Annotated in this window: 56 protein-coding genes (1 of these 56 running past the window's edge); 46 read left to right on the forward strand and 10 right to left on the reverse strand. The window is 49.5% G+C overall.

Annotated features, from left to right (window positions below; all coding sequences use genetic code 11):
* Positions 1–855 precede the first annotated feature (855 nt).
* The 10 genes from WKJ04_RS14630 to WKJ04_RS14675 all read left to right on the forward strand — a co-directional run bounded on the left by WKJ04_RS14630 (position 856) and on the right by WKJ04_RS14675 (position 10,860).
* Positions 856–1,821, forward strand: a complete 966-nt coding sequence (locus tag WKJ04_RS14630) for a flagellin (RefSeq protein ID WP_337881089.1) — start codon at positions 856–858, stop codon at positions 1,819–1,821.
* Positions 1,822–2,007: 186 nt separating this feature from the next.
* On the forward strand, positions 2,008–2,628 hold the full coding sequence (locus WKJ04_RS14635) for a pseudaminic acid biosynthesis-associated methylase (RefSeq protein WP_337881090.1): 621 nt from the start codon (positions 2,008–2,010) through the stop codon (positions 2,626–2,628).
* A 433-nt stretch (positions 2,629–3,061) separates the two neighbouring features.
* Positions 3,062–4,027: a flagellin gene (locus tag WKJ04_RS14640; protein ID WP_337881091.1), complete on the forward strand. Its 966-nt coding sequence runs from the start codon at positions 3,062–3,064 to the stop codon at positions 4,025–4,027.
* A gap of 288 nt (positions 4,028–4,315) precedes the next feature.
* A complete protein-coding gene (locus WKJ04_RS14645; protein ID WP_337881092.1) occupies positions 4,316–5,281 on the forward strand; it encodes a flagellin in 966 nt (321 codons plus the stop codon).
* Between the two features lie 76 nt (positions 5,282–5,357).
* Positions 5,358–5,759: a flagellar protein FlaG gene (locus WKJ04_RS14650; RefSeq protein WP_337881093.1), complete on the forward strand. Its 402-nt coding sequence runs from the start codon at positions 5,358–5,360 to the stop codon at positions 5,757–5,759.
* A gap of 40 nt (positions 5,760–5,799) precedes the next feature.
* Positions 5,800–7,206 carry a flagellar filament capping protein FliD gene (gene fliD / locus WKJ04_RS14655; protein ID WP_337881094.1) on the forward strand — a complete coding sequence of 469 codons (1,407 nt, stop codon included), beginning with the start codon at positions 5,800–5,802 and terminating at the stop codon, positions 7,204–7,206.
* 14 nt (positions 7,207–7,220) lie between these two features.
* Positions 7,221–7,646, forward strand: coding sequence for a flagellar export chaperone FliS (gene fliS / locus WKJ04_RS14660; RefSeq protein ID WP_337881095.1), 426 nt, complete (start codon positions 7,221–7,223; stop codon positions 7,644–7,646).
* A complete protein-coding gene (locus WKJ04_RS14665; RefSeq protein WP_337881096.1) occupies positions 7,646–7,951 on the forward strand; it encodes a hypothetical protein in 306 nt (101 codons plus the stop codon). Before fliS ends, WKJ04_RS14665 begins: the two co-directional genes overlap by 1 nt.
* Positions 7,944–10,067 (forward strand): 6-hydroxymethylpterin diphosphokinase MptE-like protein, encoded by a 2,124-nt coding sequence (locus WKJ04_RS14670; RefSeq protein WP_337881097.1) that lies wholly within the window; start codon positions 7,944–7,946, stop codon positions 10,065–10,067. The genes WKJ04_RS14665 and WKJ04_RS14670 overlap by 8 nt, the downstream gene beginning before the upstream one ends.
* Entirely contained in the window at positions 10,060–10,860 is an 801-nt protein-coding gene (locus WKJ04_RS14675; RefSeq protein WP_337881098.1) for an AAC(3) family N-acetyltransferase, read from the forward strand. Before WKJ04_RS14670 ends, WKJ04_RS14675 begins: the two co-directional genes overlap by 8 nt.
* Before the next feature lie 4 nt (positions 10,861–10,864).
* Here WKJ04_RS14675 and WKJ04_RS14680 read toward each other — a convergent pair whose 3' ends face one another.
* The 10 genes from WKJ04_RS14680 to pseB are packed head-to-tail and all read right to left on the reverse strand — an operon-like array spanning position 10,865 to position 19,545.
* The gene (locus WKJ04_RS14680) at positions 10,865–12,160 is read right to left on the reverse strand and encodes a DUF4910 domain-containing protein (protein WP_337881099.1); all 1,296 of its coding nucleotides are present in this window, start codon (positions 12,158–12,160) and stop codon (positions 10,865–10,867) included.
* Positions 12,144–13,217 (reverse strand): pseudaminic acid synthase, encoded by a 1,074-nt coding sequence (pseI, locus tag WKJ04_RS14685; protein WP_337881100.1) that lies wholly within the window; start codon positions 13,215–13,217, stop codon positions 12,144–12,146. The genes WKJ04_RS14680 and pseI overlap by 17 nt, the downstream gene beginning before the upstream one ends.
* The gene (locus WKJ04_RS14690; protein ID WP_337881101.1) at positions 13,217–13,447 is read right to left on the reverse strand and encodes an acyl carrier protein; all 231 of its coding nucleotides are present in this window, start codon (positions 13,445–13,447) and stop codon (positions 13,217–13,219) included. Before WKJ04_RS14690 ends, pseI begins: the two co-directional genes overlap by 1 nt.
* Positions 13,448–13,463: 16 nt before the next feature.
* Entirely contained in the window at positions 13,464–14,387 is a 924-nt protein-coding gene (locus tag WKJ04_RS14695) for a ketoacyl-ACP synthase III (RefSeq protein ID WP_337881102.1), read from the reverse strand.
* Entirely contained in the window at positions 14,387–14,968 is a 582-nt protein-coding gene (locus WKJ04_RS14700) for a hypothetical protein (RefSeq protein ID WP_337881103.1), read from the reverse strand. Before WKJ04_RS14700 ends, WKJ04_RS14695 begins: the two co-directional genes overlap by 1 nt.
* Positions 14,969–14,983: 15 nt before the next feature.
* Positions 14,984–15,634, reverse strand: coding sequence for an acetyltransferase (locus WKJ04_RS14705; protein WP_337881104.1), 651 nt, complete (start codon positions 15,632–15,634; stop codon positions 14,984–14,986).
* Positions 15,631–16,722, reverse strand: a complete 1,092-nt coding sequence (gene pseG, locus WKJ04_RS14710; protein WP_337881105.1) for a UDP-2,4-diacetamido-2,4,6-trideoxy-beta-L-altropyranose hydrolase — start codon at positions 16,720–16,722, stop codon at positions 15,631–15,633. The genes WKJ04_RS14705 and pseG overlap by 4 nt, the downstream gene beginning before the upstream one ends.
* On the reverse strand, positions 16,719–17,405 hold the full coding sequence (pseF, locus tag WKJ04_RS14715; protein ID WP_337881106.1) for a pseudaminic acid cytidylyltransferase: 687 nt from the start codon (positions 17,403–17,405) through the stop codon (positions 16,719–16,721). Before pseF ends, pseG begins: the two co-directional genes overlap by 4 nt.
* A complete protein-coding gene (gene pseC / locus WKJ04_RS14720) occupies positions 17,402–18,547 on the reverse strand; it encodes a UDP-4-amino-4,6-dideoxy-N-acetyl-beta-L-altrosamine transaminase (RefSeq protein WP_337881107.1) in 1,146 nt (381 codons plus the stop codon). Before pseC ends, pseF begins: the two co-directional genes overlap by 4 nt.
* Positions 18,544–19,545 carry a UDP-N-acetylglucosamine 4,6-dehydratase (inverting) gene (gene pseB, locus WKJ04_RS14725; RefSeq protein WP_337881108.1) on the reverse strand — a complete coding sequence of 334 codons (1,002 nt, stop codon included), beginning with the start codon at positions 19,543–19,545 and terminating at the stop codon, positions 18,544–18,546. The genes pseC and pseB overlap by 4 nt, the downstream gene beginning before the upstream one ends.
* Positions 19,546–19,757: 212 nt before the next feature.
* Between pseB and WKJ04_RS14730 the strand changes: the two genes are divergently transcribed.
* The 36 genes from WKJ04_RS14730 to WKJ04_RS14905 all read left to right on the forward strand — a co-directional run.
* Positions 19,758–20,555, forward strand: coding sequence for a flagellin (locus WKJ04_RS14730; protein WP_337881109.1), 798 nt, complete (start codon positions 19,758–19,760; stop codon positions 20,553–20,555).
* A gap of 131 nt (positions 20,556–20,686) precedes the next feature.
* Positions 20,687–22,138 carry a sigma-54-dependent Fis family transcriptional regulator gene (locus WKJ04_RS14735; protein ID WP_337881110.1) on the forward strand — a complete coding sequence of 484 codons (1,452 nt, stop codon included), beginning with the start codon at positions 20,687–20,689 and terminating at the stop codon, positions 22,136–22,138.
* 148 nt (positions 22,139–22,286) lie between these two features.
* On the forward strand, positions 22,287–23,384 hold the full coding sequence (locus tag WKJ04_RS14740; protein WP_337881111.1) for an ATP-binding protein: 1,098 nt from the start codon (positions 22,287–22,289) through the stop codon (positions 23,382–23,384).
* Positions 23,371–24,714: a sigma-54 dependent transcriptional regulator gene (locus WKJ04_RS14745; protein ID WP_337881112.1), complete on the forward strand. Its 1,344-nt coding sequence runs from the start codon at positions 23,371–23,373 to the stop codon at positions 24,712–24,714. Before WKJ04_RS14740 ends, WKJ04_RS14745 begins: the two co-directional genes overlap by 14 nt.
* Positions 24,715–24,987: 273 nt before the next feature.
* Complete coding sequence (gene fliE / locus WKJ04_RS14750) at positions 24,988–25,323, forward strand: flagellar hook-basal body complex protein FliE (protein ID WP_337841103.1); 336 nt, start codon at positions 24,988–24,990, stop codon at positions 25,321–25,323.
* 13 nt (positions 25,324–25,336) lie between these two features.
* Complete coding sequence (gene fliF, locus WKJ04_RS14755) at positions 25,337–27,046, forward strand: flagellar basal-body MS-ring/collar protein FliF (protein WP_337881113.1); 1,710 nt, start codon at positions 25,337–25,339, stop codon at positions 27,044–27,046.
* A complete protein-coding gene (fliG, locus tag WKJ04_RS14760; RefSeq protein WP_337841101.1) occupies positions 27,039–28,073 on the forward strand; it encodes a flagellar motor switch protein FliG in 1,035 nt (344 codons plus the stop codon). The genes fliF and fliG overlap by 8 nt, the downstream gene beginning before the upstream one ends.
* A gap of 11 nt (positions 28,074–28,084) precedes the next feature.
* On the forward strand, positions 28,085–28,894 hold the full coding sequence (fliH, locus tag WKJ04_RS14765; RefSeq protein ID WP_337881114.1) for a flagellar assembly protein FliH: 810 nt from the start codon (positions 28,085–28,087) through the stop codon (positions 28,892–28,894).
* A gap of 12 nt (positions 28,895–28,906) precedes the next feature.
* Positions 28,907–30,244 carry a flagellar protein export ATPase FliI gene (fliI, locus tag WKJ04_RS14770; RefSeq protein ID WP_337881115.1) on the forward strand — a complete coding sequence of 446 codons (1,338 nt, stop codon included), beginning with the start codon at positions 28,907–28,909 and terminating at the stop codon, positions 30,242–30,244.
* A 3-nt stretch (positions 30,245–30,247) separates the two neighbouring features.
* Positions 30,248–30,688 (forward strand): flagellar export protein FliJ, encoded by a 441-nt coding sequence (gene fliJ / locus WKJ04_RS14775; protein WP_337841098.1) that lies wholly within the window; start codon positions 30,248–30,250, stop codon positions 30,686–30,688.
* Between the two features lie 109 nt (positions 30,689–30,797).
* Positions 30,798–32,780 (forward strand): flagellar hook-length control protein FliK, encoded by a 1,983-nt coding sequence (locus WKJ04_RS14780; protein WP_337881116.1) that lies wholly within the window; start codon positions 30,798–30,800, stop codon positions 32,778–32,780.
* Positions 32,781–32,887: 107 nt separating this feature from the next.
* The gene (gene fliL / locus WKJ04_RS14785; RefSeq protein WP_337881117.1) at positions 32,888–33,424 is read left to right on the forward strand and encodes a flagellar basal body-associated protein FliL; all 537 of its coding nucleotides are present in this window, start codon (positions 32,888–32,890) and stop codon (positions 33,422–33,424) included.
* 12 nt (positions 33,425–33,436) lie between these two features.
* Positions 33,437–34,531, forward strand: a complete 1,095-nt coding sequence (gene fliM, locus WKJ04_RS14790) for a flagellar motor switch protein FliM (RefSeq protein WP_337841095.1) — start codon at positions 33,437–33,439, stop codon at positions 34,529–34,531.
* The gene (gene fliN, locus WKJ04_RS14795; RefSeq protein WP_337841094.1) at positions 34,531–34,920 is read left to right on the forward strand and encodes a flagellar motor switch protein FliN; all 390 of its coding nucleotides are present in this window, start codon (positions 34,531–34,533) and stop codon (positions 34,918–34,920) included. Before fliM ends, fliN begins: the two co-directional genes overlap by 1 nt.
* The gene (fliO, locus tag WKJ04_RS14800; RefSeq protein WP_337881118.1) at positions 34,920–35,318 is read left to right on the forward strand and encodes a flagellar biosynthetic protein FliO; all 399 of its coding nucleotides are present in this window, start codon (positions 34,920–34,922) and stop codon (positions 35,316–35,318) included. The genes fliN and fliO overlap by 1 nt, the downstream gene beginning before the upstream one ends.
* Positions 35,318–36,064, forward strand: a complete 747-nt coding sequence (fliP, locus tag WKJ04_RS14805; protein ID WP_337841092.1) for a flagellar type III secretion system pore protein FliP — start codon at positions 35,318–35,320, stop codon at positions 36,062–36,064. Before fliO ends, fliP begins: the two co-directional genes overlap by 1 nt.
* Positions 36,061–36,330, forward strand: a complete 270-nt coding sequence (fliQ, locus tag WKJ04_RS14810; RefSeq protein ID WP_337841091.1) for a flagellar biosynthesis protein FliQ — start codon at positions 36,061–36,063, stop codon at positions 36,328–36,330. The genes fliP and fliQ overlap by 4 nt, the downstream gene beginning before the upstream one ends.
* On the forward strand, positions 36,330–37,103 hold the full coding sequence (fliR, locus tag WKJ04_RS14815; protein WP_337881119.1) for a flagellar biosynthetic protein FliR: 774 nt from the start codon (positions 36,330–36,332) through the stop codon (positions 37,101–37,103). The genes fliQ and fliR overlap by 1 nt, the downstream gene beginning before the upstream one ends.
* A gap of 31 nt (positions 37,104–37,134) precedes the next feature.
* On the forward strand, positions 37,135–38,262 hold the full coding sequence (flhB, locus tag WKJ04_RS14820; RefSeq protein ID WP_337841089.1) for a flagellar biosynthesis protein FlhB: 1,128 nt from the start codon (positions 37,135–37,137) through the stop codon (positions 38,260–38,262).
* A gap of 84 nt (positions 38,263–38,346) precedes the next feature.
* The gene (flhA, locus tag WKJ04_RS14825; protein ID WP_337881120.1) at positions 38,347–40,455 is read left to right on the forward strand and encodes a flagellar biosynthesis protein FlhA; all 2,109 of its coding nucleotides are present in this window, start codon (positions 38,347–38,349) and stop codon (positions 40,453–40,455) included.
* A 10-nt stretch (positions 40,456–40,465) separates the two neighbouring features.
* Positions 40,466–41,869: a flagellar biosynthesis protein FlhF gene (gene flhF / locus WKJ04_RS14830; protein ID WP_337881121.1), complete on the forward strand. Its 1,404-nt coding sequence runs from the start codon at positions 40,466–40,468 to the stop codon at positions 41,867–41,869.
* Positions 41,870–41,909: 40 nt separating this feature from the next.
* Positions 41,910–42,740, forward strand: coding sequence for a MinD/ParA family protein (locus WKJ04_RS14835; protein ID WP_337841086.1), 831 nt, complete (start codon positions 41,910–41,912; stop codon positions 42,738–42,740).
* Complete coding sequence (locus WKJ04_RS14840) at positions 42,737–43,456, forward strand: RNA polymerase sigma factor FliA (RefSeq protein ID WP_337841085.1); 720 nt, start codon at positions 42,737–42,739, stop codon at positions 43,454–43,456. Before WKJ04_RS14835 ends, WKJ04_RS14840 begins: the two co-directional genes overlap by 4 nt.
* Before the next feature lie 41 nt (positions 43,457–43,497).
* Entirely contained in the window at positions 43,498–43,881 is a 384-nt protein-coding gene (gene cheY / locus WKJ04_RS14845) for a chemotaxis response regulator CheY (protein ID WP_337841084.1), read from the forward strand.
* A gap of 25 nt (positions 43,882–43,906) precedes the next feature.
* Positions 43,907–44,659, forward strand: a complete 753-nt coding sequence (locus tag WKJ04_RS14850) for a protein phosphatase CheZ (protein WP_337881122.1) — start codon at positions 43,907–43,909, stop codon at positions 44,657–44,659.
* Between the two features lie 16 nt (positions 44,660–44,675).
* Positions 44,676–46,901 (forward strand): chemotaxis protein CheA, encoded by a 2,226-nt coding sequence (locus WKJ04_RS14855; protein ID WP_337881123.1) that lies wholly within the window; start codon positions 44,676–44,678, stop codon positions 46,899–46,901.
* A gap of 11 nt (positions 46,902–46,912) precedes the next feature.
* A complete protein-coding gene (locus tag WKJ04_RS14860) occupies positions 46,913–48,085 on the forward strand; it encodes a chemotaxis response regulator protein-glutamate methylesterase (RefSeq protein WP_337881124.1) in 1,173 nt (390 codons plus the stop codon).
* Entirely contained in the window at positions 48,078–48,821 is a 744-nt protein-coding gene (locus WKJ04_RS14865) for a flagellar motor protein (protein WP_337881125.1), read from the forward strand. Before WKJ04_RS14860 ends, WKJ04_RS14865 begins: the two co-directional genes overlap by 8 nt.
* 1 nt (position 48,822) lies before the next feature.
* Positions 48,823–49,812, forward strand: coding sequence for an OmpA family protein (locus WKJ04_RS14870; RefSeq protein WP_337881126.1), 990 nt, complete (start codon positions 48,823–48,825; stop codon positions 49,810–49,812).
* Position 49,813: 1 nt separating this feature from the next.
* Positions 49,814–50,593: a ParA family protein gene (locus WKJ04_RS14875; protein WP_337841078.1), complete on the forward strand. Its 780-nt coding sequence runs from the start codon at positions 49,814–49,816 to the stop codon at positions 50,591–50,593.
* Position 50,594: 1 nt separating this feature from the next.
* Positions 50,595–51,311, forward strand: coding sequence for a chemotaxis protein CheW (locus WKJ04_RS14880; RefSeq protein ID WP_337881127.1), 717 nt, complete (start codon positions 50,595–50,597; stop codon positions 51,309–51,311).
* 41 nt (positions 51,312–51,352) lie between these two features.
* Positions 51,353–51,844: a chemotaxis protein CheW gene (locus tag WKJ04_RS14885; RefSeq protein ID WP_337841076.1), complete on the forward strand. Its 492-nt coding sequence runs from the start codon at positions 51,353–51,355 to the stop codon at positions 51,842–51,844.
* On the forward strand, positions 51,844–52,323 hold the full coding sequence (locus WKJ04_RS14890; protein ID WP_337841075.1) for a DUF2802 domain-containing protein: 480 nt from the start codon (positions 51,844–51,846) through the stop codon (positions 52,321–52,323). Before WKJ04_RS14885 ends, WKJ04_RS14890 begins: the two co-directional genes overlap by 1 nt.
* Positions 52,324–52,483: 160 nt before the next feature.
* Complete coding sequence (gene wecB, locus WKJ04_RS14895) at positions 52,484–53,608, forward strand: UDP-N-acetylglucosamine 2-epimerase (non-hydrolyzing) (RefSeq protein ID WP_337881128.1); 1,125 nt, start codon at positions 52,484–52,486, stop codon at positions 53,606–53,608.
* A 187-nt stretch (positions 53,609–53,795) separates the two neighbouring features.
* A complete protein-coding gene (locus WKJ04_RS14900; protein WP_337881129.1) occupies positions 53,796–56,720 on the forward strand; it encodes an SLBB domain-containing protein in 2,925 nt (974 codons plus the stop codon).
* Positions 56,721–56,758: 38 nt separating this feature from the next.
* Positions 56,759–57,671 carry the 5' portion of a Wzz/FepE/Etk N-terminal domain-containing protein gene (locus tag WKJ04_RS14905; RefSeq protein WP_337881130.1) on the forward strand. It continues 29 nt past the right edge of the window, so the window shows 913 of its 942 coding nt (coding positions 1–913); it begins with the start codon at positions 56,759–56,761; its stop codon lies beyond the right edge, outside the window.

Genomic DNA, 57,671 nt, shown 5'->3' on the forward strand with positions numbered 1-57,671 from the left:
GCCCCTTCGAGGGGCCTACTGCAAAGCCACCTTCTTCAGAAGGTGGATTCTTTACATTTCTGTAGTAATTATTTATTAAATATCAATTCACTAATAATTCGGTTATTCATCTAAAGTTTCGTCCTTTCTCCCCGATACAGAACATAGAGAACCAGAAAACCTGAGGTTTTATATGTAAATTCATTCATCCCCTCTGTTGGCTTATTTTAGTGCTGCCAAGCCTGAAAGAGGCCACAACAATATACTGAATGCAAAGGCATGACATAGCTATTGGTGCGGTCAGGGCTACAGCTACTCAGGCATTTTTATGCCGCAGTGGCTGGGGTTGTTGCCGGTGCACGGCTGCAAGTTGCCGTTGTGGGTCGATCGCTGCTGTGCCTCGTCTGCAGATGCTCTGTGTATTTCGGACCTTTAATTTGAGGCTGGGCAGAGGGGTGAAAGTTCAGAGTAAACGCGGAGGCGGCGTGGAGAGCGCCCCCTGAACGGAAGGGGTAGGTTCAGGGGGCGCGATTCCAGTGACTTCAAGCGGAGGCAATTGCTTAGAGTTCCTGGTGCGTCAATTACCCGTCGGGTGACTGACGCCTATGGATTATGCGATTTGTATGCCATTTTTTTTGTGGCGGCTAGTTTTTGTGTGGAAAAATTTTTGTTCACTGCCAATGGAGCGGTGGCGGCATTTTTTTGCCTGAAAAATTCTAGCTTTTATGTAGATAAATCATAGGGATGCGTAAGTGCTCATGAAAGCGGCAATAAAAATTTTTCTAAAGGAAATTCTTTGCCGCCCGATAACCTGTTTAAGCCGGTGACAATAGTTGTCCGGTGTCACTACCTAACCGATAGATTGAGGGTGTAATTATGGCCTTATATGTCAATACCAACGTCAGCTCATTAAATGCACAGCGGCAATTAATGGGCTCAGGCAACCAGTTAGATACAGCGTTCCAACGTTTGTCTTCAGGTTACCGTATTAACAGTGCCCGCGACGATGCCGCCGGCTTACAAATCACTGACCGTCTGAATTCACAAATTCAGGGTTTGCAACAGGGTAACCGTAACGCGAATGACGGTATCTCTCTGGCGCAAACTGCTGAAGGTGCGATGAACGAAGTAACTAACATGTTCCAGCGTGTCCGTACTCTGGCACAACAAGCATCCAACGGTTCCAACACAGATGAAGACCGTTTAGCCATTCAGGAAGAAATCCGTTCGTTAATGACGGAAGTGAACCGGATCGCCAAAGACACCACATTCGGTGGCCAGAACCTGCTGGATGGTACTTATGAAGCCGATTTCCAGGTGGGTGCAGATGCAGTACAAAACATCAGCTTCAGCATGAAGTCTGTGGGTACAGTTGAAGGTATTTTGTCAGACAATGGTGGTTTCACGCTGTCAGGTATTGCCGCAGTGGCCAGTGCAGTGACAGGTGTCAATCTGGAATCTGCGTTGGCTGGAATATCAGATGTAGGCACTGGTGGTGATGCCAGCAGTTTTACATTTGCCTCAGTCTTTACCGCTTCAGGTATTTCAGTATCGAACCAGGTGAACGCTCAGGCGGTGTTAGCAGGTATGGATGCCCTGATTGCTGTGGTGGATAAAAAACGTGCAGAGCTGGGTGCGGTGCAGAACCGGTTCCAATCAACCATCAATAACCAGTCAAATATTGCTGAAAACCTGTCTGCAGCAGCATCACGTATTAAAGATGCGGACTTTGCGGCAGAAACGGCGAAACTGACGCAGTTCCAAATCTTACAGCAAGCCAGTCAGACCATTCTGGCCCAAGCCAACCAGCGTCCTCAGGCTGCGTTGAGCTTGTTAGGTTAAGTTGTAGAACTCTCTTTTATTCTCTCTCTCAATCTCTCACGCAAAACCCGCGCCTGGCGCGGGTTTTATTTGTCTCTCGGTGATTTTCTAACGTTTATCTATAAGAAAAAATACTAGAATCTGAGGTGTTTCGTAATGCAATATCAATAAATTGCTTCGCGAATAATTTCATGTAACGGAGAATCTATGAAATACAAAACAGATCAAGAACTTTTTTGGGCTGGTGACTTTGGCGATAACTATGTTGACAGATATAAAGGTGAAGTCAGTATTGCGTCAAATACGTCCCTTTTTTCAAAAATATTGAATTCAACTAAATCTGTTTCAACAGTCATTGAATTTGGAGCAAATATTGGCCAAAACTTGATGGCCATAAAGCGGTTACTACCAAATGCGGAATTGTCGGCCGTTGAGATCAACGAAAAAGCAGCCAATCGATTGAAACGTGAAATGCAGGACGTCACTGTTTATCACTCTTCAATTCTTGATTTCAGTTCTGTTGATGAGTTTGACTTTGTACTGATTAAGGGGGTTCTTATCCATATAGATCCTTGTGAGCTACAGAGTGTCTATGAGTTACTCTATAAAGCGTGCAAAAAGTATATTTGCATTTCTGTTTATTATAATCCTACTCCTGTTGAAGTTTTGTACCGCGGGCATGAAGGGAAATTGTTTAAACGCGACTTTGCAGGAGAGCTGATGGATAGATATCCTGATTTAAAATTAGTGGACTATGGATTCGTTTATCATCGGGATAACAATTTTCCATTAGATGACGCAACATGGTTTTTACTTGAAAAGTCATAACACTAAATCAACTGCTTATGTAAAGGCGGAATTCTCCAGGAATTTAAGTAAGTCGCTATTCCTATCGGCTGGAGTCGTCCAGGCTCACCCTTCATCGTTTATGTATTGGACGCGCTAATCTATCCATCATACGCACTTATTCAGTGTGGTAGCTTTTCATCTGAATCTCTCAGTCAATCCCGCGCCAAGCGCGGGTTTTTTATTGGCAAATTTTTGCCGGTGGCATTGCCGCTACGGCAAAAAAAAACCGCAAAAAACAAACTTAAGTAATTGATTTTAAAGGATAAAAATCTTCAAAAAAATTCTTAAAGTAATTTTTCAATGCGCCGTTATAAAGGGTGTCCGGAGGTGAGAGCCCGGGCACCGAGAGAGCAAACTGGTTGGGGGTGAGAGCCCAACCGCTTTGTTAATAAAGAGATGAGGAGAGTTTAAAATGCCATTATTTGTTAATACCAACGTCAGTTCGTTAAATGCCCAACGTCAGTTAATGAGTTCAGGTTTAGGTCTGGATCAGGCTTTCTTAAGATTGTCATCTGGCTTTCGGATCAACAGCGCGGCAGATGATGCAGCCGGCTTACAAATCACAGACCGTTTACAATCCCAAATCCTTGGTTTGCAGCAGGGTAACCGCAACGCCAACGATGGTATTTCATTAGCACAGACTGCAGAAGGTGCAATGAATGAAATCACCAATATGTTTCAGCGGGTCCGTACTTTGGCGCAGCAAGCCTCAAACGGTTCCAATACAGACGAAGACCGAGTTGCTATTCAGGAAGAAATCCGCGCTTTGATGAGTGAGGTTAACCGGATCGCCTCAGACACCACATTCGGTGGTCAGAATTTATTAAATGGTACTTATCAGGCTGATTTCCAGGTCGGTGCTGATGCAGTGCAGTCCATCAGTTTCAGCATGAAGTCTGTAGGAACTGCGACAGGATTATCTGATAATGGCGGCTTTACTTTGTCTGGTATTGCCTCTATCGCCAGCGCTGTAACAGGTGTCAATCTGGAATCGGCTTTGGCTGGAATTTCAGAAATTGGTACAGGCGGTGATGCTAGTAACTTCACTTTTGCATCAGTTTTTACCGCCTCTGGTATTTCCGTATCGAACCAAGTGAATTCGCAGGCGGTGTTAGCTGGTATTGATGCATTGATTGCTGTGGTGGATAAAAAACGGGCCGAGCTGGGTGCAGTACAAAATCGGTTCCAATCGACGATTAATAACCAGGCAAACATTGCAGAAAACCTGTCTGCTGCACGTTCACGGATTAAAGACGCTGACTTTGCGGAAGAAACAGCCAAACTGACCAAAAACCAAATTCTGCAGCAAGCCAGCCAGACTATTTTGGCTCAGGCCAACCAACGGCCTCAGGCAGCTTTGAGTTTGCTGCAGGGTTAACCCCCCCTTAGGGTAAGTACAACTTTTCCCATCTCCTTCTCCCGTTCAGGGTCACCTGAGCGGGAGTTTGTTTTTTTGTGCTGAGAATTTTTCTTTTAATCCGTTTTATTTCAATACCTTATGTTTAATTTTTGATTATTTTAAAAAAAATCAAAAAAAAAGCTAAAGCCTTTAGATATGCCGCCGATACACAGCTTAGAGGACTTGTATTAGTTACTCTGAGCGTTCGGCATTTAACTTAGGGGTAGGTTGAATGCAGATCAACACAGAAATAAAGCGGAGGCTATTATGGCTTTATATGTAAATACTAACGTCAGTTCGTTAAATGCCCAGCGCCAGATGATGACATCCGGCGGGCAGCTTGATAAAGCATTCCAACGTTTGTCTTCAGGTTACCGTATTAACAGTGCATCTGATGATGCGGCAGGCCTGCAAATTGCGAACCGTTTAACTGGCCAAATCAATGGTCTGAACCAGGGGATCCGTAACGCGAATGATGGTATCTCTCTGGCGCAAACTGCTGAAGGTGCCATGAATGAAATTACCAACTCGTTCCAGCGTGTCCGTACTCTGGCACAACAAGCATCCAACGGTTCCAACACAGATGAAGACCGTTTAGCCATTCAGGAAGAAATCCGTTCGTTAATGACGGAAGTGAACCGGATCGCCAAAGACACCACATTCGGTGGCCAGAACCTGCTGGATGGTACTTATGAAGCCGATTTCCAGGTGGGTGCAGATGCAGTACAAAACATCAGCTTCAGCATGAAGTCTGTGGGTACAGTTGAAGGTATTTTGTCAGACAATGGTGGTTTCACGCTGTCAGGTATTGCCGCAGTGGCCAGTGCAGTGACAGGTGTCAATCTGGAATCTGCGTTGGCTGGAATATCAGATGTAGGCACTGGTGGTGATGCCAGCAGTTTTACATTTGCCTCAGTCTTTACCGCTTCAGGTATTTCAGTATCGAACCAGGTGAACGCTCAGGCGGTGTTAGCAGGTATGGATGCCCTGATTGCTGTGGTGGATAAAAAACGTGCAGAGCTGGGTGCTATCCAGAATCGTTTTCAATCAACCATCAATAACCAGTCAAACATCTCTGAAAATCTGTCAGCTGCCCGTTCACGTGTGCAGGATGCAGACTTTGCAGCCGAGACTGCTAAACTGACACAAAACCAGATCCTGCAACAAGCCAGCCAGGCTATTTTGGCTCAGGCAAATCAGCGCCCACAAATGGCATTGAGTTTGTTAGGTTAATCTGATTGGTCAGGAGCCTGAGTTGTTTCGGGCTCCCGACCCTAGATGAGTTGGAGGCCGTATGGTTAGCGTAGGTATGAATATTGCAGGGAATGCGCCTGTGGCCTTGGAGATGACTCCGCAGGTGAAGGGTGAAGCTGTGGCACCAGTCAGACGGGTTAAAGAAGCACAACCTGAAGCTAAGTCAGAGCCAGAGCAAAAAGAATCGGCAGACCAGGATAAAAGAGCCAAAGAGCTAACGGCTGTTTATGACGCTGTTGACATGGTGAATCAGAAATTAATGGTAAAATCGACCAATTTGGTGTTTGAATTCGATGGTGAAAAAGACCCACCTATTGTGAAAGTGGTCGACAAAGCCAATGGCGAAATCATCCGGGAAATTCCTTCAAAAGAATTGCGTGAAATTGCTAAGGCTTTGAATAGCATTGCCGATAATGTGAATAGCAGTGCAGGAGTTCTTTTAAACGAACAATTGTGAACTGTGCAGTTCTTTCGTGAGACATGAAGGTGGTATCTAAATGGCAACAATAACCAATGCGGGAGTGGGTTCTGGGCTGGATCTGGAAAGTATTATTTCTGCCACACTGCAGGCGGAATACCAACCAAAAGCTCAACGTATCAGTACCCAGGAATCATCGCTTAAAGTTCAGTTGACAGGCTTAGGTGCTATCAAGTCTGTATTAGCCAAGTTGCAGGATGTGGTCGAGGGGTTGGCAAAAACCTCAGTTTTTGAAAACAGAACCGCAACTCTGCGTCAGCCTGAAAACGCGACAAGTGAAGGCGATTTAATTTCGGTCACTACATCAACCACAGCAACTCCCGGTGCCTTTAAGGTCAGTGTTGACCAATTGGCCAGTGGCAGCAGGGCCATATCTTCAGCAGGCAATACGTTCAGTTCGTCTTCCGATGTGGTCAGTGCCAGCGGAGGAACTTTAACCTTTGAAGCTGGGGATCAGTCATTTAGTATTGATGTCGCTGCCGGGGCAACTCTTGAAGATGTGCGCCAAGCAGTAAACAAATCCAAGAATAACTTTGGTATTTCAGTCAATATAATTAATACCGGCACAGAATCTCAGTTAGTCATTACGTCGAATAAGACCGGTGCTGGCAACGATTTGAAAATTACCAGCAATACAGCTGAGCTTGACAAGCTTTCAACCGAAGCTTTTGGCGGCGGAGCGGGGGGAGTCGCAATAGCTGTTGCTGATCAGGCAAAGGACGCCATTATCAGTGTTGACGGTATTCAGATCACCAGCGACACCAATACGTTTAAAGACGCGGTTCAGGGCCTGACCATTAAAGCCGAACGTGAAAGCCTGTCAGGTGAGACCGCCAAAGCCACTATTGATTATGATCGGACTGGTGTGACAACCAAAATCGATGAGTTTATTACTGCCTACAACAATGCCATTGAAACCATTAATCAACAAAGCCTGTTGGTAAGTGCGCCGTTATATGGCGATTCAACAGTACGCGCTATCAAAGACCAGTTGATCAACACTTTGTCTACTGTGGTGAGTGGAGCAGGGGATTATGAATCGATATTCGACATTGGTTTATCCTTAAATGGCAGTAACAAGCTTGAGAAAAATAGTGTCGTCCGAACATTAAATGAAGCACTGGATGAAAACTTCGCCGATGTCGGTAGTCTTTTCACTAACGTAGGTGGTATTGCAAAGAGTTTTGAAACTCTGCTGGCTGGCTATGTGGATTCAAGCGGTGTCATTAAAGACCGCCAAGATGACATTAACGTTGAGCTGCGTGATTTAGAAGATGATAAAGAAAATCTTGATTACCGCATGACCACAATGGAAGCCAATCTGCGTAAAAAATATTCTGCACTGGACGTATTAATTGCACAAATGAACAGCACTAATAATTACCTGACCAGTCAGTTAGCGTCTTTGTCACGAAACACTAAATAAAAGAGATTTCATCTATGTACGGTAACAAGGTTAAACATTACCAAAAAGAGGCATTAAAAACGCGCCTGGCCAGTGCGGATCCCCATCAGATTATTCAGATGCTGATGGAAGGCGCCATAGACAGTATGAAAGTGGCCAAAATTACCATCGAACAAAAGGATTATGAGAACAAGAGTAAAGCCTTGTCCAAAGCCACCAGCATTATTGATTCGTTGCGCCTGAGCCTGGATACCTCTGTAGGTGGCGAGATGACAGACAATCTGGCGGCTTTGTATGGCTATATGTCCAGGCGTTTAATGGATGCCAGTGTTCAAAACAACACCAGCATTGTGGATGAAGTCATTGATTTGTTGTCGACCATTAAATCAGCTTGGGACCAAATCCCTGAATCTGCGAAGCATGATGCTTATCAGCAGATGGAACAGAAAGCGGCTGTTTAATGTCGTTGCCTTCCGAGCTGCAGTCTGCAATGGAATCGCTGCAAAGCCTGTTGCAAGCCCAAGACTTTGAGCAGGCTGTTATTGTTTTCGGTTCGGTACAGAGGCAATTAATGGCGCTGACCCCGGCCGATTTTAAAAAAATGACTAATGACGAGCTCCGTTCTTACCGAGAACTCCAGCACGAATTTATGCGCCTGCAAGACGAACTTCAACTTGAAGCAAAAAAGCTGATTGACCAGATTGCCCCTTTCAATAAAAATCGTGGGATTGCTAAAGACAGTACCTACAGAGGACGAAATGGATAACCTGCAGTCGTCTCTTCTTGAAATTGAAGAAAAACTACAACAGATAGAAACGCAAAAAGTCAGAGAGTCTCATTTCCGCCAAGAAGCAGAGAAACGCTACAACACTAATATGAAAGCGTTTGAGCGTTATTACCCTGACTTGTATAAAGAATTGAATGTTTATGAGTCAGATGTACGGCATCGTCTACTGGTAACAGCGTCTGGGCATGGCAATTTTGTCCCGTCCAATCAAAGTATTCCTCTATACGGAGATGATCCTGTAGCTCAAGCCGCAGAACAAGTGGAGCGTTATACTCAAAAAGCAGTGTATGGCAGAGTAGGGCTGTACAAGCGAAATGCGGATCCCTCAATAGTTGACACCAGGCTTCATGTAGTTTCTATGGGTAAACTTAGCTCAAAGATTGTCGAGCTTACCGCGGAGACAAAAGAACCGGAGATCACAGAGCTTCCAGAGCGTTATCCGACTTGCCTGATGTTCGGTGTTGGTCTGGGATATCACCTGCCCATCTTGCTTGACAAACATCAGTTTGATTATGTGTATATATGTGAACCAGATTTTGAGCTGTTTTATGCCAGTCTGTTTTGTATTGATTGGGAGCAATTAATTGAAAAGATTAACGAGACCAATGCAAGTTTATTTTTGCAGGTTGGCATCAGCTACAAAGATTTTTTTCAGAAGTTGACTGAAATAAGTGGCAAAGTTGGTGCTTTTTCGCTGATAAACAGTTTCTGTTATCAACATTATCCTTCCGCAGAGATTAATCGTTTAATACTTAATTTTTTTGAAAAGTTTTACCAGCTGCAGTTGGGCTTTGGTTTCTACAATGATGCTGTTACTGGTCTTGCTCACGCCATTCATCATTTGGAACAAAAAGCTAATTTTTTTATTCGAAATAAAGAAGCGAGTAAGAAAATCGCGTCAGTTCCTTTATTTATTGTAGCGAATGGCCCGTCACTTGATGAAGCGGCTATACATTTTCTTCTGGAGCATCAGCAGGATGCAATTATTTTTGCTGCGGGAACAGGTTTGCAGTCCTTACTGAAAGTAGGTGTGATCCCAGACTTTCACCTGTTAGTGGAACGACCTAAACATAATTACAATATCATTCGTGAAATTACACCCCCAGAAGATTTTAAGAAGGTTAATTTATTATCGGTGGATGTTGTTTATCCCGACACAACCGAAATGTATAAATGGGCAGGCCTTGGTTTAAAGGGGCCAGAGGCCGCATCAATGCTGATCCAGTATTTGCACTATCGAAAGACACGACAGTTTATGCATTCACTATCCTATGCCGGCCCTTTGGTCGCAAATACTGCGGTTTCCTTTGCTTCAGTCTTTGGTTTTAAAGAAATTTATCTGTTTGGGGTTGATAATGGTTATCCGGTTGAGTCGGGACAAAGTCACTCAAAATACAGCATATATATGGATGAAGCATTTAAAGGCAAATACAGAGCAAAGCGTGCCGCCAAGCATAGACTAAACGGCAATCTCGGCCAAGATGTGATGGCCACCAATATGATGGTGTTGGCAAAACAAAATATGGAACTTGTTTTCAAACAAGTCCCTAATTCTAATATTTATAATGTCGGGCATGGAGCAAAGCTGGAAAGGGCGAACCCGGTAGAGGTCGATGATTTAATAATATCTCCGCTCAAACAAGACAAACAACTGTATGTAGAGTGGATGAAAGAGGCTTTTTTTACCAATGTGAAATGCAACAATATTGAGAAAGTTATTGGTTTAGACGAATTTATTGGGTTGGTTGATTATATTATTGATATAGGTAAAAGACCTATGTTAACCAGATCCGATGCAGCTGAAATTATGAAAGCTCAGGCCCGAGTTGTTTATGCCTATCGTATGACAAAGTACCCGCATCTGTTTCAGATAATAAAAGGTACTATGTTGTATTTTCATTGTCCTTTGCTAACGCTACTTTACACCTATAAAAGTGACGAAAAAACTCTGGAGTGGTTCAAGCAGTGTTTTGAAATTTGGCAGCAGTTTTTATATGACATCAAAGAAGATTTCCCTAAAAACTGGCGTAACAAATGTGATTTTGTCAAAGTAAAGAACACTGAGGCTGTGGAGGCTGAGAGCCAAGATGACTGAACATTATCAATACGATGATCTGTTGCGTGCCTACAGCAACGTTGGCGTCAGTAAGGGGCGGGTGGTCTATGTCACAGGTAATTTCGGCAAGCCAGGTCTGTATTCTGAAAAAGGCAAGCAAGCGCTGTTAAATGCTCATTTACAGGCTTTAATGCAATTACTGGGTGACACTGGTACTTTGGTGGTTCCGACTCATAGCTTTTCGTTGTGTAATACGGATAATGTCTTTGATTCTGAGACTACACCCAGTGAAACAGGACCCTTTACAGAATTGGTTCGGCAACAAGCTGGCTCGGTACGTCAATTTCATCCATTTTCTTCGTCTACCGCACTTGGTGCTCAGGCAGAATTTATTTGTCTCCATAATAGTAAACACGTGTATGGATTACAGAGCCCGTTTCAACGAATGCTAGACCTAGATGCTTTGTTTGTGTCAGTTGGTTTGCCTGCGAGGCGCACAGCATCGTTGATTCACCATGTTGAATTTATGATGGGAGTTCCGTATCGATATACAAAAGAGTTTTTGCATCCTTGTCGTATTGATAATGAAGTAGAAAAAATAATTTTTTATCTGCATGTGTTGTATCGGGATTTAGGTCTAGTGCGAGACCGTAATAAAAAGATATTTGAAAAATTTCTATGCCAATACGAGGTAGTTTCTTCAAAGCTAGGGTTATCTTTCCTCGAATCTTTTAATATGAGAGAGTTTGTTGACTCTGCCTCCCGGTTTATGGCTGAAGATATTTATTGCTGGTTACAGCAACCTCCAACCACCAGGCCTTATCGTCTCTAAGTGCTCAATCTGTGGTAACTAAGTGGTGTTGCCTCAGCGTTTGCAGAATATCCTGTACTTCCGGATAAGTTAATTGAGTCAGTTGGCACAATGTCAGGAGATCGTTTTGTCCGTCACAGTAAGCAAGGACATTTGTCATCGCCCTTGTTGGGCGTGAAGAACCCTTCAGACTCAGGCTTGGATAGAGATTGTATTTCCCCAATTGTGGTTCTCCCAAGCATGTTGCTCTGTAGACCCTATTTTTCTCCAATACCTCCAGACAATTTTTTACGTAGCTAAAGCCACCCTGCAAGCCTTGTTCGGTCACCAGACTCAAATCATCCAGCGACGTATGGTACTGAGAAAACTTTCCAAACTTGGTGCGGCACAAAGTGACGACCGGAAGGTCAATGCCGGGTGCACAGTACTGGCGTTCATCACTGCCGCGTTCCAGAAAACTATAGTGCTGTTGTTGCTCAGCAAAGTTCTGTTCAAGCACCAGGTTGGCAACCCGGTCCGCAAGAGTATGTCCATATCTGGAATGTACTATTGAATAGTGGCCTTCATCGCCAATACAACTCAGCACAAAACCGGCTACTACCTTTTGCTTTAATTGCTGCAGATTGTCCTGTAAAAAACACAAAGTGCCTATGGTTTCAGTGGTGAATACTATGCGGTAACTGTAGTGGAGAGTCGTTTGCTCTGACAGCCAGTGAATAAGCGCCAACGCAATAACCGGGCCAGATAACTCATTGTTTGCCATTGATGGATGGCAGATATAAGTTGATATCAGTATCTCTTGCTCAGATCGCCCGGCGATATAACATTCCCCGTAGTTTAATTCGCCATCGGCAAGATGTTCACTATCAATGTATACCTCATAATCCCCATCAATCAGGGTGTCTCGTTGCTGTTGGGTGAGACAGAAGCCCCAACTTGATTTGTAATAGGACGTTACATAGGGGATTGCGTCGGGTTGATCAGGCAACGAATGAAGGTGTGGCTGCAACTCCTGCAATGTGAAAGTTTGATGGACAGGCTGAGAGTAATTGACCAAATGCAGGTTGTTGACACTGATATCAGCAATTTTTTCTCCTGATGGAGTCTTGATCCAGGCTTCACGGACACGCCACTCTGCCGGGACAGTCCAATCAAAGGCCTGACTGCCACTGCGGACGCTCCTGACGTAAATAGGGACAGGACAGTGTTTTTGCAATACGGCCAGGGTTTGTCTTACACCTTCGCCGGTAATGCTGCGAAAGATTGGAAACAATTCGCGCACAATGGAATGTAATGTTTCTCCGTTAATGGTTTGGTTCATTCTGATTGCTCGGGCTGACTGTACTGTCTGTGAGACGTAATGACTGATCGAAATGGCTGGTGGTTGTGGGTTCGCCAGCGACGGCGTCTTGTTGTAGCTCTTGTTTATATAATAGGTTCAGGTAGCGTGGGTGCAGCCCGCTGCCATTTCGTAAAACACGGATATCTTCAGGCTGAATTATTTCGCCGGCGGCCAGATTTTTTGCAAAAAATATTGATCGTCTTCGCATTTTGTCAGCATGACTGATTTGGTAAGACACCTGACCCAAACTGGCTTCTACCTGACGGACTTGTTCGACCATTTGTTTAAACTCATCCGGTTCCATGGAGAATGCGGAATCAGGCCCGCCATCTGCTCTGTTCAAAGTAAAATGTTTTTCGACAATTCGGGCTCCCAGGCTGACCGCGACCCCTGGAACTAAAGCGCCGGCAGTGTGATCAGACACCCCAACAGGCACAGAAAAACGTTGCAGCATAGCTGGGATAGTTTTGAGATTGGCGTCGGCAATTTGTGCTGGGTATTGGGAGGTGCACTTGAGCAATGCTACCTGTCGGTTGCCTGCCTGATAACAGGTTGCCAAAGCGAGCTGAATATCTGCTTCATCCGCAACGCCTGTCGAAATAATGACAGGTTTGCCTGTTCTGGCGACTTTATCTATCAATGGAATGTGATTGATCTCAAATGAAGCAATTTTATAAAAAGGTACTGCGAGTTGCTCCAGAAAATCCACAGCGTCAAGATCAAAAGGGCTGGAAAAAAACAATAATCCGGCATCTTTCGCTACTTGTTGTAATTCTGCATGCCACTCATATGGCAAGCTGCCTTCCTTATACAGGTCCCAGAGTGTTCGCCCTTTCCATAAGCCTGCAGGCCTTTTGCCAAAATAGGCATTATCAATGTCCATACACAGGGATTCAGGCTTATAGGTTTGCACTTTCACTGCGTCTGCACCAGCAGCGGCCATCGCATGGATGGTCGCTTTGGCACGTTCCAGATCATTGTTATGGTTAGCTGACAGCTCTGCAATGATCAGTGTTTTATCACCAATCCAATCCATCATAACAGCTTGGCAAAGTACTGAATAACTGCGTTCGGCGTGTTCAGCTCATCAATTTTTGAATCCGGAACCTGATGGCCGGTATGTTGTTCCAGTTCGACAAAGAGGTTAAACATATCAAGACTGTCGAAGCCTGCATCAGAAAAGGTCATATCCGCCTGTAACGCTTCGGTATTTGCGGATGCGCCTGAACTTTCCAGAGCGTTTTTAATCATGTCTAAATCAACCATAGTGGTCTCCTGAATATTATTTGTATAACAGGGCTGAAGCCCATGAAAAGCCAACACCAAAGCCACTGATCACCAGATTTTGCCATTGGCTTTGCATAGCATATTTTTGCAATAGCAGTGGAATGGATGAGGATACGGTGTTACCGGTATCAGTTAAATCTTTAATAAACTTATCACTTTGCTGAAAACGTCGTGATACGGCATCGACTATAGCGGCGCTACCCTGATGGATTACAAAGGCGTCAACCTGCTCTTCATCCAGTGCACCCAGTTGCAGCAGTTGTTTGATATGGGGCGGCACATTCACTGACGCGAAATTAAACACCTGCCTGCCGTTCATTGACAAGCGCCCATTGCTGACCTGCAGGAACTCGGCCCCAGAGCCATCCGTGCCATAATGCACTTTTCCAAGTTTCCAGACTGGATCAGAATGCAACCAGGTAGCCGTCGCTGCATCACCAAACAACATGGAGGTGACCCGGTCAGATGGATCGATCACTTTAGAATAGGGATCTGCAGTGATCAGTAAACCCTGTTGCAGCCCAGAAGCTTCCAGCAAGCCTTTGAGGATATACAAACCATAGACATAGCCAGAACAGCCTAAAGATACGTCAAAAGCAGCGACTGCTTTTGATAAACCGGCTTTTTGCTGAACCAGTGCAGCTGTATGAGGCAGGCCTTCGCCATCGCCGTTTTGCGTAATAATGATTAAGGCGTCAATGGAATTTAAATCCAATCCCAGCTCTTGTTGCTGCAGACGTTGGATGGCTTTGACACATAAATCAGATGTTTCTTCTGAAGCGGCTTTGCGTGGCAGTTTAATTGCTCCAAGCTTCTGTTCTACAAATTCCGCTGTTTCGCCGAATTCTGCAGCTAAGGCAATATTGTCGACATTCTTTTCTGGTATATAGCTGGCTATAGCTTTAATTCCTATAGACATCAGGGCTCTCCTACAATAAATCGTATTTGACCATACAACCTATTATCTATATCGATACTGGACACGGAAAAACGCTGCTGAATGACATTGCAGATTCTCACTTCAACCTGCTTATAATCTATCGGCAAATTATCCGATAAGTTGAGTTGAGCAAACACCCATTTGCCTTGTTGCAAGGGATACGATTGATTGTGTAGTTTTTTCGTCAAGGCAACAATGACTTCAATAGTTCCAAAGTTTCCAGGGGGTTTTTCCATAAGTATGGAATTGCCAGGAGGAGAAATAGACGCAGAGGCTACTAAACTGTCTTCGTCAAAGACATTTCTACCTATGACAGCCTCTGGTAACTCAATCCACCAGAACGGCTGTAGTGTGCCAGTTGGTAGAGCGAATTGGCCTTGACAGACGACATCAGAAGCTGGTTCAGTGAATGTGAGCTCGCATTGATTTCCGGTGAACTTTCTAAAAATCAACTGCTTGAGTACAGTACCCTCCGGGCAGTTCTTTTGAGAAAACTCCTGCGTCACGCGATAAAAGTCGGTGCCTCGTACATAGGTGCGATTACCGGATAGTTCAAACATAGAATACCTCCTGTATTACATCACTCGTCTGGCCGGATTGCCAAGCCAGGTGGAATAGGGCGGAGCTTCACGTAACATAACTGCGCCAGCACCAAGGGTACAGAATTCTCCGACTTCTAATCCGTCCCGGACGACTGTATTGGCAGCGATATGACTACCATCGCGTATTTTACAGTAACCACAGAGTGTTACATTTGGGCCTATATCAACATAATTGCCAATCTCTACATCATGTCCAAGATTTGCTCCTGCCCGGATTAGGGTATTGTCACCAATCCGCACGCCAGGTTGAACCGACGTATAGGAGCAAAGGACAGAGCCTTTGCCTACAGAGGTGTTAAATCCGAGCACAGCCGTAGGGTGAATCAATGTAGCCATGCGGTCGGCCGGAATGCTCAGGGATTTAAGCAATTTGGTTCGTTCCAGCATTTTTCCGACCGTCAGCAAAGCAAAACAAAATTCAACATCTGCCGGTAGTGTTTGCCAGTCTGTCGATTTCCCCAACACAGGCCAGTCCCACAATAACTCACCAGGATTGAGGTGGTCATTTAAAAAGCCAAATAATTCGATGTCCGCACCTGAGCGGCGCATGTCGCAGATAATTTGCGCTAAAACCATCCCATTGCCGTGCCCGCCAATAATCACTATCCTGCGTGTTTTGCTCATGTGAAATCCTGGCGTATTAATTGACACAAGTGACGAGAATGTTGTTGCCAGTTCTCCATGATGCTGATGGCATTTAAGGACAATTGCTGCAATTTTTCGGGTTTTAGTATCAATTCAAGTACCATCAATTTTAGTTGGTTTGTCAGTGTCTTTGTGTTCGGCTCGCCGAGATAAATAGTGGCCCCTAAGGCCGCCAGCTGTTCGTTTTGCTGCTTTTGGTTAGCTGCAATTGTCCAGACAATTGCTGGCAAGCCAACAGCGCAGCGTTCCCATGCCATAATGCCACCAGCACCAATGGCCAAATCTGCATTATTCATTAATTGCGCAATCTGCTCGGATTGAACCTCCAACTGAAAATAGCTGCCCTGTGTCTGGCAAAATTGCTGCAGTTCAATCAGATAAGGGTACGCAGAGCCGACGATTACATAAACGGTTTCTATCTGGCTTTTGATTGCCGGTGTGCTGAGTGTTGTGCAGACTGCCAGGGTTAAATTGAGTTGATCAACCCCACCGAAACTAACAAACAAGGTGCGTACTTCACTGCGTTGTCTGAATGGGATGTCATTGAATTCAGGACGCAATGGCAAATAACGTGGCCCTGCCAGCATGTGCTTCACATCAGAGTCTTTAAAGGGCGCATTCAAACCAGGGTTGAGCAAAATGTCACATTGATGTGGGCGGTCGCCCAAGCCATCGATGACAGCCAGCTTGGCATTGGTGGCCTTGGTCATCTGCAGTTCCCATTCCAGTGCTAAAGCGAAATGGTCTACCAGTATCCAATCCGGGTCAAACAGCTGCGCCGCTATGGCTGAAAGTGTGTCTTCTGCGTCTTGCCGCTCTGAGGTCCCAAGCCAATGACTGTGACGATATGGCGACGATGTCGCTGAATAATTCGGGTGCAACGGCAGATCAAAAGTATCAAATTCAGGGCTGATCAGTGCGGTGATATGCCCCGGATGCGGTCGACAGCAAAAACGTACGTCCATCTGTAGTTGACACAATTGTCTGGCAATGGTCAGGCAGCGCATTACATGTCCTGTGCCGATGTGGTGGCCACTGTCGGTTCGGATTAATATCCTCTTGGTCAAGGGTTTAACCTTTTAAACAGTTGCTCCGCCACAGTCCAGTCTTCTTCGGTATCAATGTCTTCGACCTGGCTTCTGGGTAAAACAATTGCTGTGGCAAGTGCAGAGAACATGGCTTTGTTTTCAAGAAAGGCGTCGGTTTTTCCCCAATAGAACTGACCGGCGTCATGATAGGCAGGCACCAGATCCTGAGATCTGCTGGTTCGGTGTTCTGGCTGGAACATATTGACGCCACCATTACTGTCCATAAACAATGCTCTCTGTATCGGATAGGGGTAACTTGTGACAGGAAAGCAAAATTCTTTTTGGGAATTAATAAGTGTCTTAAATGATTCGTTTAGCAATGCTGCGGTGACAAAAGGGGCCGTCGGATAAATGCAGCATACATACACAGGATTCAGTTGTTCCGTTTGAGCCCATTGAATGGCGTGATTGACCACAACCCGGGTTGTCGCGTAATCGTCCGCCAGTTCTGCTGGTCTGATAAAGGGGACTTCTGCGCCATAGGTTTTAGCAACTCTGGCAATTTCACTGCTGTCGGTAGATACAATAATTCTGTCAAACAGGTTACTTGCCCTGGCTGCTTCGATTGACCAGGCAATCATAGGTTTGCCACAAAATGCCCGAATGTTTTTCCCTGGAATACGTTTACTGCCGCCGCGGGCTGGAATGATTGCTAACTTCATAATAACTGCACCAGCTGTTCACAAATGTAGTTTTGCTGAGCCTCTGTTAAATCCGGATACAGCGGCAGGCTGATAATGCCACGGTAAAACTGCTCAGCTTGCGGGAAATCACCCGCAGAAAAACCTAACTGCTGGTAATAAGGTTGGGTGTGAATGGGGATGTAATGCACGTTTACACCTATACCCGCAGCGCGTAGCGCGTTAAATACTTCAAGCCGCTTTTCGGGTTGCTGCAACTGAACGATATATAAATGCCAGGCACTTCGTTCTAAGGCTTCAACAGGCGGCAGCACTAAAGGGGATTCTGCTAACATGCGGTTGTAGCGTTTAGCCAGTTCGCGTCGTTTACTGACAAAGGCGGTGAGCTGGCGGCTTTGGCTCAGGCCTAATGCACCCTGTAGCTCAGTCATCCGATAGTTAAATCCCAGCTCCAGTTGTTGATAGTACCAAGGGCCATCCGGAGCGTCCTGCATCAGTGCCGGATCACGGGTGATACCGTGACTGCGCAGACGTCGCATGGCTTCAGCCAGCGGAGGCTGATTTGTCAGTGCAGCGCCACCTTCAGCAGTGGTAATAATTTTTACCGGGTGAAAACTGAATACAGTAATATCACTAAAGGTGCAGCAGCCGACAGGCTTACCAGAATACTCTGCACCGACCGCATGAGACGCATCTTCAATCACTTTAAAACCGTAACTTTGGGCCAGTTGCTGTAACTGCTGCATATCACAGCTATAACCTGCCAGATGTACCGGTATCACCAAATCCGGTAGCTCGTTGCACATAGCTGCCGCTTCTAGTTTGCGCGCCAGCGCCGCCATATCCATATTGCCGCTTTGCAGCTCTACGTCGACAAAATCAACCACGGCGCCACAATACAAAGCGCAGTTTGCAGATGCGACAAAACTGATGGGAGAGGTCCAGACCCGGCTTTGTGGACCTACACCCAAGGCCAGACAGGCAATATGTAACGCTGAGGTGGCGCTGTTTACCGCGACGACGTCTTTTGCTCCGGTCAAACCTGCCAGTGCATGTTCGAAGGCCGGTACTGCGGGTCCTTGGGTCAGAAAGTCGCTTTGCAGTACCTGTAATACAGCATTAATGTCTTGCTGGCTGATATGTTGTCGACCATAAGGGATCAAGACATTGCCTCCAGGTTAAAGGAACGAATTTGTTCTACGGTCAGAAAGTGAGGATTTTTGTCGGACACGTATTCAAAACCAGGTGCTACCAAAGCACCTTTTTCGTTCAGTGCATTGCTGGAGAAATCATTGGTGCGGTTAAAAAATTTGATGGCCGGAGCGATCACAAAGTGATCAGGGAATTCATAGGTGTGGTAAGACATATCACCAGGACACATCATTTCATGCAATTTTTCCCCTGGGCGTATCCCGACTTCTTTTTGCGATAAATCAGGGGCCATTGCCTGGGCCAAATCCACGATGCGGATTGAAGGGATTTTCGGTACAAAAATTTCGCCACCCAACATGCGTTCGAAGTTTTTTAACACAAAATCAACGCCTTGCTGCAGGCTTATCCAAAAGCGGGTCATGTCTTTGTGGGTAATAGGCAGATGATCATTGCCTTTCTCACAAAGCTGCTGGAAAAATGGTACCACTGAACCACGGGAACCGACCACATTGCCATAACGCACCACTGAAAAACGGGGTTTGCTGCCGCCAGAAATATTGTTGGCAGCCACAAACAGTTTGTCAGAAGCGAGTTTAGTGGCGCCATATAAATTTACAGGATTGGCGGCTTTGTCGGTCGATAGCGCAATCACTTTTTCAACCTTATTTTCAATAGCGGCGTGAATGACATTTTCCGCGCCATTGATATTGGTTTTGATGCATTCCATCGGGTTGTATTCGGCGGCAGGCACTTGTTTCAGTGCGGCGGCGTGGATCACATAATCAACCCCACGCATGGCTCTGACCAGGCGTTCCTGATCGCGCACATCACCAATCATGTAGCGCATACAAGGCGCATTAAACTCCTGCTGCATTTCGAACTGCTTCAGCTCGTCGCGGGAATAAATGATGATTTTTTTCGGCTTATAGCGTTCGAGCAAGGTCTTGGTGTATTTCCGACCGAAGGAGCCGGTGCCTCCGGTAATAAAAATGCTTTTATTATCAAACATAGACACTCCTTCTGTGTCGGAACTTTGACAGTTACAGAGAAAATAGCATATTTCATTCCAACAGTGAAAAGTGCTTATTTATTAAATGTTTGCACTGAGTCATTTCGCGAAGTCTATTCCTCTGTGGAGGTTGCGTCAAAACGACAGCGCTGTTGTAGAGTCGGGCGCTTTTAACTACACTTTGTGTCTGGTTACTGTCAGAGGTTGTCCGTATGAAAATTACCCCAAATTCAATCGCCGATCATTCACTTCGTACCAGTAGCAACGAAGGTAATGATTTACTGAAAAAACTGGCCACAGGCAAGCGTGTGAACAGTGCGGCTGATGATGCGGCCGGGTTGCAGATTATTGACCGCCTGACCTCGCAGATTAATGGCTCTGAACAAGGGATACGCAATTTATACGATGGTATTTCACTGGCACAGACGGCTGAAGGTACTCTGGCCGGTGTGTCTGACAGCCTGCAGCAGCTGCAAACGCTGAATGTGCAGGCCGGGAATGGTATCTATACCCAAAGTGATTTGGCGGCTTTGCAGGACCAGGCGACCCAGCTGGGCAAAGGCATTACCGACCAACTCAGCCGCAGCAGCTTTGCAGGTCAAAAGTTGTTTGATGGGGGCAATAAACTCAGTTTTGAATCCGGCAGCGGTCAGTTGCAACTGGAAACCGGCGATTTGAGCAGCGAATTCAGTAATGCGGGGCTGGATAACATTGACCTGACCAGCAGTGCCGGACGCAGTAGCCTGCAGGCTTCACTGGAGTCTTTTACTCAACTGGTGAATTCCAATCGTTCCAGCCTGGGGGCGGGGATCAACAGCTTCAGCTCGGCCATTAACAGTCTGGCAGAACAGGAAGTGAATACGTCGGCCGCCCGCAGCCGGATTGAGGATTTGGATTACGCACAGGCCAGCTCGCAAAAAGCCGCCAACGATGTACTGCAACAAAGCTCTTTGGCCGTCACGGCCCAAAGCCGGATCTCGGCAGAACGCGCTCTGCAACTGCTCAGTTAAGGTCGGACGACCTCGAAACGCTGGATTTTTGACGCGAGTGTCAAAAATCCAGCGTTTTACCTTGCAAGCTGAACTCTCCGCTGTACAATGGAATAAAAAAGCGCATCGGATAAAAGACCTTTTTTAAGCCTATGAGTAATAAGCTTTATATTCTAGATCAACACGAGTCCAGAGCTTTACGTCTCGCTGCAGTGCTGAGCTTTATCGGTGAAGAGCCACAGCTGCTGGAGGAATCGCAACTGCCGGCTTTTCTGCAGGATGATCCCAAAGCCGTGGTGTTGTTGGGGGCCCTGAGTTCACAGCAGCATCAGCTGTTGATTGAACAACACCCGCTGTGCGCTTTTTTACTGGTTGGGGATAACCTGAAGGTGCATCTGGCTCAGCCCAATGCAGTGGGTTTGCTGACAGAACCTTTCGCTTATGCCTCCTTTACCCAGTTATTACGGGATTGCCAGGAATACCATCGTTTACTGCCAGGGCAACGCAGCCAGGCAGAACAGCATCGTTTTATTGGTATGGTGGGGCAGACCCCGGCCATGCAACAGGTCCGTTTTTTGATCCAGCAAGTGGCCAAAACCGATGCCAATGTGCTGATCCTGGGCGACTCAGGTACAGGTAAAGAAGTGGTCGCCCGTAATATTCATGCCTTGTCCAACAGAGCTGGCGGACCTTTTGTGCCACTGAACTGTGGCGCTATCCCGGCCGAACTGCTGGAAAGCGAGCTGTTTGGTCATGAAAAAGGCGCTTTTACCGGCGCTATTTCCACCCGCAAAGGCCGCTTTGAGCTGGCGCAGGGGGGCACACTGTTTCTCGATGAAATTGGTGATATGCCGCTGCCTATGCAGGTGAAATTGCTGCGGGTGCTGCAGGAGCGGGTATACGAACGGGTAGGCGGCAGTCAGCCGATTAAAGCCGATGTCCGTATTATTGCCGCCACACACAGAGCGTTGGAGCAAATGATCGAAGAGGGCCGGTTTCGGGAAGATTTGTTCTACCGGCTGAATGTGTTTCCAATCGAAACGCCGGCACTGCGTGACCGAGCTGAGGATTTGCCCGCTCTGGTCCAGGAGCTGGTGCACCGGGCCGAACAGCAGGGCCATGCCAGAGTCAAGTTTACTGAGCGGGCTCTGGACAGTCTGAAGTTGCACAGCTGGCCGGGCAATGTCAGGGAGCTGGCGAACCTGGTGGAGCGTATGGCCATTATGTTTCCGAACCAGGTGGTGGATGTCGCCGAATTACCGCAAAAATACCGTCATCTGGATGTGGACACTTATGTGCCGCAGTACCCGGATGCGTTGCAGGAGCGCGACGCCATCAACGAACTTTTTCAGTTCAGTGACGAGGATGAGGAGGAACACTTAGTCAATCCGAATCTGAGTAACGGCGTTGGTGATCCGTCTTTGTTGCCGGAACATGGGCTGGATCTGAAAGAGTTTCTGGCGGAGCTGGAGATTTCGCTGATTTCTCAGGCGCTGGAGCGTCATGAATATGTAGTGGCCCGCGCTGCCGACCTGCTGTGTTTACGCCGCACCACCCTGGTAGAGAAAATGCGTAAATACAATCTGATGCGTGACGAAAGCTAAAGCGTCATCCCACACTGCGGGGGCTGGTTATACTCAACCCCCGTGCTGTCAAAAAAATGTTCTCTTAAGGTTCTGATTTAAAACAATAATATTTGTGGCATGTCTTGTGCATTGCTTTGGCGAATGTCAAAGTTTTTGTGGGGTTGCCATGAGCAGAGCCTATGCCTATGTTTCCATTGATGCAGTGCAGTCAGAAGCTGATCACTGTGCGGATGCTATTCGCACGGCCAAACGGCTGGAGCATCTGATCCACAAGCTGCCAACCGGCATTGTGGTACTGGATGAGCGTGGTTTTGTCGCCCAGGCCAATCCGGTTGCGCGCTCTATGCTGGGCGAACCTCTGACCGGTCAGCGTTGGCTGGATATTATCAGCAGAGCTTTCAGGCCGCGCAGTGACGACGGTATGGAAGTGTCTTTGCAGGATGGCCGCCGCGTCAAGCTGGAAATCAGCTCCATGGAACCCGAAACTGGGCAGTTGATCGTGTTGACCGATCTGACGGAAACCCGTCAGTTGCAAAGCCGCATGGCACATTTACAACGTTTATCGACGCTTGGGCGCATGATGGCGTCGTTGGCACACCAAATCCGCACCCCGTTGTCTTCCGCCCTGTTGTACGCACAGAACCTGGGTAGTCCAAAATTGAACCCTTTATCCCGTGAGCAGTTCCAGCACAAGCTGGTGGCCCGTCTGCAGGATTTAGAACAGCAGGTCAATGACTTGCTGTTATTCGCCCGTGCGGGGCGCGAACAGCAGGTGGTGCCTTTGTCGATGCAGCAGCTGCTCAGCGAAGTCTTTGCCGGTGTGGAGGTGTTGATTGAGCAGCAACAGGGCCGGATCCAGGTGGAGCTGCCGCAACCGGATGTGCAAATTCTTGGCAATGCCCGCAGCCTGGCCGGTGCTATTCAAAACCTGCTGCAAAACAGCATGCAGATCATAGGCCCCGGCGCTTTATTAAAGCTGGAAGCCCGGCTGGCACCAGACAATCCACAACAGGTGCTGATTGCGGTGGAAGACAATGGCCCAGGCGTGCCGTCCCATTTACAGCAACAGATTTTTGAACCCTTTTTTACCACGCGCAGCCAGGGGACAGGCCTGGGGCTGGCGGTGGTGCAGGCTGTGGTGCACTCGCACAATGGTCTGGTGCAGTACCGCACCAGCCAAAGTGGTGGGGCCCGGTTTGAACTGGTTTTCCCTTTGTATCAGGCGGTGATGCAGCCGCAGGAGTTGGATTATGCACACAACTAACATTCTGGTGGTTGAAGACGATTCAGGTTTGCGTGAAGCCTTGGCTGATACCCTGAACCTGGCTAATTATCAGGTACTGCAGGCTGAAAACGCCGAGCAGGCACTGAGTTTATTAAAGCAGCACAAGGTGGCCTTAGTGGTCAGTGACGTGCAGATGGGGGCTGTCTCAGGCCTTGAACTGCTCAAAAGCATCAAGCTGAATTACCCGGCTTTGCCTGTGCTGATGATGACTGCTTACGCCAATGTCAATGATGCTGTGCTGGCCATCCGTCAGGGCGCCGTGGATTACCTGGCCAAACCTTTTGCACCTGAGGTGCTGGTGAATATGGTGGCCCGTTATGCTTTGGCTGAAACTGTGGATGCGATTGAACCTGTCGTGGCCTCTGAGCAGGGGCAGCAGTTGATCCGCCTGGCGGCAAAAGTGGCGCGTTCGGATGCCAATGTGCTGGTGCTGGGCCCCAGTGGTTGTGGTAAAGAAGTGCTGGCCCGCTATATCCATCAGCAAAGCCCACGCCAGAGTGGCCCTTTTGTCGCCATTAACTGCGCTGCCATTCCGGAGAACATGCTGGAAGCCACCTTGTTTGGCTATGAAAAAGGCGCTTTTACCGGTGCCATTCAGTCTTGCCCCGGTAAGTTTGAACAAGCCCAGCAAGGCACCATTCTGCTGGATGAAATCAGTGAAATGGACCTGAACCTGCAGGCCAAGTTATTACGGGTGCTGCAGGAGCGTGAGGTTGAGCGGTTGGGCAGCCGGAAAACCGTCAAACTGGATGTCCGGGTGGTCGCCACCAGTAACAGAGATCTGAAGCAGGCAGTGGCAGAAGGTCTGTTTCGCGAAGACTTGTTCTACCGGCTGAACGTGTTCCCCCTGACCTGGACGGCTCTGGCTGAGCGGCCTGCAGATATTCTGCCATTGGCGCAGCACTTGCTGGAGCGGCACAGCCGCCAGACAGGCCTGGCGGCGCCGCAACTGTCGTTGGCTGCGCAACAAAAACTGCTGCAACACAGCTGGCCGGGCAATGTGCGGGAGCTGGACAATATTATGCAGCGCTCGCTGATTATTTCGGATGGTGAAGTGATAGACGCGGACGATATTCTGCTGGAAATTGTTCCCGTCAGCAGCGCAGCGGCTGTGCCCGCCGTGCAGGACCCGGATCTGAGTCTGTTTAAATCTGAGCTCTATGAACAGGAGCACCGCATTATTCTGGAAACCATGAAAGCCTGTGCCAACAGCCGCAAGGATGTGGCGGAACGGCTCGGCATCAGCGCCCGAACTTTACGGTATAAACTGGCCCGGATGCGGGAATCCGGTATTCAGTTACCGGCCTGAGAGCGCTGAACCGACCCGTTTATCAGCAGCCTGACCCGTCAACAGACATCAGGCTGCTGAGAAGCAGTTTCTGCGAATTTTTCACCTTCTCCTCACTAAAAAGCTCCGCAGACCCGCTCTGATTTTTTGTTGAATTCATATTTAATTCAATATCTTAATTTTATTTTTTGTGTTGCTGCTGAGCTTTGAACTGGCCATTGGCTGACTCTGGCATGACTTGTGCTTTACCTCTGTTATCTGAAGCCGACAACAAAGTTTTGACAGGTGCTTACCATGAAAATCCAGGGCCATAGCTTATATCAGGAAATGCAATCCATGATGCTGGAATCCCGTGCCGTATCAACGGATCTGGCGCTGCCAAAACAGCCAGCTATCAATACCAGCCAGTCGGATTTTTCCGCCATGCTCAAAGGTGCTCTGGACAACGTCAATGCGTTGCAAGGGGAAAGCCGTAATTTGAGTACGGCCGTAGAGATGGGCGACCCTCGTGTATCACTGGCCCAGGCCATGATTGCCGGCCAAAAAGCGTCACTGGCTTTTGACGCAACTGTGCAGGTTCGCACCAAGCTGGTGGAAGCCTATAAAGAAATTATGTCGATGCCTGTGTAGTAAGGAGTAGAAGGTGGCTGAAAGTACATCAACAGAATTGGCACTGGCATCCGACGAATTCAGTAAGATGCCAGAGCAGCAGGAGCAGAAATCTGGCTTTCTGGGCTCCGCCGGTGGTATGGATATGGTGCGTCAGATCAGCCTGATTGTGGCGCTGACCATTTGTATAGCCATAGCCGTCCTGATTATTCTCTGGGCCCGTGAGCCGGAAATGCGGCCTTTAGGCACTTTTGAAACCCAGGAGTTAATTACCACACTGGATTACCTCGACGCGCAGAAAATTGATTACAAACTCGAAGGCAGCACCATTTTGGTCAATGGCGACGAGTACCAGAATATCAAGCTGGATATGGTGCGGGCCGGTGTGCAGCAGCAACAAAGTTCAGGTGATGAAATTCTGATGCAGGACAGTGGCTTTGGTGTCAGTCAGCGTCTGGAAACTGAACGGTTAAAACACAGCCGTGAGCAACAGCTGGCGCGCACTATCGAACAGATGCAAAACGTAGCCTCGGCCCGGGTGTTGCTGGCTATTCCGAAAGAAAATATTTTTGCCCGTCGTGAAAAACAACCCTCCGCCACAGTGATGATCAGCGTCAAAGGCAATAAAAGCCTGAAAGAAAGCGAAGTGGACGCCATTGTGGACTTGGTGGCGTCTGCGGTGCAGGGTCTGGAGCCCAGCCGTGTCACAGTGACCGACCAGAACGGCCGCTTGCTGAACAGTGGCTCGCAGGACGCCAGTTCAGCCCGGGTGCGTAAAGAGTATGAAATGGAGCGGGCCAGGGAAGAAGAGTATCGTCAGAAAATTGACTCTATTCTGATCCCGGTGCTGGGCGTCGATAACTACACAGCTCAAGTCGACCTGTTAATGGATTTTACGGCGGTGGAGCAAACCCAAAAACGCTTTAACCCGGACTTGCCGGCTGTGCGCAGTGAAATGAGTATTGAGCAAAACAGCATTGGCGGCGGTGTGGGAGGCATTCCCGGCGCTTTATCCAACCAGCCACCACTGAACAGCAATATTCCGGAACAGGTTGGCGGGGAAGGCGCCCAACCGGTGATCCCAGGCCGTAACAGCAAAGAAATTACCAAAAACTATGAACTGGACACCACCATCAGCCATTCGACCCAACAATCCGGTGTGATCCGCCGCATTAGCGTGTCAGTGGCGGTGGACTACAAACCAGGCGATGCAGCGGCCGAAGGCGAAGCGGCTGCACCGCAAGCCCGTACCCAGGCGGAGCTGGCGAATATACGCCGGCTGCTGCAAGGGGGGATTGGCTTTGATGTGCAGCGCGGCGATACCATTGAAGTGGTGTCAGTGCCATTCGCCCGCGAAGCGTTGATCACCGAAGAAGAACCTCCTATTTACGAGCAGGAGTGGTTTATGCGGATGATGAAACTGCTGGTCGGCACCCTGATTATTATTGTGTTGATCCTGGCCGTCATTCGTCCGATGCTTAAACGTCTGATTTACCCAGAAGACACCACAGAGGTGTATGATGAAGCCTCACTGAGCAGTGGTCTGGATCTGGGTGATGAAACCATGGATATGCTGACCAAAGAATTTGACGCGAAGTCGGTTGGTTTTGCGGCTGATGGCACCCTGATGCTGCCGGACTTGCATGGTGACGAAGACTTATTAAAAGCGGTGCGGGCTCTGGTAGCCAACGAACCTGAACTGTCCTCTCTGGTCGTGAAAAACTGGTTAAGCGAAGATGAGTAATGTAGATACGATCAAACCCACCTTTGATGTGGGCAAACTGGATGGCGTGGAGAAAGCCGCCATCCTGTTGCTGAGTCTGTCCGAAGAGGATGCGGCGCAAATCCTGAAGCACCTGGAACCCAAGCAGGTGCAGAAGGTGGGGATGGCAATGGCACAGATTGAAGATCTGAACCAGTCCAAAATTGCCGCCGTGCACAAGCTGTTTATCGAACAGATCCAGAACTTCAGCACCATCGGCTTCCAGAGCGAAGAATTTATCCGCCGTGCCTTAACGGCTGCGTTGGGTGAAGAAAAAGCCTCGAATCTGATTGACCAGATTATTCTGGGCGGTGGCGCCAAAGGCCTGGATTCCCTGAAGTGGATGGATTCGAAGCAGGTGGCCAACATTATCCGCAACGAACACCCGCAGATCCAGACCATTGTGCTGTCTTATCTGGAACCAGAGCAGTCGGCGGAAATTTTGTCGCAGTTCCCGGAGAAGGTGCGGCTGGATTTAACCATGCGTATTGCCAACCTGGAAGAAGTTCAGCCCGCCGCGTTGCAGGAACTGAACGAAATTATGGAAAAACAATTTGCCGGCCAGGCCGGTGCGCAGGCAGCGAAAATGGGCGGCCTGAAAGCAGCCGCCGATATCATGAACTACCTGGACACCAATGTCGAAGGCCAGCTGATGGACGCCATCCGCGAGCACGACGAAGAAATGGCGCAACAAATCCAGGATTTGATGTTTGTGTTCGAAAACCTGTTGGATGTCGACGACAGAGCCATTCAGACCATTTTGCGCGAAGTGCAGCAGGATGCGCTGATGAAGGCACTGAAAGGCGCCGACGAAAACTTAAAAGAGAAAATCCTGAAGAATATGTCCAAACGTGCAGCCGAGTTGCTGATGGACGATTTGGAAGCCATGGGCCCGGTACGGGTCAGCGAAGTCGAAGCGGCGCAAAAAGAAATTCTGTCTGTGGCCAGACGTCTGGCCGATGCAGGCGAAATTATGCTCGGCGGCGGTGGCGGCGAAGATTTCCTCTGACGGAGTAACAGATGACCGATCATTTCCGGGGTAAGCAGCCCTTTGAACCCGACGAGGAGTTGCTGGAGTTACTGAAGCAATGGCCGGCACCAGTGCTTGAGGCAGACCGTAAAAGGGCTCCGAACCGCACCAACGCCTTATATAAAACCAGGCCTGATCCGAAAATTGTGCCTGCAGCAGACGAGAGCGCAGAGCTTGAGTTAAAGCCGTTAACGGCTGAGGATATTGAACAAATCCGCCAGGCCGCTTACGACGAGGGTTTTAACGAAGGCAAAGCTGCCGGCTTTGAACAAGGCTACCAGGACGGCCAGAATCAGGGCCTGCAGGATGGCTTAAAACAAGGCCAGGAGGAAGGCAAAACACTGGGGCTGGAAGATGCGGCAGCGGAAGTGGATGCCATCAAACAGCAGCTTTCCCAGTTAGTGGACCAACTGCAGCAACCCCTGGCACAAGTGAATGACCAGGTGAAGCAGCAACTGACCGAGTTGGCGCTGCGGATGGCCGAGGCAGTGATTGGCGTGGAAGCCAAAACCAACCCTGCAGTGATTCTACAGACCGTCAGTGATGCTGTGGCGGTACTGCCGCTGCAAACCGAACAGGTGCTGATTAAACTGCACCCGGACGATTTGGCTGTGCTGCAACAGCACTATACAGAAGCTGAACTAACCCAGCGCCACTGGCAATTGCGCGCCGAGCCCAGCCTGGAGCAAGGGGGTTGCCTGATAGAAACGCCATTATCCAGCATAGATCGCAGCCTGAAACAACGTATAGCGACAAGTCTGGAGCACTTTTTGCATAGCCAGTCACAGGATCCTTCTTAACCGGGTACATTCATGGCGGCAACCGATCTTCTGGCCCACCTGAAACAACAGGAACAGTATATTCAGCGGTCGCGGCCTACTCTGGCAGGCCGTTTGGTTCGTGTCGTTGGTTTGACACTGGAAGCCACTGGCTGCACTGCAGGCATTGGCCAGACCTGCAGTGTGGAAACCGCGACTGGCGAGCTGCATGCTGAAGTGGTTGGGTTTGCCAGTGACCGTCTGTTTCTGATGCCAAAAGACGATGTATCTGGCGTGGTACCGGGTGCCCGTGTCACACCATTGCACGATTACAAAGGGGTGCCTCTGACCATGGCGCTGCTGGGCCGGGTCATTGACGGCGCTGGTAAACCGCTGGACGGCAAAGGCCCTGTGCTGAGTCAGGAATTTGGCGGCCGCAAAAAACCTCCGATTAACCCGTTGCAACGTCAGCCTATCCATGCACCGCTGGATGTGGGGGTTCGCGCTATCAACAGCATTATTACGGTCGGCAAAGGCCAGCGTATGGGCCTGTTTGCCGGTTCTGGTGTGGGGAAATCGGTGCTGCTGGGCATGATGACCCGTGGGACCTCGGCCGATGTGATAGTGGTAGGGCTGGTCGGTGAACGGGGTCGCGAGGTCAAAGAGTTTATCGATGAAATTCTGGGCGAAGAAGGCCGGGCCCGTTCAGTCGTCGTGGCTGCCCCCGCCGATGTATCGCCGCTGATGCGGTTAAAAGGCTGCGAAACTGCCGTGCAGGTGGCGGAGTATTTTCGCGAGCAAGGCCTGGATGTGTTGCTGCTGCTCGATTCAGTGACCCGGTATGCCCAGGCGCAACGGGAAATTGCGCTGGCCGTAGGGGAGCCACCTGCGACCAAAGGTTATCCGCCTTCGGTGTTTGCCAAATTACCGGCCTTGGTGGAGCGGGCGGGTAACGGCGCGGCCGGTCAGGGCTCCATTACCGCGTTTTACACTGTGTTGTCGGAAGGTGATGATTTGCAGGACCCCATTGCCGATGCCGCCCGTGCCATTCTGGATGGTCACATAGTGCTGTCGCGGCAACTGGCGGACAGTGGCCACTTTCCCGCTATCGACATCGAAAAATCCATCAGTCGGGTGATGCCTGCGGTCACCAGTATGGAGCACCAGAAACTGGCCCGAGGTGTCAAACAGTTGTATGCCTCCTACCAGCAAAGCAAAGATTTAGTCGCCATTGGTGCGTACGTGCGGGGGGCTGACCCGCAGCTTGATCTGGCCATTGGCCTGATGCCAAAGATCCGCAGTTTTTTACAGCAGGAGATGAAAGAAGTGGTGCCTTACGACGACAGTCTTGCGCTGCTGGAACAACTGTTACCCTCAGCCAAAGGAAAATAAAGGATGGCACTGGCGCAATTGCAACTGCTGGTGAAATTCCAGCAGGAAAAAGAAGACAAGCTGCGGGCGCTGTATCAGGGCGCTCTGGCGAACTATCAGAACATGCAACAAAAGTTTGACGGTCTGGCCGCATACCGGACGGATTATCTGCAACAAACTCACCAGCGTGGTCAGCAGGGGCTGGCGAGCCGCCAATTTAATCAGTACCTGAACTTTATCAGTAAATTGGATAAAGCACTGAGCCAGCAACAACAAATGGTGCAGCAAGCCAAAGCGGCTGCAGATCAGCGCATGCGGCAGTATCTGGAAATGCAAAAAAAGCGCAAAGCGTTGGAGCATCTGATTGAAAAAGAGCAGTTGGTACAGCAAGCCAAAGCTGCCCGGCAGGAACAGAAACTGCTGGATGAAATTGCCACTCAGCAGTTTTTCCGTCGCGTGTCGTAAATTCTGGCGCGGGAATTGAATAGATAAACCAATAACACGATTTTTGTCAGATGAAGAATGGGTGGTTGTGGCAGCCATGATGCTGCAACACTCTGAGGCGGAGTAACCTATGACCGACTTGATGATCACAGCACTGATGGGGCGGGATAACGCATTAAACCCGGCCAAAAGCGCCAAGGCTCTGGTTGCTGATGACTCAGACAGCCGTTTTTCCGACGAGCTGGCACAGCAGGTACAGGCCGCAAACTCTGTGACTGAACAGAAAAGAAAAAGGCAAAGTCTTGCCGCCGCACAGGCTGAAAAAACGTCTGGGTCGAACATCAATACGAAAAAAGCAGCGGCTTCCTCAACATCTGAGCCCAATCTGGTTTCGGACGAAGCTGAAATCAACGCGGACAAGCTGACACTGCCGGTGAAAAATCAGCCGTTACCTAAAACCCATGATCTGACAATCCCCGAAGCGCAGCCGGCCTTTGCATCAGACTCCGTGGCACAGGACAAGGGGGAGATGGGCAGTCAGCTTGGCACGGCACTTGTGGTGGAGGATGAGCCGACTGCGCCAGAGCAACACAGCAAAATACCTGGCACAGCTCCCACAGAGTTTGAGCTGCTGAAGTATCTGGACAATGCTATTTTGTTAAGCAAAACCCTGCAAAATCAAGCAAGTTCGGGCGGAAACGCCACTGAGACTGCTCACAGCGACCCTGAGATGTCAGCGGATCTGCTGCAGTTTCTGGATAGGCAGGGTGACGAGGTAAAAGAAAAACTGGACGGCGATTTCACTTTGGCGGCTGCTAAAAATGTGGCGCAGGACAAGGAACAGACCTTAGCTGCCGCTAAGCAGTCTTTGGTGGAATTGGCAGAAAAAGAAATAAAACAGAAAGTAACAAAAACAGTGGCTGAGCAGCGACAACAAAAAGCAGCGGATGCAGTACAGCCATCTGACGCTGTTCAACTGACTGTCGGTACAGAGGGTGTTGCGCAAGACAAACTGATTTCAGCCGCAGCACTTCTCAACACAGGTGCAGGACAAAAAACATCGGCAGCAATGGTCGCTAAGGGCACAACAAATGAAAACAATGACACAGAAGCCGCTGTTTCATTGAGCAGCTCAGCGGATGGAGTGTTCACAGAAACTGCAATGACGGACAGTCAGGCCTTAATGGGGACTGAGATGACGCTCATTGAAGCCACTACGCCAACATCAAGTGAGACCCAAACGACGACGGATGTCCCTGAAGCTGCTTTGTCTGTGGCTGAGCAGACTGCTGAGGTTACCGAATCGTCCAATCCACCCCTTGCACAGCAGTTGCAGAGCGACAGTGTAGCGTTCGTTCATGCAGAGCCATCGAAAGCTGATAAAACCAGCAATAGTGCTCTGGAGCCTGAACAAAAAGTGAACGCAGAAAGATCGGCCGAGCACGGCGAGGTGCTGATGTCATCCGAACAACAGACGGACACTCAGCAGGAGCAGCAGGGGCAACAACAGACCTTGCCGCAGCAGTCAGCGGAAGCCTCCATCCGGCCAGAACGAATGGTGTTACAGCAAAGTTTCCAACAGGAGCTAAAAGAGGCTATTGCTCAGGAAAAAGTGGTGCAGGGTCAGGAGCTGAACCAAAGGCTGAACCCGCAGGCGCAGCGCCAGGCGGATCTGTTGGGGCAAAAACTGAACCTGATCCAGCCGGAAGCGTCTGCCCAGCTGAAGGAGCAGGTGATGCTGATGGTTCGTGACAAAGTACAAACCGCAGAAATCCGGCTGGACCCGGCTGAGCTGGGTTCAATGCAGGTGAAAATCAGCATGCAGCAAGACCAGATGTCTGTGCAGTTTGTCGTACAAAACGGCCAGACCCGTGACCTGATGGAACAACAGATGCCACGTTTACGTGACTTGTTGCAGCAGCAGGGCATTGAATTAAGCCAGGGCTCAGTCCAGCAGGACAGCTCATCAGGTCGTCAGGCCTCGGATGGATCTGGCCAGGGCCAGAATGGCCGCAGCGCGACTGCAGGTCATGGTTTAGGCGGCGAAGATGACCTGACTGCTGTTCAGGTGCAGGTGGCGGTGTCTGACCGGGTGGTGGACTATTACGCCTGACATGAACTGACAGGCCAGTAAAGCAGCAGCCGGGCACCAACTTATCATTGCCTTTGCCGGAAGCCGAGGTCAATAATACTGGTCATTCAGCCGGAAGAGGACGAGCAATGGCAGCGGGAAAAGGTAAAGACTTAGAAATAGCCGATGGTTCAGGCAAAAAGAAGAAACTGATTATTATTGGCGCCGCAGTGGGCGTGCTGGCCATAGGGGGCGGAGCCTTCCTGATGATGTCGGGGGGCTCGGAGCCGGCCCCGATGGAAGCTGAGGTAGCCGCCGAGGGCGCCGCTCCTGCTGAAGGTGACGCAGCCGCTGGCGCCAATAAAGGCTCAGCACTTTATGTCACTATGCCACGGCCTTTTATTTTTAATGTGCCGGGGGCGACCAAAGACCGGCTGGTGCAAATTAAAGTGCAGCTGCTGGTACGGGGCAGCAACAATGAAGAGACGGCCAAAGTGCATATTCCGCTGATTGAAAGCACCTTGCTCAGAACCTTCAGCACCAGCAATGCAGAGCAGCTGATTACGGTGGACGGCAAAGAAGAGCTGAAGAAAAAGGCCCTGCGGGAAGTGCAGGATGCGCTGACCGGCGTGGCCGGATCGGAAGTGGTGGAAGACGTATTGTTTACTGGTTTTGTGATGCAATAAGAGAGCGGCAACTTGACTGATTTATTGTCCCAGGACGAAATTGACGCGCTATTACATGGCGTTGATGATGTCGAAGAAGAAGAGGTTGAAGACAGTGGTGACGGCCGAGGCCGTGGCGCCACTGAGTATGACTTTTCTTCACAAGACCGCATTGTGCGTGGCCGGATGCCGACGCTGGAAATGGTCAATGAGCGTTTTGCCCGCCATATGCGGATCAGTCTGTTTAATATGATGCGCCGTACTGCCGAAGTGTCGATTAACGGCGTGCAGATGATTAAGTTCGGTGAATACGTACACACCCTTTTTGTTCCGACCAGTTTGAATATGGTGCGGTTCCGTCCGCTCAAAGGCACAGGTCTGATCACGATGGAAGCCCGCCTGGTATTTATTCTGGTGGACAACTTCTTTGGTGGTGATGGCCGTTACCATGCCAAAATTGAAGGCCGTGAATTTACCCCCACCGAACGCCGTATCATTCAGATGCTGCTCAAGCTCATCTTTGAAGATTACAAAGAAGCCTGGGCACCGGTGATGGATGTGTCCTTTGAATACCTCGACTCGGAAGTCAACCCGGCGATGGCCAACATCGTCAGCCCGACCGAAGTGGTGGTGATCAGCTCTTTTCATATTGAGCTGGATGGCGGCGGTGGCGACTTCCACGTGGCCTTGCCGTATTCGATGCTGGAACCTATCCGGGAGCTGCTGGACGCCGGTGTGCAGAGCGACAAAGAAGATACCGACCTGCGATGGAGTAAAGCGCTGCGCGACGAAATTATGGATGTGAAGGTGGATCTCACCACCAAAATGATGGATATCGAGCTGACACTCGAACAGGTGATGAACCTGAAAGCAGGTGACATTATTCCGGTGGAAATTCCGGAACATATTACGGTGCTGATTGAAGATTTACCAACCTACAGGGCCAAAGTGGGTCGCTCGCGCGACAACGTGGCACTGAAAATTACTGAGAAAATTAAACGTCCTGAATCAGTCAAATCTGAAATGAACGTCTTTACCAAAGGCGGCCGTCGTCTGGACAGCGACGCAGATATCAGTGAACTGGAAGCAGATTTGAATTTGTCTGAACGTACTGAGGATAGATGGTAATGGCAAACGAACAAGACACCATGGACGAATGGGCCGCCGCGCTGGCTGAAGCTGAAGGTGGCAGTGGCGCCGAAGCGGTCGAACTGGATGAACTGAAAGAAGAGCGTGCGCCGCTGACCGTGGATGAAAAACGCAAACTGGACACTATTCTGGATATTCCGGTCACCATTTCGATGGAAGTGGGCCGGGCAAAAATCAGTATCCGCAACCTGCTGCAATTAAACCAGGGCTCTGTCGTGGAGCTGGAGCGTCTGGCCGGTGAACCGCTGGATGTGCTGGTGAACGGCACCCTGATTGCGCATGGGGAAGTGGTCGTAGTAAACGACAAATTTGGGATCCGTCTGACCGACGTGATCAGCCAGATTGAGCGGATTAAGAAGTTACGTTAATGGTTAAACACCTGATGCCACTGCTGTTGTCAGTACCGGCTGTTGCTGAAGAAGCGGTTCAGGCCGCCCCTGTGGGGTCGGGGGCCGATCTCTTGAATGTATTTGGCTCATTAGTCATAGTGCTTGGCCTGTTGTTTGCGCTCGCCTGGTGTTACAAAAAAATGGCGCAGAAACTGCCGGGCTCCGGCCAAATCAAAGTGGTCAGCTCCATGATGTTGGGGCCACGTGAGCGTATCCTCGTTATTGAAATTCAGGGCAAACAGCGGGTGCTTGGCGTGACAGGGCAGCAAATTAATTTTTTATTTGAACTGGAGCAGCCTTTATCTGCGGATCAGCCGCCGCTGGACTGGCGCAGGCAGTGGCAGCAGCTGTTGCAGGGCAAAAAGGAAACCAACTGATGTGGCGATTATTGGCTCTGTTGTTGCTGGTGCTGAGCCCCGAATTGCTGGCTCAGCAGTCAGGTGCCATGTCAGCACTGACAGTGACCACCAACCCGGACGGGTCGCAGGATTACAGTGTGACCCTGCAAGTACTGGCGGTGATGACAGCGCTGAGTTTTATTCCGGCCATTGTCATTATGATGACCAGCTTCACCCGCATTATTGTGGTGCTGGCTATTTTACGTCAGGCGATCGGCCTGCAGTCGTCGCCATCCAACCAGATCCTGATAGGCATCACCTTATTCCTGACCTTTTTTATTATGGCGCCGGTCTTTGATGAAATTAATCAAAAAGCGTTGCAGCCTTATCTGAGCGAACAGATGACGTCCATTCAGGCCTTTGACGAAGCCATCAAGCCAATGAAAGCTTTTATGCTGCATCAGACCCGCTTAAAAGATCTGGAAACCTTCGCCGATATTGCTGGCACGCCGAAAGTTGACAACGTGGCAGATTTGCCGATCACAGTGATTATTCCGGCTTTTATTACCAGTGAACTGAAAACGGCCTTTCAGATTGGGTTTATGATCTTTATTCCGTTTTTAATTATCGACCTGGTGGTAGCCAGCATTCTGATGGCGATGGGGATGATGATGTTGTCGCCTATGATCGTGTCCCTGCCATTTAAACTGATGATGTTTGTGCTGGTGGATGGTTGGTTATTGGTGATGGGCACACTCGCAACCAGTTATGGGGTGGGAACATGAGTCCGGAAACCTTTGTTGATATCTTAAGCGACGCGCTGTGGCTAATCATTCTGATTGTGTCTGTAGTCATAGTGCCATCCTTGCTGGTCGGTCTGATTGTATCCATTTTTCAGGCGGCCACCTCCATTAACGAACAAACTTTAAGCTTTTTGCCACGTTTAATTGTGACCTTGCTGGCGCTGGTGTTTGGTGGGCATTGGCTGACCCAGACGCTGATGGAGTACACCGAAAAACTCTATCTGAGCATTCCGTCGGTACTGGGCTGATGGACTACCCGCTGCAGCAGTTACTTCAGGTTATTGCTGACTTTATGCTGCCCTTTACCCGTGTGGCTGCCATGGTGTTTATTATGGCGGCTTTTGGCGCAAAAAATATCCCAACCCGGGTTAAAACGGCCTATTGCGCCGCCTTTATCCTGATGATTATGCCTGTGGTGCCGCCGGTGCGAGACGTGAACCTGATGTCACTGAATCTGGTGGTGCAGGTGATCCAACAGATTATTATTGGTCTGGCCATTGGGTTTATGTCGCAAATTTTTATTCAGGCCTTTGTTACGGCAGGCCAGGTGTTGGCCACTCAAACCGGCTTGGGGTTTGCCGCGCTGGCCGATCCGGTCAATGGGGTGTCGGTGCCCGCCATAGGTCAGTTTTACCTGATCCTCGCGACTTTGTTGTTCCTGGTCTACGACGGGCATCTGGCGATGTTTCAACTGGTGATGTTCAGTTTTGAATCGCTGCCCATTAACGGTCAGTGGCTGGATGTGAACAAATACTGGCAGATTGCTGAGTTTGGCGGCTGGATTATTGTGACCGCTTTGGCCATCACCATGGCCCCTGTGACCGCTATGCTGGTGGTGAATATTGCCTTTGGTGTGTTGACCCGTACGGCGCCACAACTGAATATTTTTTCCATTGGTATGCCCATCAGCATGATCGCCGGTTTGTTGATCATGTATCTGACGCTGGATACCTTTTTGTATCACTTTAATCTGAACTGGCAGTACAGCATTGACTATACCTGCCGGTTGATTGGCTGCTGACAATGACGGCTGCTAAGTACGGGAGGCGCTAATGGCGGAATCCGGACAGGAAAAGACCGAACAGCCCACCAGTAAAAAACTGGCAGACACCCGTAAAAAAGGTCAGGTGGCACGGTCCAGGGATCTGGCAACTTTTGCGGTGCTGCTTGGCAGCAGTGCAGGTATTCTGATGTTTGGCTCTCAAATCGCGGCTTCAGTGCTGGAGGTGTGCCGTCGGCTGTTGTCGCTGGACGAAAAAGATATTTTTAACCCTTATTCCATGTTTACCGCCTGGGGCGATTCTATCTGGGAATTGTTACCGCCGCTGCTGAAGTTTTTCTTGCTGATTATGCTGGCCGCTTATGTCGGTAGCATTTTAGTGGGGGGCTACAACTTTACCTGGCAGGCCGTTGGCTTTAAGTGGAGCAAACTGAATCCTGCCAGCGGCCTTAAACGCATGTTTGGTATGCAGGCTATGGTGGAGTTGCTGAAAAGTGTGGGCAAAGTGCTGGTGATAGGGGGCTTGACTTACGCGCTACTCAGCACTTTTTTCGACGACATTATGGCGCTGTCGATGATGAGCACGCCGGACGACATCTATGGCGCTGTGGAAATTCTGGCCTGGGTGTTTTTTGGCATCTGTTGCAGCGTGATCGTCATTGCAATGATTGACGCGCCTTATCAGGCGTGGCAACACCATAAGAACCTGAAAATGACACTGCAGGAAGTCAAAGACGAATTTAAAAATCAGGAAGGGGACCCCAGAGTCAAGGGACGGATCCGTACCCTGCAGTATCAGGCTGCCAAGCGCCGCATGATGTCTGCCGTACCAACGGCCGATGTGGTGGTGACCAACCCGACGCACTTTGCCGTGGCACTGAAGTACGATCAAGCCAAGTTCCGCGCCCCTGTGGTCATTGCCAAAGGGGCTGACGAGGTGGCACTGATGATCCGTAAAATTGCCGAAGAAAATAAAGTGCCGGTGCTGGAATCTCCCGCACTGGCCCGTTCTGTCTTCTACACCACTGAACTGGACCAGCCCATACCTGAGCAGCTGTTTGCCGCGGTGGCGCAGGTACTGGCTTATGTTTATCAGCTGAATATGTTCCGCAAAGGCAAAGGCAAACGACCCAAAGCCCTGGCCAGGGAGCTGCCCATACCGGACGATTTCCGCCATTAAACCCGGGGGGGCCCGGTTGTTTAATCAAACTGGAACAGTTTTTGCCTTAGCCTGCTGAATGTCAGTAATTTGTCAGGTTCGAGCATGCAACAAGCCAAGCAGTTATTCTCCCGCATTGACCCGGAGCTATTGTCTTATGCCAAGGGGATAGGTACACCGTTGCTTATTATGGCGGCGCTGGCGATGGTGGTGTTGCCTCTGCCGCCACTGCTGCTGGATGTTTTGTTTACCTTTAATATTTCTTTAGGGCTGGTGGTGTTGCTGGTGACTGTGTACACCCGCAAACCACTGGACTTCGCCATTTTTCCAACCGTGATCCTGGTCGCCACCATTTTGCGGCTGACCCTGAATATCGCCAGCACCCGTGTCATTCTGCTGGAAGGCCATACAGGTTCAGATGCTGCAGGCAAAGTGGTCGAAGCTTTTGGCGAGGTGGTGATTGGTGGTAACTACGCTGTTGGTCTGGTGGTGTTTGCCATTCTGGTGATTATCAACCTGATGGTGGTGACTTCAGGTGCGGCCCGTATTTCAGAAGTGACAGCCCGCTTTACCCTGGATGCCATGCCAGGTAAACAAATGGCCATTGATGCCGACTTAAACGCCGGTTTTATTGATCAGGACCAGGCCCGCAAACGCCGCCAGGAAATTGGCGACGAGGCCGACTTTTACGGTTCAATGGACGGCGCCAATAAATTTGTGAAAGGTGATGCCATGGCAGGCCTGGTGATTATTGCCATCAATATCATTGGTGGTTTAATTATCGGCATTTTGCAGCACGATCTGCCCTTTATGGAGGCGGTTGAGATCTACACCATGCTGACCATAGGCGATGGCCTGGTGGCACAAATTCCTGGTCTGCTGCTGTCCATTGGGACCGCCATTATCGTAACCCGCCAGAACAAAGATTCGGATATGGGCGGGCAAATCGCCGAGCAGTTCAGCAATTTCAAAGTATTGGTGGTCGCCAGCGGCATTATGCTGATTATGGGCATAGTACCTGGCATGCCACACCTGGCATTTTTAACTCTGGCGGCTTTGTTGGGCGGCGCGGCTTATTACCTGTATCGACAAGCCAATCCGAAAGGGGGCGCCGTGGTGGAACCCCGTAAAACCGATGTGGTGCCGGGCAACGAAGTGGCTCCGGTCAAAGAAATCAGCTGGGACGACGTGCATCCGGTGGACACCATTGGCCTGGAAGTGGGTTACCGCTTAATTCCTCTGGTCGATAAGAGTCAGGGCGGTGAATTGCTCAACCGGATCAAAGGGGTGCGTAAGAAACTGTCACAGGAACTGGGTTTTCTGATCCCGGCCGTGCATATCCGCGATAACCTGGATTTAGAACCCAATACCTATCGCGTCACCATGATGGGGGTGACGACGGGCGAGTCGGAATTGCGTCATGACAATGAGCTGGCTATTAACCCGGGCCAGGTCTTTGGTACTGTCAAAGGCATAGCCACTAAAGACCCGGCCTTTGGCCTGGAAGCGGTGTGGATTGCCAAAGGCCAGCGTGAACATGCACAGACATTGGGTTATACGGTGGTGGATGCCGCCACTGTAGTGGCGACCCATTTAAGCCAGATCCTGACCAACAATGCGGCGCAGTTGCTGGGGCATGAAGAGGTGCAGAATCTGCTGGATATGCTGGCGAAAAGTTCCCCTAAACTGGTGGACGCCCTGGTGCCAGAAACCATGCAACTGACGGTGGTGGTTAAAGTGCTGCAGAACCTGCTGCATGAAGGCGTGCCCATCCGCGATATGCGTACCATAGTGCAGACTCTGGTGGACTATGGTGGCAAGAGTCAGGATGTTGACGTGTTAACGGCGGCGTGTCGGGTGGCGTTAAAACGGCTGATTATTCAGGAAGTCGCCGGCAGTGCCGCCGAAGTGCCGGTGATCACCTTTGCGCCTGAGTTGGAGCAGATGCTGCACCAGTCAATGCAATCCGGAGGCAGCGATGGTTCCGGCATAGAACCTGGCCTGGCGGAACGTATCCAGCAGTCGTTGGCAAGTGCGGCACAGAATCAGGAACTGGCGGGTGAGCCTGCCGTTTTACTGACCTCAGGTATTTTACGATCAGTAATGGCACGATTCGTGAAATACAGTATTCCAGGACTACGGGTATTGTCCTATCAGGAAATCCCGGATAACAAACAAATCCGCATTGTCAGTGTGGTCGGTCAGTCGAATTAGGAGTTGAGCCATGAAAATTAAACGCTTTGTTGCCAAAGATATGCGTACTGCGCTGACGGAAGTGAAAGAGTTTTTAGGGCCTGATGCCATTATCCTGTCGAATAAAAAGGTGGCAGGAGGTGTTGAAATTGTTGCTGCCATTGACCCGGATGCCGCGCCAGCCAAGGCATTGCAGGAAACGCAGCCGGAGCAGACAACCAAAGCCTCAACGGGCTCCCGCCTGAACATTAAAGTGGATGACGAGGAAGACGTGGCACCAGCCGATTCCTTGCAAGCCTTGCTGGCCCGTCAAATCAGCAAACAACCAGCAGGCACAGCCGCTGCCAATAAACTGACGCAGTCTAAGGCGGTGGTGACAAACAACCCATTGTTTTCGGCTAAAAATCAACCAGTTGCATCAGGGGAGCGTCAAAGTTCCGCCATGGCTGGTTTTAACATGTCGGAACTGACCAAATACCAGGAACAACAAGCCCGACTGATGCAACAACAGATGGATTCGTTGCGCAATGAAATGTTGTCCATGAAACAGCTGCTGACGCATCAGGTTTCAGGTCTGATGTGGCAGGACCTGGCCCGACGTGAACCTATGCGGGCGCTGGTGATTGAGAAGTTGCGTGAAATGGGCCTGTCTGAAGCTGCCGCCGATCAAATTGCCTGTTTTATGCCGGAAGACATCAGTGATGCTGAGGCCTGGGACAGTGCGCTGGAATTGTTAACAGGCCAGTTGATTACCACCAATGATGACATTATGCGTCGTGGCGGTATCGTCGCGTTGGTGGGGCCCACTGGCGTTGGCAAAACCACCACAGTGGCCAAGCTGGCGGCACAGTTTGCCAAACGCCATGGCGCGGATCAGGTGGCGCTGATCACCACAGACAGCTTCCGTATCGGCGCTTTTGAGCAGTTGGCGACTTTTGGCCGTATTATCGGCTGTCCGGTGAAACAGGCGAAAGACAGCGACGAACTGGCCATGCTGCTGTCGCAGTTGCAACAGCGTAAACTGGTGTTAATAGACACCGCAGGAATGAGCCAGCGTGATGTGCGACTGGCTGAAAAACTTGCATCTTTAGTGCATAATTCACGTGCCAAAATAAAGAGTTATCTGGTATTGTCTGCGACATCACAGGCCCGCGTGATGCAGGAGACCGTGGAACACTTCAAACGGATCCCGCTGTCGGGTTGTATTTTCACCAAACTTGATGAATGCTTAAGTTTGGGGGAAATTATTAATGTCGCGATCCAGAATGCCCTGCCAGTCAGCTACCTGACCAATGGTCAGCGGGTACCGGAAGACATCGAAATGGCGGATGCCAAAGCGCTGGTCGCGCAAGCAGAACAATTGCGGATCTCCAACAGTAGTGCGGGTTATCAGTGGTATAACGAGACAACCCGGATGGACGGAACCTATGCCTAATCTTCAGATAAATGACGATCAAGCCAGTGGTCTGAGACGAATGAAACAACAAATAATTAAAGTCATCGCAATAACAGGCGGCAAAGGGGGCGTGGGCAAAACCAACGTCTCGCTGAACCTGGCGATGGCGATGTCGCAATTGGGCAAAAAGGTGCTGGTGCTGGATGCTGACCTTGGGTTAGCCAATTGTGACGTCATGTTGGGGTTGCGGGTCGAAAAAAACCTGTCCCACGTATTGTCCGGCGAAGCGGAACTGGATGACATTCTGATTGAGGGCCCTTTTGGTATCAAGATTGTGCCTGCCACGTCTGGGACTCAGTCAATGACCGAACTGAAACCCGCCGAACATGCCGGCCTTATCCGTGCCTTCAGTGAAATGCGCACCCGCTTTGATGTGTTGCTGGTCGATACCGCTGCCGGTATTTCTGACATGGTGCTGAGCTTTTCCCGTGCCTCGCAGGATGTGTTGGTGGTGGTCTGTGATGAACCTTCATCTATTACGGACGCTTATGCGCTGATGAAAATTTTAAGTCGCGAACATGGTGTGCAGCGCTTTAAAATTGTCGCCAATATGGTGCGCTCATTAAAAGAAGGGCAGGAGCTGTTTGCCAAATTAAGCAGAGTGACAGACCGCTTTTTGGATGTGACATTGGAACTGGTGGCGACCATACCTTTTGATGAAAATGTACGTAAGGCGGCGCGTAAGCAAAAAGCTTTTGTGGAAGCATTTCCAAAAACCCCGGCCTCCTTGGCCATTCGAACCTTGGCTACCCGTGCAGTGCAATGGCCAATTCCTCCCGTAGCCTCAGGTCATCTCGAGTTTTTCTTAGAACAATTGGTGCAGCAGCCTGAAGCGCGAGGTCTGGTTTGAACAGTAAACTCGCGGCCTACGGTGCCGCTGATCAGCTGAATCAACTGGTGGAGCGCCATGCTCCGCTGGTTAAACGAATTGCCTACCATTTACTTGCCCGATTGCCTGCCAGTGTGCTGGTTGATGACTTAGTCCAGGCCGGCATGATTGGGCTGATTGAAGCCGCGAAAAATTTTGATGGCAGCAAAGGTGCCAGCTTTGAAACCTTCGCCGGTATCCGTATCCGCGGTGCCATGCTCGATGAAATCCGTCGTGGTGACTGGACCCCCCGTTCTGTGCACCGAAACTCCCGAATGATTGCCGAGGCCATAGCTGAACTGGAAGGCCAGTTGGGCCGGGACGTCAAAGATATTGAAGTTGCTGAAAAGCTTGATATATCTTTAGAGGAGTATCATCATATGCTCAGTGACGCCAGCAGTGGCCGGATCATCGGAATTGAAGATCTGGGCATCTCGGAAGATGTGCTGGTGACGGCAGATGACACTGATGATGATCATTTGTACGAACAACAGGCAAACGATGCGTTTCAGCAGGCACTGGTCAAAAATATCAGTAGCCTGCCGGAGCGGGAAGCGATAGTGTTGTCACTGTATTATAATGACGAGCTCAATTTGAAAGAGATTGGCGCCGTATTGGATGTCAGCGAGTCACGGGTTAGTCAGATTCATAGTCAGGCCTTGGTGCGGCTTCGCTCCAGGATGCAGGATTGGTTGTAATAGTTTGGGAGCCTTAGATTGGGCGCTCATCGGAGGGGACTTTGGATAAGAATATGAAGATTCTTGTGGTTGATGACTTTTCAACTATGAGACGGATCATCAAAAACCTGTTAAGAGATCTGGGTTTCACCAATGTGCAGGAAGCCGATGACGGCAGTACTGCCTTGCCTATGTTACAAAATGGCGATTTTGATTTTGTGGTGACCGACTGGAACATGCCGGGAATGCAGGGCATTGACCTGCTGCGTGCTATTCGCGCCGATGGGAAACTGAAACATATCCCTGTGCTGATGGTGACTGCCGAAGCGAAAAAAGAACAAATTATTGCGGCCGCTCAGGCCGGGGTTAACGGCTATATTGTCAAACCATTCACTGCGGCGACATTACAGGAAAAGCTGGCCAAAATCTTCGAACGTCTGGGTTAGTCGGTAACTGACAAAGGAGTACACCATGTCTGTACCTACGGCACCTCTGATTTCGCTGGATCAGGCACGTGAGCTGGTCCAGTTGCTGGAGATGGGCGAAACCGATGCTGCAAACCAGATGGTACAGCAACTGGCGGTGCCAGGCTCTTCTGAACTATTTGCCGAGGTTGGTAAGCTGACCCGGCAGTTACACAATTCGCTGACCAGCTTTCAGGTCGACCCCTCTTTAAATTCTCTGCTGGAAGAAGACATTCCAGATGCCAAAATGCGGCTTAATCACGTCATAGATATGACGGAGCAGGCCGCAAACAAAACGATGGATGCGGTTGAAAACTGTCTGCCCATTGCTGATGAATTAAATAACAAACTTCAGGCTATTATTCCTGTCTGGCAACGCTTGATGAGCCGGGATATGAAGGTGGGTGAATTCAAAAGCCTCTGCCATAACCTGGATGGCTTTTTACATCAGGCAACAGGCAACTCCGCAACGTTACACAGCTTGTTGACCGAAGTGCTGATGGCGCAGGATTACCAGGATTTAACCGGGCAGATATTGCGACGAGTGATCGAGCTGGTCCGCGAAGTCGAAACCAGCCTGATTGGGCTGCTGACCGCTTTTGGGCAGACGAATTTACCTGTAGAAGAGCGCCCTGCGGCTGCGAAGAAGCAAAAAGCCGGGCATGAGGCTGAAGGTCCGATCATTGATAAGGAAGGCCGTGATGATGTGGTCTCCGGCCAGGATGATGTGGACGATTTATTATCAAGTTTAGGTTTCTAAGAAGAGGTGCTGTGGCATGGGCTTTGATTTAGATGAGGATATTTTACAGGATTTCCTAGTCGAAGCCGGCGAGATCCTCGAACAGTTGCAGGAGCAGCTGGTTGAGCTGGAAAACAACCCGGATGACGCCAACTTATTGAACGCAATTTTCCGGGGGTTCCACACTGTTAAGGGTGGTGCAGGTTTTCTTTCGCTGACTGAATTGGTTGACGCCTGTCATGGCGCCGAAAACGTCTTCGATATTTTGCGGACCGGCAAGCGCCGGGTGACGGCTGAATTGATGGATGTCATTCTGCAGGCACTGGATGCCGTGAATGCAATGTTTGTTAATGTGCAGAACCGTGAACCCTTGGTCCCTGCAGACCCTGCCATTATTGACGCCTTACACAGACTGAGCCTTCCAGAAGGCGAAGAAGACTCCCATCATGCAGCCGCACCTGCAGTCGCAGCTGCGCCAGAGCCTGAACCTGAAATCAGTATGGAAGAGTTTGATGCTGTGGTTGGTTTTGCTGATGGGGCAACAGAAAGCAGTTCAGGTTCCATCGACGATATCAGTGAAGATGAATTTGAATCCCTGTTAAATGAATTGCATGGCAGTGATGGTGCACCAGGCCGCGAGAAAAAATTACCGCCTCCGGCCACATCTGAACTGGCCAGCGACGACATTACCGACGATGAGTTTGAGGCCATACTCGACCAGTTGCACGGCAAAGGTTCTTTTGTTCCTGGCGAATCTGCTGCTGAGACAGCGGCGGCCAAAGTGCCTGACACAAAAACGCCTGCGACGGCGGCCTCAGGCGATGATATTTCTGAGGATGAGTTTGAAAACCTGCTCGATCAACTGCACGGCAAAGGCAAAGCCCCAGCAGCTGTGGCTGCCAAAGCTGAAGCTGTAAAAGCCGAGCCGGTAAAAACACCAGTGCCAGCGAAAGCCGAACCAGCCAAAGCTGAAGCGGCTAAAGCGGAACCTGCTGCAGCCAAACCTGTGCTGGGTGCCGTTAAGGAAGGGGATGCTGAGCGCAAAGAAGCGGCTCAGGCGGAAACCACAGTGCGGGTGGATACCAAACGTCTGGATCAGATCATGAATATGGTCGGCGAGCTGGTCTTGGTGCGTAATCGTCTGGTTAGTCTGTCTGCATCGGCGCAGAATGAAGAAATGAGTAAAGCCATTTCCAATCTGGACGTGGTGACTGCGGACCTGCAAGGGGCCGTGATGAAGACCCGGATGCAGCCGATCAAAAAAGTGTTTGGTCGTTTCCCCCGCGTGGTTCGCGATTTAGCCCGTTCCCTGCAAAAAGAAATTAATCTTGAGCTTGAAGGTGAAGAGACAGATTTAGACAAAAACCTGGTGGAGGCCCTGGCAGACCCGCTGGTCCACCTGGTGCGTAATTCAGTTGACCACGGCATTGAAATGCCGGACGTCCGGGTCAAGTCAGGTAAACCCCGTATGGGTCAGGTGAAGCTGGCAGCTGCGCAGGCGGGTGACCATATTCTATTGACCATTCAGGATGACGGTGCCGGTATGGACCCGGAAAAACTGAAGTCTATTGCGATCAAGCGGGGGGTGCTGGATCCGGACGCTGCCACTCGTATGTCGGATCAGGAAGCCTTTAACCTTATTTTCGCGCCAGGTTTTTCGACCAAAGAGCAGATATCTGATATCTCTGGTCGAGGTGTGGGTATGGATGTGGTGAAGACCAAAATTACCCAGCTGAACGGCACAGTGACTATCCACTCCAAACTGGGGCAGGGCACGCTGCTGGAAATTAAAGTGCCGCTGACGCTGGCAATTTTGCCAACCCTGATGGTCGTGGTCGGTCAACAGACCTTCGCCTTGCCACTGGCAACTGTCAGTGAGATTTTCCACCTCGACTTGTCGAAAACCAACAATGTCGATGGTCAACTGACCATAGTGGTGCGGAATAAAGCCATTCCGTTGTTCTACCTTGAGCACTGGCTGGTGAAGAAATCCAACAAAAAGCTGCGGCGTGACCAGGGCCATGTGGTCATTTTACAACTGGGCACTCAGCAGGTTGGTTTTGTGGTGGACTCACTGATTGGTCAGGAAGAAGTGGTGATCAAGCCGCTGGATAACCTGCTACAGGGAACCCCTGGCATGGCTGGTGCCACTATTACCTCAGATGGTGGTATTGCACTGATTCTGGATGTACCGAATCTGCTGAAGCATTATGCGAAACGTTCGAAAATTAAGTTTGATCGTTTTGACAAGTTTTCAGCCTAAGAGGGGTCTGTATGGCCATTCGGGTTTTGATTGTTGATGATTCCAGTTTTTTCCGCCGGCGTCTGAGCGAGATTATCGGTCAGGACCCGGAGCTGGAAGTCATTGCGACCGCCAATAATGGTAAAGAAGCCGTGGAAAAGGCCGCTACGCTGCGACCTGATGTCATCACCATGGATATTGAAATGCCGGTGATGGATGGCATACAGGCGGTGAGGGAAATTCTCAAAACCCAGCGCACGCCTATTCTGATGTTTTCCTCATTAACGCATGAAGGGGCGAAAGCCACACTGGATGCACTGGAAGCGGGTGCCATCGATTTCTTGCCAAAGAAGTTTGAAGACATTGCCCGGGATAAAGCTGAAGCCATTGAGTTGTTGCGCCAGCGTGTGAAAGCCGTGGCCAGGCGGCGAGCCATCAGCAGACCTTCCAGTGCTGCGGCCAGCACAACCTCCGCTTTTTCTGCCCGCCCAACGCCTGTGCCTGACAGCAACCGCTCTGGCATCACCCAATCTCTGGCCGCCAAGGCTTTGGCTGAACGTGCTGAGTTGGCGCAAAAAGCGCAGGAAAAAGCCGAAAGTCGGGGCAGTTTCAGTGCCAGCGGCAAGAGTTATAAGTTGGTTGCTATTGGTACCTCCACTGGGGGGCCAGTTGCCTTGCAACAAATTATCACCGCTTTGCCAGCAAATTTTCCTCTGCCTATAGTGCTGGTGCAGCATATGCCTGCTGCTTTTACCGGCGCTTTTGCCAACAGATTAAATGCTCTGTCCAAAATCGAAGTGCGGGAAGCCCAGGATAATGATCTGTTAAAGCCGGGAGTCGCTTATTTGGCGCCTGGTGGTAAACAAATGCTGGTGGATGGCACTGAAAGTCAGGGCAAGTTGCGGATCCGTGAGGATGATTCGCCACGTATTACCTTTAAACCCAGTGTTGATATTACCTTTGGCAGTGCGGCGAAAGTGTTCAGCGATAAAGTGCTGGCTATTGTGTTGACGGGCATGGGATCAGACGGACGGGAAGGATGCCGGTTACTCAAACAGTTGGGGTCCCGGGTGTGGGCACAGGATGAAGCCAGCTGTGTGGTGTATGGCATGCCGCAGGCCGTGACGGCTGCGGGTCTGACCGACCTGGAAGTGGCCCTGTCGGATGTCGCAGGTCGCATCCTGACTGAAACAGGTCATGGATAAACTTAGCTTTGCTGGCATAGTGCTGGCCTGTGTGGCAATTTTAGGCGGCTTTAGTCTGGAAGGCGGTGAGGTGCTGCAGCTGTGGCATGCTCCCGCTTTTTTTATTGTGGTGGGCGGCACTTTGGGCGCCGTGATGCTGCAAAGTCCATGGCCGCAGTTCAGGCAAGGGATGCAGCTTCTGCTTTGGGTGATACGGCCACCCAAAATGGACTTTACCGACAGCATTTACCGCATTTCTGAATGGGGCCATGCAGCCAGGCTGCACGGTTTTCTGGCGCTGGAGCAGGTGGCTTTTGATGAAGAGCAACCGCTGCTCAAACGTGGCTTAAACTTATTGGTTGATGGCACTGAAGCCGATTTATTACGGGATATTCTGGATACAGAGCTGCATCTGGAGAATGACAGATTACAACGGGCGAGCCGTGTCTATGACGCCATGGGGGGCTACAGTCCCACCATCGGCATTGTGGGGGCCGTGCTTGGGTTAATACTGGCGCTGGCGGATATCTCTGATCCAGCAGCTTTGGGTCAGGGCATTTCTACCGCTTTTGTGGCCACTATTTATGGGGTGGGGTTGGCGAATCTGCTGTTTATTCCTGTAGCCAATAAAATTCGCGCTATTCTGGAAGAGCAGCTGTTATACCAGGCCATGCTGATTGAAGGACTCTGTTCCATAGCCCGTGGCGAAAATCCGCGCACAGTAGAGCTGAAGCTGCTGGCATACAAGGCCGACTGATATGTACAGGCCGCGTCAAAGTACAGTGCAGCACAATGATAAAACCGGGGCAGAGCGCTGGCTGATTTCCTACGCGGATTACATGACCTTGTTGTTTGCGCTTTTTGTGGTGCTGTTTTCATTGTCCAGCATGAAAAAAGAACAGTTTGATGCCATCAGTCAGACCATTGCCGGACTTTTTGCGGCGCAGCAGCAGGCCAGTGCCCGGCCCGTGGGGGACCAGCCGCTGCCTGCAGAATCTGAAGTCACAGAGATGGAGTTGGAATCCTCAGGGGTTGAGGCACAAGCCAAAGGCCCAACATTGTTAACCGAACACACTGAGCTGGTTCCTTTTGATGAAAGCAAATTAGGCAGCCCTCTGGTGGAATTGGACGCAGAATTCAGGCAAAGCCTGACCGATTTAACTGAAAAGGGGTTGGCGAAAATACAGCGGGACGATGACTGGCTCACTATTGAACTGAGCAGTTCGATGCTGTTCAGCAGTGGCAGTGCAACGCCGAACAACTCAGCAAAAGCCGTGATGCAGGCGTTGACTGAATTGCTGCAACGTCACCAGAATTACCTGCGAGTGCGTGGCTACACAGATTCTGAACCGATCCACAACGAGCTTTTCCCGTCCAATTGGGAATTGTCGGTGGCCCGGGCCACCGCCATACTAAGGTTATTGCAGGATTTTGGTATCACGCCTGGCCGGTTGGCCGCAGAAGGTTATGGTCAGTATTCACCTTTTGCCGAGAACAGCAGTGAAGCAGGCAGGGCGGAAAACCGTAAGGTGGTGATTGCCGTTTCCCGTTTTGCTTACCAGGCTCCGGTACCGGTGGCCGCAGAAGCGGGAAACACCACAGCAGTCCCTGATTCAGGGGCTGTTACGCAGCAGTCTGACGAGGTGCGGATCCGGGTGATCCGATTGCCTCACGGCGGAATTCGAATCAGCACCCGGCCACCGGCGCCGGGCGAGGCAGAAGTGTCTCCAACACAGCAGGAACAGTAAATTGGTAGTCTGGACTATAGCGAATCAAAAAGGTGGGGTAGGTAAAACTACCACGACTGTGACTTTAGGGGCTTTATTGGCGGAACGGGGCTACCGGGTATTGTTGGTCGACACCGATCCGCACGGCTCCCTGACTTATTATTTTGGTATTGATGCCGAAGAGCTTGAAGTTAGCGTCTATGACATTTTCCTGCGTGGTAAGGACATCAGTAAAGAAGAAATTTTACAGTCACTGTGCCCAAGCAAAGTAAAAAACCTGGATATTCTACCCACATCCATGGCGCTTGCCACCCTGGACCGCTCCCATGGTCAGCAGGGGGGCATGGGGTTGGTGCTGAAAAAAGCACTGCAAAAAATTGAAGATGAATACGATTACGTGTTGATTGACTGTCCACCAGTGATAGGGGTGTTGATGGTCAATGCGATGGCTGCCTGTGACCGTATTTTGATTCCTGTACAATGTGAGTTTCTGGCTTTAAAAGGCCTGGATCGGATGATTGCGACCATGCAGTTGATGCATAGCTCCAGCCCACATGAGTATGCGTTCAGCATAGTGCCCACTATGTACGACAAACGCACTAAAGCCGCACTGGAGGCCTACAAAGCCTTAAAAGCACAATACGGCGAACGCGTCTGGTCGGCAGTGATCCCCATTGATACCAAATTCCGCGATGCCAGCGTGGCGCAGACGCCACCGCCTGTATTTGCACCCAAGTCACGTGGGGTGTTTGCTTACAACACCTTACTGACCTATTTATTACAGCTGACACCGGAGGACTGAGATGAGCGATTTGCAAGCCAGCTCCAAGGTGATGAAACACTATCTGAAAGCGTTGTTGACTGAAGACGAGGTAAAAGCGGCTCCGGTATTACAGGAAGAAAAAAAGCAACAGCTGAATGAATTGCTGGCGCCTGTTTCTGCACCTGTGGTGGCCAAAACGGCGCCTGCACCTGTGGTGCCGAAAGTGGCCGTTGCCACTGCAGCACCAGCCGTTGCTCCGATAGTGCCTGTTATTGCCAAACCACCGATCAAAACGGTGGCAGAAAAGGCCTATCGCAAAGGTCGTTTTCAGGCCTTATTTTTCTCTGTCGCTGGTTTAAAAATTGCGTTGCCATTAAAAGAGCTGGGCGGTATCCACAAAATTGTACCGCTGAAGTCCTTGCCTGGTCAGCCGAGCTGGTTGCAAGGGGTGATGTTGTACCGCGAGCAGAAGATCAATGTGGTGGATACAGCACAATGGGTTATGCCGGAAAAATACGACAGCCAGTTACAGGAACAACTAAACTATCAATACGTTATTATGCTAGGCAATAGCCATTGGGGTTTGGCTTGTGATACCTTGGTCAACACAATAGCGCTGGAGCAGGATGACGTGAAATGGCGCGAAACCGAAGGAAAAAGACCCTGGTTGGCGGGGCTGATTAAACAACATATGTGTGCATTGCTGGATGTCGATGCGATGATCGAATTACTGGCAAAAGGCTTAAACAGTCAGTAGTCTGACAACAATTTTGAATGAATCTTGGGTAGGAGCTCGGCATGAGTAATTTAACGGCAACCGCAAAAGCCAAAGAAGTCTCTGACATTGTGTTGCAGTGGGTCACTTTTAAACTGCAGGAAGAAACCTACGGCATTAATGTGATGCAGGTGCAGGAAGTATTACGTTATACCGATATTGCTCCAGTGCCGGGGTCGCCAGACTATGTATTGGGTATTATTAACCTGCGCGGTAATGTGGTCACAGTCATTGATACCCGTGCCCGTTTTGGCCTGGTCGGTGCAGAAGTGACGGACAACAGCCGTATTGTGATTATTGAAGCTGAACGTCAGGTAATTGGTATTCTGGTCGACAGTGTGGCGGAAGTGGTGTACCTGAAACAATCGGAAATTGATACTGCTCCTAATGTGGGGACGGATGAAAGCGCCAAGTTTATTCAGGGCGTGTCAAACCGCGACGGTGAACTTTTAATCCTGGTCGATCTGAACAAACTGCTGTCCGATGACGAGTGGGAAGAGATTAGTTCGATCTGATGTTGGACTCTTTACCTTTATCAGCCTGGTATGGATTGGCGGCGGTGGCCGTCATTCTGCTGTTTGCTGTGGTGCTTGCTTTTGCTGCTGCGCGGCAGAACCGCAAATTACTGGCCATTATCAATGAAAATGCTGCGGCCAGCTGGCAGCAGCAACAGTTGTTGGAGCAACTTCAGGTTCAGCAACAAAAACAACAGCAACAAACTCAGGCTGAAATTGAAGAGCTGCGCACTACGGTAATTGGGGTTGGGCAGCGGGTTCTTTCGCTGGAAAGTCTGCTCCGCCAAAGCCAGCAGCAACTGGAACAAGTAGCTGAACAGCAACAATCCATCCAGCTGTTTGATCCTGAATCTAAAATTTACAGCCGCGCGATGAAGATGGTTCAGCTGGGTGCCAGCCTGGATGAAATTATGCGTGAATGTGAATTGCCACAAGCCGAAGCCGAGTTGTTGTTTAACTTGCATAAGCAGTCGCAATAAGTCCTGCAAACTAACAGATGTTTCCATGAGTGCCGGCATTCTGAGCAAAGTCGCTTCAGTTTCAATTCAGCCTGAGGTTTTTATGCTGCGGTGCAGACAGACTTTCTGCTACCATCAGCAGCAGTTCGACCTGAACTACATCAACTAAACGGATCCTTGCATGATTAAAGTACTGAGTGTATTTGGCACCCGCCCTGAAGCTATTAAAATGGCTCCGCTGGTAAACCTGTTAAAAGACAGTGATGGTATCGAAAGCAAAGTCTGTGTCACAGGGCAGCACCGGGAGATGCTGGATCAGGTCTTGAAGCTGTTTGATATTCAGCCTGATTATGACCTGGCCATTATGAAAGCCGGCCAGGATTTGTATGATGTTACCACCAGTATTTTGCTTAACATTAAACCGGTGTTACGTGAATTTAAACCCGATATTGTGTTAGTACATGGGGATACCAGTACTACTTTTGCTGCGGCACTGGCTTGTTACTACGAAAAAATAGCTGTGGGTCATGTGGAAGCCGGACTACGCACCGGTAATATCTATAGTCCCTGGCCTGAGGAAGCAAACCGTAAGCTGACCGGGGCTCTGACCAAACTGCATTTTGCGCCCACCGAAACTTCAAAACAAAACTTGCTGAATGAACAAATCCATGCCGCCGGTATTGTTGTGACTGGTAACACAGTGATCGATGCCTTGCATCAGGTCGTCGCGAAAATTGATGCAGACGCTGCTTTGGTTCAGAAATATCAGCAGCAGTTTCCTTATGGTCTGAATGGTCGCCGGTTAATTCTGGTGACCGGCCATCGTCGCGAGAGTTTTGGTTCTGGTTTTGAAAATATCTGCGCAGCTCTGAAACAGATTGCAGAACAGTTCCCTGATGCGGACGTGCTCTACCCAGTGCATTTAAACCCGAATGTACGTGAGCCGGTATTCCGTCTGCTCAGTGACACGCGCAATGTGCATCTGATCGAACCCCAGGACTATCTGCCTTTTGTCTATCTGATGAGCCGCAGTTATCTGGTACTGACCGACTCAGGCGGTATTCAGGAAGAAGCTCCATCGTTGGGCAAACCTGTGCTGGTGATGCGGGACACCACGGAGCGGCCTGAAGCTGTTGCTGCGGGCACGGTAAAACTGGTGGGGACAGATACAGAGGTTATTGTGGCTGAAGTCCGTAAACTGATGACTGACCAGAGTTACTACGAGCAGATGAGTTTTGCGCATAATCCTTATGGCGATGGCCAGGCTTGTGCTCGTATCGTCGAAGCAATTAAACAAGGATTTTGATTTTCAGGCCGTTTGAATAAAAGCTGAAGCGCGTGATTGTTGTGCGATGTGACAAAGACTCTCACAAGTTTTTACTCGCCCTGATTAGTTGAACAGGGTAAACTTTGCAACCTTGTTTTGTAGGATTAATGTGATGCGGGACAGGAAATAAAACCCGTGGTAAATACAAGTACTTATGGAGCCAGTTGTGTTAAAAAAGTTGCTGAAACTCGCTGTAAGTAGTGTGGCTATTCTGTGTTTTGTGTCACAGGCCGCTGTTACTCCTTCTCCCGCCATGATGGCTCAGTTCAAAAACCTGCCCGCCGCCGAGCAGCAAAAGTTAGCGAAACAATATGGTATTAATTTGCCTGCCGGGATGAATCAAACCTCATCGGCGGAGCAATTAGGGGCAAATACAGAAGTTCTTGTACCAAAAGGATCTGCGAATTTCAGTGGCTCCGCGCTGCAACAGTCGACTAACGACGTTCTGCTTGCTGATCCGGACAAACCTCAACGTTTTGGGATGAATTTGTTCAGTGCACAGGTAAGCACTTTTGCACCGGTTGATAATGCACCTGTTGCTGACAGTTACCGTTTAGGCCCTGACGATACCTTATTGGTGCAATTGTACGGCAAGAACAATGACAGTTATGAGCTGATTATCAGTAGAGATGGCACGGTCAACCTGTCAGATATTGGGCCGGTTGCTATCGGGGGGCTGAGTTTCTCAGAAGCAAGCGAACTGATAAAAAGCAAAATTTCTGAGGCTATGCTCGGTGTTGACGCAGCTATCAGCATGGGCAAGTTAAGAACGATCAACGTATTTGTTGCAGGTGAAGCAAAAAATCCGGGTATGTATTCGGTATCGGCGATGACAAGTGTCACTCAGGCGCTGTACCTTGCAGGTGGTGTTTCTGATATCGGGAGTTTACGCAATATTCAAATCAAACGTGCCGGAAAGACGGTCGGACATTTTGATTTATATGATCTGTTGCTAAGAGGGGACAGTTCAGCGGATATCCTGCTTCGCCATGGTGATGTGGTGTTTGTTGCTCCAATCAAAGGCACGGCCCAGGCTTTGGGTGAAGTGAAACGACCTGCCATTTATGAAATAGCCTCTGGTGAAAATTTGGATACATTGCTGTCTATGGCGGGGGGGGCTGCTGCAGGTGCTTACCCGCAGGCTGTTGTACTGGAAAGATACAACAGCAATAATTTGCGCGATTTGCTCAATTTAGACCTGACCAAAGCAGAGAATCGCAAAATCCCGCTTCGGGATGGCGATATTCTTCGTATTGCAGAAACCTCTCCCCGAATCGAAAATGTCATTACTCTTGCAGGTGCAGTTGTGCGCCCGGGCCTTTATGCTTGGCAGCAAGGGCAACGTATCAATAATTTAATCAGTTCATTTTGGTCAGATTTGTTGTTAACTGTGGACCTGGATTACGCGCTGGTTGTCCGCGAAACCAATAATGTTGGGGACGTGAAGGTCATCCAGTTTAATTTAGCCAATGCAGTCAATTCACCGGCGTCAGCGGACAACGTTGCCCTAATGCCCCGCGATATTGTTCTGATTTTTCATCATGCTGATCAGACTTACCAACGTGCCGAGCTTAACTCCTATTTGAGAAAGCAGATTGAACAACGGCTTCAGTCAACCCAGGATATGCAATGGGCTGCAACTGAAGATTTGGCCAAAAAAGCATTCTCTCAGTTGTTGCGTCGTACTGAGCTGCACCGTGAGGCTGCCGCAAAGCGTGGTGTCAGTCAATTTATCGCTGGGCAACAAATTCGTAACAGAGCCTCGATGCTGGACAGCATGACCCTGAGTGCTGCCGGAGATCAGGACCCGACAGCGGATCAATCTGTGTTGCAGCTTGCACAGCGCAACGCGCAGGTGCAGGCTAACCAAACTGCAGATAGCTCCATCATTAATAACGCTGTTAATGAAGTGGTTGGTTCAAAAGCACTGCCAGAAGAAATGGCCCGTGTGATGCGCAGTCTCTACTACGACAAAGATTTGCTGTCATTGTCAGCAAGCTTAACCCGGACCGAATTGTTGTATCCTCTGGTCGAACGTTTGAGAGTTCAGGCTCGTACCGGAGAAAGTGCGTTATTGGTCCGGGTCCAGGGGGAAGTCCGGGTGCCGGGAGAATACCCGTTGGTTGAACATGCCGACGTATCTTCATTGGTTATGGCGGCTGGCGGTTTTACAGAAGCTGCTTATCTTGGTCGTGCTGAGATTACCCGTGCAGTTGCCGCTTCCGCTCATGAAAACGGCATTGAAGTCGAGAATATCTCCGTGGATCTGCAAGCTGCATTTAATGGATCCCAGAGCTTTGCACTTCAAAGTCGCGACAGACTAAATGTGTTCCCAATACCAAACTGGAATATCGATCAGGTTGTGGAAGTGCGCGGGGAAGTACGTTTTCCTGGTCGCTACACCATTAAGCGTGGTGAAAAATTATCTGATGTGATTGTACGGGCAGGTGGTTTGACAGGGAATGCCTTTGCCGAAGGCGCTATCTATACGCGTGACAGCGTACGCGAACGTGAGCGCCTTCAGCTTAAAAAATTATCAGAGCAGCTACGCTCAGATATAGCTACGAAATCACTGACCGCAGATAAATCTCTCGGCGGCGGTATGGCTGCTTCAGCACAAGAATCATTATTGATGATAGAGCAAATTGAAAAGCAGGAGCCCGTAGGACGATTGGTGCTGGATTTAGATGCCGTGATTGCTTCTGAGTCGACGGCAGATATCCAAGTCGAAGACGGTGACCTGCTTTATATCCCTCGCTCTGATTTTACCGTTTCAGTGGTTGGTGAAGTACAACATGCCAGCAGCCATCGCTATAAAGAGGGCCTGACCCTACAAGATTACTTAGATTTGGCAGGTGGAATGCGCAAGCGTGCTGACAAAGAACGGGTGTATGTCATTAAGGCCAACGGTTCAGTGCAAATTCCCAGCACATCAAGTTGGTTCGCTGTGGCTCAGGACACACTTCAGCCAGGCGATACCATAGTGGTCCCTGTAGATACCGAATATAAGGATAACCTGTCACTTTGGACCGCCGTTACTCAGATCTTCTATCAGTCTGCCGTAGCTATTGCTGCAATAAACAGTTTCTGATCAGCGTAGACGGAAGTCAGAGAAAAATGGAGAGTTAGATGTTGTCCAACGAGCAAAAATATATCGAACACAATGACGAACAGTTTGATTTAATTGACCTTATTAAAGTACTTTGGGGTGGTAAATACCTAATTGTTGTTGTCACATTTCTGTTTGCGATTGGATCTGTGACCTACAGTCTGATGCAGCCAAATATTTATAAATCAGAAGCCCTCTTATCCCCTGTAGTGGAAAGTGGAGGCTTAAAGCTGCCAAGTCAGTTAGGTAGCTTGGCTGCCATGGCAGGTGTCAGTTTAGGTGGCTCTAGTGGAAGCAAGACGGATTTTGCGATTGAACTATTGAAATCGCGAGATTTTGTCAGCCGGTTTATCGAAGAAAACGAGTTAAAAGTACCGGTACTTGCGGCTACTGGTTGGGACTTGGCGACAAATACGTTAGTTCTGGATGACGAAGTTTATGATAAATCTGCAGAAAAATGGGTGAGGAAAGTTGAATTGCCATTTGCACCAGAGCCAAGTGTTCAAGAAGTGTATACAGTATTTAAAGATAGTTACTCGGTAGTGAAAGATAAAACGACAGGAATGGTGTCTATCAGTATTGAACATTATTCACCTTATTTAGCTCAGCAATGGCTCTTAAAACTTATCACTACGATTAATGAAGAAATGCGTCAACGAGATTTAAATGAGGCTAAACAGAGCATAGACTACCTGAATCAACAGTTGTCAAAAACACATTTAGCTGAGATGAAAACTTTGCTTCATACGTTAGTTCAGGAGCAAATTCAGATCATTACTTTAGCCAATGTAAGATCAGAATACACATTCAGGATGATCGATAAACCTATAGTAGCGGAGGAGAAAATAAAACCAAAGCGGGCAATTATAGCAATGGTTGGTACCGTTTCTGGCTTCTTATTCGGTGTTCTGTTTGTTTTTTTCAGGTATGTAC

It is taken from the genome of Rheinheimera sp. (assembly GCF_037442345.1).
In the GTDB taxonomy this organism is placed as follows: Bacteria; Pseudomonadota; Gammaproteobacteria; order Enterobacterales; family Alteromonadaceae; genus Pararheinheimera.

Excerpts from the sequence above, each read along its gene's own strand:
- WKJ04_RS14630 (WP_337881089.1), top strand. The coding sequence starts at position 856 with ATGGCCTTATATGTCAATACCAACGTCAGCTCATTAAATGCACAGCGG.
- WKJ04_RS14635 (WP_337881090.1), top strand. The coding sequence starts at position 2,008 with ATGAAATACAAAACAGATCAAGAACTTTTTTGGGCTGGTGACTTTGGC.
- WKJ04_RS14640 (WP_337881091.1), top strand. The coding sequence starts at position 3,062 with ATGCCATTATTTGTTAATACCAACGTCAGTTCGTTAAATGCCCAACGT.
- WKJ04_RS14645 (WP_337881092.1), top strand. The coding sequence starts at position 4,316 with ATGGCTTTATATGTAAATACTAACGTCAGTTCGTTAAATGCCCAGCGC.
- WKJ04_RS14650 (WP_337881093.1), top strand. The coding sequence starts at position 5,358 with ATGAATATTGCAGGGAATGCGCCTGTGGCCTTGGAGATGACTCCGCAG.
- fliD (WP_337881094.1), top strand. The coding sequence starts at position 5,800 with ATGGCAACAATAACCAATGCGGGAGTGGGTTCTGGGCTGGATCTGGAA.
- fliS (WP_337881095.1), top strand. The coding sequence starts at position 7,221 with ATGTACGGTAACAAGGTTAAACATTACCAAAAAGAGGCATTAAAAACG.
- WKJ04_RS14665 (WP_337881096.1), top strand. The coding sequence starts at position 7,646 with ATGTCGTTGCCTTCCGAGCTGCAGTCTGCAATGGAATCGCTGCAAAGC.
- WKJ04_RS14670 (WP_337881097.1), top strand. The coding sequence starts at position 7,944 with ATGGATAACCTGCAGTCGTCTCTTCTTGAAATTGAAGAAAAACTACAA.
- WKJ04_RS14675 (WP_337881098.1), top strand. The coding sequence starts at position 10,060 with ATGACTGAACATTATCAATACGATGATCTGTTGCGTGCCTACAGCAAC.
- WKJ04_RS14680 (WP_337881099.1), bottom strand. The coding sequence starts at position 12,160 with ATGAACCAAACCATTAACGGAGAAACATTACATTCCATTGTGCGCGAA.
- pseI (WP_337881100.1), bottom strand. The coding sequence starts at position 13,217 with ATGGATTGGATTGGTGATAAAACACTGATCATTGCAGAGCTGTCAGCT.
- WKJ04_RS14690 (WP_337881101.1), bottom strand. The coding sequence starts at position 13,447 with ATGGTTGATTTAGACATGATTAAAAACGCTCTGGAAAGTTCAGGCGCA.
- WKJ04_RS14695 (WP_337881102.1), bottom strand. The coding sequence starts at position 14,387 with ATGTCTATAGGAATTAAAGCTATAGCCAGCTATATACCAGAAAAGAAT.
- WKJ04_RS14700 (WP_337881103.1), bottom strand. The coding sequence starts at position 14,968 with ATGTTTGAACTATCCGGTAATCGCACCTATGTACGAGGCACCGACTTT.
- WKJ04_RS14705 (WP_337881104.1), bottom strand. The coding sequence starts at position 15,634 with ATGAGCAAAACACGCAGGATAGTGATTATTGGCGGGCACGGCAATGGG.
- pseF (WP_337881106.1), bottom strand. The coding sequence starts at position 17,405 with ATGAAGTTAGCAATCATTCCAGCCCGCGGCGGCAGTAAACGTATTCCA.
- pseB (WP_337881108.1), bottom strand. The coding sequence starts at position 19,545 with ATGTTTGATAATAAAAGCATTTTTATTACCGGAGGCACCGGCTCCTTC.
- WKJ04_RS14730 (WP_337881109.1), top strand. The coding sequence starts at position 19,758 with ATGAAAATTACCCCAAATTCAATCGCCGATCATTCACTTCGTACCAGT.
- WKJ04_RS14735 (WP_337881110.1), top strand. The coding sequence starts at position 20,687 with ATGAGTAATAAGCTTTATATTCTAGATCAACACGAGTCCAGAGCTTTA.
- WKJ04_RS14740 (WP_337881111.1), top strand. The coding sequence starts at position 22,287 with ATGAGCAGAGCCTATGCCTATGTTTCCATTGATGCAGTGCAGTCAGAA.
- WKJ04_RS14745 (WP_337881112.1), top strand. The coding sequence starts at position 23,371 with ATGCACACAACTAACATTCTGGTGGTTGAAGACGATTCAGGTTTGCGT.
- fliE (WP_337841103.1), top strand. The coding sequence starts at position 24,988 with ATGAAAATCCAGGGCCATAGCTTATATCAGGAAATGCAATCCATGATG.
- fliG (WP_337841101.1), top strand. The coding sequence starts at position 27,039 with ATGAGTAATGTAGATACGATCAAACCCACCTTTGATGTGGGCAAACTG.
- fliH (WP_337881114.1), top strand. The coding sequence starts at position 28,085 with ATGACCGATCATTTCCGGGGTAAGCAGCCCTTTGAACCCGACGAGGAG.
- fliI (WP_337881115.1), top strand. The coding sequence starts at position 28,907 with ATGGCGGCAACCGATCTTCTGGCCCACCTGAAACAACAGGAACAGTAT.
- fliJ (WP_337841098.1), top strand. The coding sequence starts at position 30,248 with ATGGCACTGGCGCAATTGCAACTGCTGGTGAAATTCCAGCAGGAAAAA.
- WKJ04_RS14780 (WP_337881116.1), top strand. The coding sequence starts at position 30,798 with ATGACCGACTTGATGATCACAGCACTGATGGGGCGGGATAACGCATTA.
- fliL (WP_337881117.1), top strand. The coding sequence starts at position 32,888 with ATGGCAGCGGGAAAAGGTAAAGACTTAGAAATAGCCGATGGTTCAGGC.
- fliN (WP_337841094.1), top strand. The coding sequence starts at position 34,531 with ATGGCAAACGAACAAGACACCATGGACGAATGGGCCGCCGCGCTGGCT.
- fliO (WP_337881118.1), top strand. The coding sequence starts at position 34,920 with ATGGTTAAACACCTGATGCCACTGCTGTTGTCAGTACCGGCTGTTGCT.
- fliP (WP_337841092.1), top strand. The coding sequence starts at position 35,318 with ATGTGGCGATTATTGGCTCTGTTGTTGCTGGTGCTGAGCCCCGAATTG.
- fliQ (WP_337841091.1), top strand. The coding sequence starts at position 36,061 with ATGAGTCCGGAAACCTTTGTTGATATCTTAAGCGACGCGCTGTGGCTA.
- fliR (WP_337881119.1), top strand. The coding sequence starts at position 36,330 with ATGGACTACCCGCTGCAGCAGTTACTTCAGGTTATTGCTGACTTTATG.
- flhB (WP_337841089.1), top strand. The coding sequence starts at position 37,135 with ATGGCGGAATCCGGACAGGAAAAGACCGAACAGCCCACCAGTAAAAAA.
- flhA (WP_337881120.1), top strand. The coding sequence starts at position 38,347 with ATGCAACAAGCCAAGCAGTTATTCTCCCGCATTGACCCGGAGCTATTG.
- flhF (WP_337881121.1), top strand. The coding sequence starts at position 40,466 with ATGAAAATTAAACGCTTTGTTGCCAAAGATATGCGTACTGCGCTGACG.
- WKJ04_RS14835 (WP_337841086.1), top strand. The coding sequence starts at position 41,910 with ATGAAACAACAAATAATTAAAGTCATCGCAATAACAGGCGGCAAAGGG.
- WKJ04_RS14850 (WP_337881122.1), top strand. The coding sequence starts at position 43,907 with ATGTCTGTACCTACGGCACCTCTGATTTCGCTGGATCAGGCACGTGAG.
- WKJ04_RS14855 (WP_337881123.1), top strand. The coding sequence starts at position 44,676 with ATGGGCTTTGATTTAGATGAGGATATTTTACAGGATTTCCTAGTCGAA.
- WKJ04_RS14860 (WP_337881124.1), top strand. The coding sequence starts at position 46,913 with ATGGCCATTCGGGTTTTGATTGTTGATGATTCCAGTTTTTTCCGCCGG.
- WKJ04_RS14865 (WP_337881125.1), top strand. The coding sequence starts at position 48,078 with ATGGATAAACTTAGCTTTGCTGGCATAGTGCTGGCCTGTGTGGCAATT.
- WKJ04_RS14870 (WP_337881126.1), top strand. The coding sequence starts at position 48,823 with ATGTACAGGCCGCGTCAAAGTACAGTGCAGCACAATGATAAAACCGGG.
- WKJ04_RS14880 (WP_337881127.1), top strand. The coding sequence starts at position 50,595 with ATGAGCGATTTGCAAGCCAGCTCCAAGGTGATGAAACACTATCTGAAA.
- WKJ04_RS14885 (WP_337841076.1), top strand. The coding sequence starts at position 51,353 with ATGAGTAATTTAACGGCAACCGCAAAAGCCAAAGAAGTCTCTGACATT.
- WKJ04_RS14890 (WP_337841075.1), top strand. The coding sequence starts at position 51,844 with ATGTTGGACTCTTTACCTTTATCAGCCTGGTATGGATTGGCGGCGGTG.
- wecB (WP_337881128.1), top strand. The coding sequence starts at position 52,484 with ATGATTAAAGTACTGAGTGTATTTGGCACCCGCCCTGAAGCTATTAAA.